Annotated in this window: 53 protein-coding genes and 1 tRNA gene (2 of these 54 only partly in view); 13 read left to right on the top strand and 41 right to left on the bottom strand. The window is 59.4% G+C overall.

The annotated features are described in order from the left end of the window. The 9 genes from PL640_RS01685 to PL640_RS01645 form a co-directional block, all read right to left on the bottom strand. A protein-coding gene (locus tag PL640_RS01685) for an acetyl-CoA hydrolase/transferase family protein (protein ID WP_142840963.1) crosses the window boundary here: on the bottom strand, positions 1-1,008 show its 5' portion. It extends 486 nt beyond the left edge of the window; the window shows 1,008 of its 1,494 coding nt (coding positions 1-1,008); it begins with the start codon at positions 1,006-1,008; its stop codon lies beyond the left edge, outside the window. Positions 1,009-1,307: 299 nt separating this feature from the next. Further along, positions 1,308-2,108, bottom strand: coding sequence for a phosphodiesterase (locus tag PL640_RS01680; RefSeq protein WP_271360625.1), 801 nt, complete (start codon positions 2,106-2,108; stop codon positions 1,308-1,310). Positions 2,109-2,174: 66 nt separating this feature from the next. Continuing rightward, positions 2,175-3,467 (bottom strand): ABC transporter substrate-binding protein, encoded by a 1,293-nt coding sequence (locus PL640_RS01675; RefSeq protein ID WP_046799372.1) that lies wholly within the window; start codon positions 3,465-3,467, stop codon positions 2,175-2,177. A 44-nt stretch (positions 3,468-3,511) separates the two neighbouring features. Continuing rightward, positions 3,512-4,333 (bottom strand): carbohydrate ABC transporter permease, encoded by an 822-nt coding sequence (locus PL640_RS01670; RefSeq protein ID WP_142840961.1) that lies wholly within the window; start codon positions 4,331-4,333, stop codon positions 3,512-3,514. Next, positions 4,333-5,259: a carbohydrate ABC transporter permease gene (locus PL640_RS01665; protein WP_271360624.1), complete on the bottom strand. Its 927-nt coding sequence runs from the start codon at positions 5,257-5,259 to the stop codon at positions 4,333-4,335. The genes PL640_RS01670 and PL640_RS01665 overlap by 1 nt, the downstream gene beginning before the upstream one ends. Further along, positions 5,256-6,401 (bottom strand): ABC transporter ATP-binding protein, encoded by a 1,146-nt coding sequence (locus PL640_RS01660; protein ID WP_271360623.1) that lies wholly within the window; start codon positions 6,399-6,401, stop codon positions 5,256-5,258. The genes PL640_RS01665 and PL640_RS01660 overlap by 4 nt, the downstream gene beginning before the upstream one ends. A gap of 535 nt (positions 6,402-6,936) precedes the next feature. Continuing rightward, a tRNA-Arg gene (locus PL640_RS01655) sits at positions 6,937-7,013 on the bottom strand. Between the two features lie 217 nt (positions 7,014-7,230). Further along, a complete protein-coding gene (locus tag PL640_RS01650; RefSeq protein ID WP_271361431.1) occupies positions 7,231-8,649 on the bottom strand; it encodes a sensor histidine kinase in 1,419 nt (472 codons plus the stop codon). A gap of 251 nt (positions 8,650-8,900) precedes the next feature. Next, positions 8,901-10,928 carry a methyl-accepting chemotaxis protein gene (locus PL640_RS01645; RefSeq protein WP_271360622.1) on the bottom strand — a complete coding sequence of 676 codons (2,028 nt, stop codon included), beginning with the start codon at positions 10,926-10,928 and terminating at the stop codon, positions 8,901-8,903. Between the two features lie 352 nt (positions 10,929-11,280). Here PL640_RS01645 and rpmH point away from each other — a divergent pair, with 352 nt between their 5' ends. Genes rpmH through yihA form a run of 4 tightly spaced genes read left to right on the top strand, consistent with a single transcriptional unit; the run spans position 11,281 to position 14,290 of the window. Beyond that, positions 11,281-11,418, top strand: a complete 138-nt coding sequence (gene rpmH / locus PL640_RS01640; RefSeq protein WP_003493611.1) for a 50S ribosomal protein L34 — start codon at positions 11,281-11,283, stop codon at positions 11,416-11,418. A 36-nt stretch (positions 11,419-11,454) separates the two neighbouring features. Further along, the gene (gene rnpA / locus PL640_RS01635; RefSeq protein ID WP_271360621.1) at positions 11,455-11,838 is read left to right on the top strand and encodes a ribonuclease P protein component; all 384 of its coding nucleotides are present in this window, start codon (positions 11,455-11,457) and stop codon (positions 11,836-11,838) included. Continuing rightward, positions 11,838-13,640: a membrane protein insertase YidC gene (yidC, locus tag PL640_RS01630; RefSeq protein WP_271360620.1), complete on the top strand. Its 1,803-nt coding sequence runs from the start codon at positions 11,838-11,840 to the stop codon at positions 13,638-13,640. The genes rnpA and yidC overlap by 1 nt, the downstream gene beginning before the upstream one ends. Then, positions 13,637-14,290 carry a ribosome biogenesis GTP-binding protein YihA/YsxC gene (gene yihA, locus PL640_RS01625; protein ID WP_271360619.1) on the top strand — a complete coding sequence of 218 codons (654 nt, stop codon included), beginning with the start codon at positions 13,637-13,639 and terminating at the stop codon, positions 14,288-14,290. The genes yidC and yihA overlap by 4 nt, the downstream gene beginning before the upstream one ends. Before the next feature lie 19 nt (positions 14,291-14,309). On the opposite strand, the gene PL640_RS01620 is transcribed toward yihA, so the two are convergent. Then, positions 14,310-14,687, bottom strand: coding sequence for a hypothetical protein (locus PL640_RS01620; RefSeq protein WP_271360618.1), 378 nt, complete (start codon positions 14,685-14,687; stop codon positions 14,310-14,312). A 357-nt stretch (positions 14,688-15,044) separates the two neighbouring features. Here PL640_RS01620 and argB point away from each other — a divergent pair, with 357 nt between their 5' ends. After that, positions 15,045-15,929 (top strand): acetylglutamate kinase, encoded by an 885-nt coding sequence (argB, locus tag PL640_RS01615; protein WP_052820274.1) that lies wholly within the window; start codon positions 15,045-15,047, stop codon positions 15,927-15,929. 48 nt (positions 15,930-15,977) lie between these two features. Here argB and PL640_RS01610 read toward each other — a convergent pair whose 3' ends face one another. Beyond that, entirely contained in the window at positions 15,978-16,895 is a 918-nt protein-coding gene (locus PL640_RS01610; protein WP_052820275.1) for a DMT family transporter, read from the bottom strand. A 105-nt stretch (positions 16,896-17,000) separates the two neighbouring features. Between PL640_RS01610 and PL640_RS01605 the strand changes: the two genes are divergently transcribed. After that, the gene (locus tag PL640_RS01605; protein ID WP_269700123.1) at positions 17,001-17,714 is read left to right on the top strand and encodes a pyrimidine 5'-nucleotidase; all 714 of its coding nucleotides are present in this window, start codon (positions 17,001-17,003) and stop codon (positions 17,712-17,714) included. 117 nt (positions 17,715-17,831) lie between these two features. Then, complete coding sequence (locus PL640_RS01600) at positions 17,832-18,440, top strand: EF-hand domain-containing protein (RefSeq protein ID WP_142840942.1); 609 nt, start codon at positions 17,832-17,834, stop codon at positions 18,438-18,440. Between the two features lie 152 nt (positions 18,441-18,592). Here PL640_RS01600 and PL640_RS01595 read toward each other — a convergent pair whose 3' ends face one another. Continuing rightward, the gene (locus PL640_RS01595; protein WP_003493591.1) at positions 18,593-18,850 is read right to left on the bottom strand and encodes a DUF1150 family protein; all 258 of its coding nucleotides are present in this window, start codon (positions 18,848-18,850) and stop codon (positions 18,593-18,595) included. Positions 18,851-18,906: 56 nt separating this feature from the next. Then, positions 18,907-19,332 carry an Hsp20 family protein gene (locus PL640_RS01590; RefSeq protein WP_271360617.1) on the bottom strand — a complete coding sequence of 142 codons (426 nt, stop codon included), beginning with the start codon at positions 19,330-19,332 and terminating at the stop codon, positions 18,907-18,909. A gap of 206 nt (positions 19,333-19,538) precedes the next feature. On the opposite strand from PL640_RS01590, the gene PL640_RS01585 reads away from it, so the two are divergent. After that, the gene (locus PL640_RS01585) at positions 19,539-20,483 is read left to right on the top strand and encodes a nucleoside hydrolase (protein WP_271361430.1); all 945 of its coding nucleotides are present in this window, start codon (positions 19,539-19,541) and stop codon (positions 20,481-20,483) included. Between the two features lie 72 nt (positions 20,484-20,555). On the opposite strand, the gene PL640_RS01580 is transcribed toward PL640_RS01585, so the two are convergent. Both PL640_RS01580 and PL640_RS01575 read right to left on the bottom strand, forming a co-directional pair. After that, positions 20,556-22,889 (bottom strand): methyl-accepting chemotaxis protein, encoded by a 2,334-nt coding sequence (locus PL640_RS01580; RefSeq protein WP_271360616.1) that lies wholly within the window; start codon positions 22,887-22,889, stop codon positions 20,556-20,558. A gap of 165 nt (positions 22,890-23,054) precedes the next feature. Continuing rightward, positions 23,055-23,921 carry an LOG family protein gene (locus tag PL640_RS01575; protein WP_371338184.1) on the bottom strand — a complete coding sequence of 289 codons (867 nt, stop codon included), beginning with the start codon at positions 23,919-23,921 and terminating at the stop codon, positions 23,055-23,057. Positions 23,922-24,058: 137 nt separating this feature from the next. On the opposite strand from PL640_RS01575, the gene dapD reads away from it, so the two are divergent. The 3 genes from dapD to PL640_RS01560 are packed head-to-tail and all read left to right on the top strand — an operon-like array spanning position 24,059 to position 26,704. Continuing rightward, the gene (gene dapD / locus PL640_RS01570; RefSeq protein ID WP_046799357.1) at positions 24,059-24,913 is read left to right on the top strand and encodes a 2,3,4,5-tetrahydropyridine-2,6-dicarboxylate N-succinyltransferase; all 855 of its coding nucleotides are present in this window, start codon (positions 24,059-24,061) and stop codon (positions 24,911-24,913) included. Positions 24,914-24,927: 14 nt separating this feature from the next. Then, positions 24,928-26,124, top strand: coding sequence for a succinyl-diaminopimelate desuccinylase (gene dapE, locus PL640_RS01565; RefSeq protein WP_271360615.1), 1,197 nt, complete (start codon positions 24,928-24,930; stop codon positions 26,122-26,124). Then, positions 26,108-26,704: a hypothetical protein gene (locus tag PL640_RS01560; protein WP_271360614.1), complete on the top strand. Its 597-nt coding sequence runs from the start codon at positions 26,108-26,110 to the stop codon at positions 26,702-26,704. The genes dapE and PL640_RS01560 overlap by 17 nt, the downstream gene beginning before the upstream one ends. Before the next feature lie 21 nt (positions 26,705-26,725). Here PL640_RS01560 and truA read toward each other — a convergent pair whose 3' ends face one another. Genes truA through def form a run of 3 tightly spaced genes read right to left on the bottom strand, consistent with a single transcriptional unit; the run spans position 26,726 to position 29,024 of the window. Beyond that, positions 26,726-27,526, bottom strand: a complete 801-nt coding sequence (gene truA, locus PL640_RS01555; RefSeq protein WP_271360613.1) for a tRNA pseudouridine(38-40) synthase TruA — start codon at positions 27,524-27,526, stop codon at positions 26,726-26,728. Continuing rightward, on the bottom strand, positions 27,526-28,461 hold the full coding sequence (fmt, locus tag PL640_RS01550) for a methionyl-tRNA formyltransferase (protein WP_271360612.1): 936 nt from the start codon (positions 28,459-28,461) through the stop codon (positions 27,526-27,528). Before fmt ends, truA begins: the two co-directional genes overlap by 1 nt. Positions 28,462-28,511: 50 nt before the next feature. After that, positions 28,512-29,024: a peptide deformylase gene (gene def, locus PL640_RS01545; RefSeq protein WP_271360611.1), complete on the bottom strand. Its 513-nt coding sequence runs from the start codon at positions 29,022-29,024 to the stop codon at positions 28,512-28,514. Between the two features lie 149 nt (positions 29,025-29,173). Between def and PL640_RS01540 the strand changes: the two genes are divergently transcribed. Together PL640_RS01540 and PL640_RS01535 are read left to right on the top strand one after the other, a co-directional pair. Next, the gene (locus PL640_RS01540; RefSeq protein WP_271360610.1) at positions 29,174-30,367 is read left to right on the top strand and encodes a DNA recombination protein RmuC; all 1,194 of its coding nucleotides are present in this window, start codon (positions 29,174-29,176) and stop codon (positions 30,365-30,367) included. A gap of 53 nt (positions 30,368-30,420) precedes the next feature. Next, positions 30,421-31,320: a ribokinase gene (locus PL640_RS01535; RefSeq protein WP_271360609.1), complete on the top strand. Its 900-nt coding sequence runs from the start codon at positions 30,421-30,423 to the stop codon at positions 31,318-31,320. 12 nt (positions 31,321-31,332) lie between these two features. Here PL640_RS01535 and trmB read toward each other — a convergent pair whose 3' ends face one another. The 23 genes from trmB to PL640_RS01420 all read right to left on the bottom strand — a co-directional run. After that, positions 31,333-32,031, bottom strand: a complete 699-nt coding sequence (trmB, locus tag PL640_RS01530; RefSeq protein WP_271360608.1) for a tRNA (guanosine(46)-N7)-methyltransferase TrmB — start codon at positions 32,029-32,031, stop codon at positions 31,333-31,335. A gap of 113 nt (positions 32,032-32,144) precedes the next feature. Next, complete coding sequence (gene metK, locus PL640_RS01525; RefSeq protein ID WP_142840930.1) at positions 32,145-33,407, bottom strand: methionine adenosyltransferase; 1,263 nt, start codon at positions 33,405-33,407, stop codon at positions 32,145-32,147. A gap of 188 nt (positions 33,408-33,595) precedes the next feature. Continuing rightward, positions 33,596-34,015 (bottom strand): helix-turn-helix domain-containing protein, encoded by a 420-nt coding sequence (locus PL640_RS01520; protein ID WP_052820310.1) that lies wholly within the window; start codon positions 34,013-34,015, stop codon positions 33,596-33,598. A 132-nt stretch (positions 34,016-34,147) separates the two neighbouring features. Next, positions 34,148-35,737 (bottom strand): apolipoprotein N-acyltransferase, encoded by a 1,590-nt coding sequence (lnt, locus tag PL640_RS01515; protein ID WP_271360607.1) that lies wholly within the window; start codon positions 35,735-35,737, stop codon positions 34,148-34,150. 223 nt (positions 35,738-35,960) lie between these two features. Next, on the bottom strand, positions 35,961-37,106 hold the full coding sequence (locus PL640_RS01510; protein WP_271360606.1) for a hemolysin family protein: 1,146 nt from the start codon (positions 37,104-37,106) through the stop codon (positions 35,961-35,963). A gap of 15 nt (positions 37,107-37,121) precedes the next feature. Then, entirely contained in the window at positions 37,122-37,628 is a 507-nt protein-coding gene (gene ybeY / locus PL640_RS01505) for an rRNA maturation RNase YbeY (protein WP_035219195.1), read from the bottom strand. Positions 37,629-37,638: 10 nt separating this feature from the next. Beyond that, positions 37,639-38,694: a PhoH family protein gene (locus tag PL640_RS01500; RefSeq protein WP_035241524.1), complete on the bottom strand. Its 1,056-nt coding sequence runs from the start codon at positions 38,692-38,694 to the stop codon at positions 37,639-37,641. Between the two features lie 40 nt (positions 38,695-38,734). Next, entirely contained in the window at positions 38,735-40,138 is a 1,404-nt protein-coding gene (gene miaB, locus PL640_RS01495; protein ID WP_161991303.1) for a tRNA (N6-isopentenyl adenosine(37)-C2)-methylthiotransferase MiaB, read from the bottom strand. A 66-nt stretch (positions 40,139-40,204) separates the two neighbouring features. Next, positions 40,205-40,999, bottom strand: coding sequence for a lysophospholipid acyltransferase family protein (locus tag PL640_RS01490; RefSeq protein ID WP_271360605.1), 795 nt, complete (start codon positions 40,997-40,999; stop codon positions 40,205-40,207). Between the two features lie 30 nt (positions 41,000-41,029). After that, the gene (locus PL640_RS01485; protein ID WP_046799341.1) at positions 41,030-41,458 is read right to left on the bottom strand and encodes a Fur family transcriptional regulator; all 429 of its coding nucleotides are present in this window, start codon (positions 41,456-41,458) and stop codon (positions 41,030-41,032) included. 70 nt (positions 41,459-41,528) lie between these two features. Beyond that, positions 41,529-42,023: a GNAT family N-acetyltransferase gene (locus PL640_RS01480; RefSeq protein ID WP_142840924.1), complete on the bottom strand. Its 495-nt coding sequence runs from the start codon at positions 42,021-42,023 to the stop codon at positions 41,529-41,531. A 61-nt stretch (positions 42,024-42,084) separates the two neighbouring features. Beyond that, on the bottom strand, positions 42,085-42,753 hold the full coding sequence (gene tsaB, locus PL640_RS01475; protein ID WP_271360604.1) for a tRNA (adenosine(37)-N6)-threonylcarbamoyltransferase complex dimerization subunit type 1 TsaB: 669 nt from the start codon (positions 42,751-42,753) through the stop codon (positions 42,085-42,087). A 21-nt stretch (positions 42,754-42,774) separates the two neighbouring features. Beyond that, complete coding sequence (locus PL640_RS01470; RefSeq protein WP_052820288.1) at positions 42,775-43,338, bottom strand: NifU family protein; 564 nt, start codon at positions 43,336-43,338, stop codon at positions 42,775-42,777. Between the two features lie 142 nt (positions 43,339-43,480). Next, positions 43,481-43,972, bottom strand: a complete 492-nt coding sequence (locus PL640_RS01465) for a universal stress protein (RefSeq protein ID WP_046799337.1) — start codon at positions 43,970-43,972, stop codon at positions 43,481-43,483. Positions 43,973-44,086: 114 nt separating this feature from the next. Continuing rightward, positions 44,087-45,151: a tryptophan--tRNA ligase gene (gene trpS, locus PL640_RS01460; RefSeq protein WP_142840921.1), complete on the bottom strand. Its 1,065-nt coding sequence runs from the start codon at positions 45,149-45,151 to the stop codon at positions 44,087-44,089. A 101-nt stretch (positions 45,152-45,252) separates the two neighbouring features. Continuing rightward, complete coding sequence (locus PL640_RS01455; RefSeq protein ID WP_271360603.1) at positions 45,253-45,657, bottom strand: VOC family protein; 405 nt, start codon at positions 45,655-45,657, stop codon at positions 45,253-45,255. Further along, complete coding sequence (gene murJ / locus PL640_RS01450) at positions 45,657-47,246, bottom strand: murein biosynthesis integral membrane protein MurJ (RefSeq protein ID WP_225245102.1); 1,590 nt, start codon at positions 47,244-47,246, stop codon at positions 45,657-45,659. Before murJ ends, PL640_RS01455 begins: the two co-directional genes overlap by 1 nt. Before the next feature lie 7 nt (positions 47,247-47,253). Continuing rightward, positions 47,254-50,082 (bottom strand): [protein-PII] uridylyltransferase, encoded by a 2,829-nt coding sequence (locus PL640_RS01445; RefSeq protein ID WP_271360602.1) that lies wholly within the window; start codon positions 50,080-50,082, stop codon positions 47,254-47,256. 145 nt (positions 50,083-50,227) lie between these two features. Continuing rightward, entirely contained in the window at positions 50,228-52,879 is a 2,652-nt protein-coding gene (gene mutS / locus PL640_RS01440) for a DNA mismatch repair protein MutS (protein WP_271361429.1), read from the bottom strand. 180 nt (positions 52,880-53,059) lie between these two features. Further along, positions 53,060-53,941 (bottom strand): GNAT family N-acetyltransferase, encoded by an 882-nt coding sequence (locus PL640_RS01435; RefSeq protein ID WP_142841277.1) that lies wholly within the window; start codon positions 53,939-53,941, stop codon positions 53,060-53,062. A gap of 97 nt (positions 53,942-54,038) precedes the next feature. Then, the gene (locus tag PL640_RS01430; RefSeq protein ID WP_271360601.1) at positions 54,039-56,282 is read right to left on the bottom strand and encodes a hybrid sensor histidine kinase/response regulator; all 2,244 of its coding nucleotides are present in this window, start codon (positions 56,280-56,282) and stop codon (positions 54,039-54,041) included. A gap of 55 nt (positions 56,283-56,337) precedes the next feature. Beyond that, entirely contained in the window at positions 56,338-56,826 is a 489-nt protein-coding gene (gene lspA / locus PL640_RS01425; protein WP_271360600.1) for a signal peptidase II, read from the bottom strand. Then, positions 56,826-57,671, bottom strand: the 3' portion of a protein-coding gene (locus tag PL640_RS01420) for a TrmH family RNA methyltransferase (RefSeq protein ID WP_046799328.1). 15 nt of this gene lie beyond the right edge of the window; 846 of the gene's 861 nt are visible here — the last part of the coding sequence; its start codon lies beyond the right edge, outside the window; its stop codon occupies positions 56,826-56,828. Before PL640_RS01420 ends, lspA begins: the two co-directional genes overlap by 1 nt.

Genomic DNA, 57,671 nt, shown 5'->3' with positions numbered 1-57,671 from the left:
CGGGCGAAGGATCAGCCGGCTCTTGTAGTCTGCCAGCCGCGGCATGACCCGTTCATTCATGGCGGAGGAGAGCGTGATCGACGAACCGGAGGCGAAGGTGAGCTTGCCCGCATCGAAAAGCTCGAAGGTCGAATCCTGCAGGACTTCCGAATACATTTTGAGATCATGAAACGGCGTATCGATGAAACCATGCATCACCGCATTGGCAATGGTGCCGATGCCGGCCTGGAGTGGCTGGAGTTCGTGGGTCATGCGGCCATGACGAACCTCGTTCAGCAGGAATTCGGTGAGATGGCCGGCAATCGCCTTGGTTTCGTCATCCGGCGGCAGCACCGTCGAAAAGCTGTCGCTTTTGTCGCTCAGCACGATGGCGGCGATCTTTTCCGGCGGGACCGGAATGAATGGCAGGCCGACACGGCTGTCCGTCGCCACGACAGGAATGGGCATGCGGGTCGGGCGTTTGGCGGGAATGAAGATGTCGTGCAGCCCCTCCAGCACTTCGGGCTGCGACAAGTTGATCTCAACGATGACCTTATCGGCCAGAATGGCGAAGCTTGCGGAGTTACCGACCGAGGTGGTGGGGACGATACCGCCTTCCGCCGTGATTGCCACGGCCTCGACAATGGCAACATCGACGCCGTGGATCTGACCGCCGCGCAACTGCTCCACCGTTTCGGAAAGATGCTGATCGATGAACATCACCTTGCCGTCGTTGATTGCCTTGCGCAAAGCAGGATCGGACTGGAACGGCATGCGCCGCGCCAGCATGCCGGCCTCGACCATGGTCTTGTCGAGATCGTTGCCGAGGGAAGCACCGGTCATCAGGGTGATCTTCATGGGATGCGACTTGGCGCGCTCGGCCAGCGCCAGCGGCACGGCCTTGGCTTCACCAGCGCGCGTAAAACCGCTCATGCCGACAGTCATGCCATCCTGAATGAGACTGGCGGCCTCTTCTGCGCTGACAATCCGGTTCAAGAGGGACGCGTTGCGGATACGCTTTTCAAGCATGCACTTCTCCATGATCTGCACTCACGATGGCACGTCATCAAGCTGGCCACCTCTTGGGCGACTATGGCGTGCAGTTTCATCGATGAAACTGACATAGATCAAGGGTGCGGCCGGGACTATGGCCTTAGCCCATCAAATCTTGCGCGACAAACCGCAAGTGGTGCATCGGCGCTACAGGCTGCGGGGTCTTCGCGACATCGCAGCCTCGCCAACCGGCGAGCCTTCCGCAGCATCGTATCGGCGGCGAAACAGGATGAGGCAGGCGACCGCCCCGTCCTATCGCCAAAAATCACCCGCGATCAGGGGCCTTCGCAGATGGGGGCCTGACCAAACACAACCTGCCCCACTTCGGCATCATAAGCGCGCAGACCGAATGCACCCATTGTAATGACCCGGTAACAGGGGTTGCCACCCGTCCACAGCGGATCGAGAACATCGATATCGGTGATGAAACGATGCGCGCAGGCCTGACCGGAGCTGTAGGCTATGCCTTCGGCCGTCGTGCCGGCCATAGGCACATGGATATGGCCAAAAATGATATGACGCACACCGGCCGGGTGGGCCGCGAGGTGGCGCATGATGGCGCCATCATCATGCATGCCAATATGTTCGAAATGGCGGATGCCGCAATCCATCGGCGGGTGGTGAATGAACACCGTCACCGGTAGATCGCCCGCGCTTTCCAGCGCACTCTCCAGCCATGCCAGGCGATCCGCGCCATACCTGCCGCCGATGACATCGGCTTCGTGGCTGTCTAAAAACAGCAGTCGGCCGAAGTCCGTATCGATGAAAGACTGGATATAGCCATTATCGTCGCGCGGCTGCTCCGGGAAAGCTGCCACGAATTCCGGACGCCGGTCGTGGTTGCCAAGCATCAGCCGCACGGGCACAGAGACGGGCGCGAGAATATCGCGCAGCAGTTCGTAGGCTTCCGGCTCGCCGTAATTGCAGAGATCGCCTGTCATGACAAGAAGATCGGCGTCGGCATGTTTTTCGACAATATCGGCCACCGCCGCGCGCAGCTGCTTTTCCGGATCGACGCCGTTTACAGCGATGCCGGGGGGGACGAGATGGGTGTCGGTGATCTGGATGATCTTCATAACAGGTCTTTCTGCACAAAATGGCTGCGGGAACGGATTTCCCCGCAGCCTTCTCGATGGTTTTGCTTATTTCAGCAGGGCGTTGGTCTGCTCGACAACCTGCTTGAGACCGGCTTCCGGCGTCACTTCACCGCGCATGACGGTGCCGATGATGTCGCGCTGGGTGCGCCAGATGCGGACGGAATCACCACCCGGATAACCGGCCCATGGCAGCGAACGGTCAGCCTGAAGCGAAGCGGTCTTCACATTCGGGTTCTCGACATAATAGGGAGCGAGGAAGTCCGGGCCGGTTGCCAGCTTGTTGGTCGGCAGGTAGCCGGTGATGCGAACGATGGTGTTCTGCGCTTCCGGACCGGTGATCCACTTCAGATATTTCCAGGCAGCGTCCTGCTTGGCTTTTTCCTGCGTCAGGATAACGGCAGAGTTGCCGCCGGTCGGCACGCCGCCCTTTTCCTTGTTGTCGAGCGGGAAGGTTGCCGTCTTCAGCTTGAAGCGGTCGCCAACCAGGCCCTGGATCGTCTGAACGTGGGCCGGGGTCGAGAAGATGAAGCCGGTGAGGCCTGCACCGAACTGCTGGCGGGACTGATCCCAGTCGAGCAGGTTCTGACCACCTTCGGTAACGAACTGGCGAGCCATCTTCAGGGCGTTGAGGCCGATCTCATTGTCGAAGGCAACGGTCTTGGTCTTTTCGTCAACGAGCTTGCCACCCTGTTCGAACACCAGCGCCTGCCACAACCAGTCATCCGGCCAGCCGTTGATGTCGTAGCTCATGCCGGCAAACTTGGCATCGAGAGCCTTGATCTTCTTGGCGAGAGCGATGAGCTCCGGGAAGGTAGTCGGCATCTTGTCCGGGTCGCCGCCAGCCTTGGTGACGAGGTCGGCGTTGATATAGATGATCGGCGAGGAAGCGTTGACCGGCAGGCCGTATTGCTTGCCGTCGATCTGGCCGAGAGCGGCCATCTTCGGGCTGTAGTTCTTGTCGAGGAACGCCTGACCGCCTTCAGCCTGGATGAACGGGCCGAGATCGGTGATCTGGTTGCGCGGTGCGAGCGTGTGAACCAGTTCCGCCGTCAGGTTGTAACCCGAGAAATAGACATCAGGCAGGTTGCCCGTGACGGCAGAGCGCAGAACTTGCTGCTGGCCTTCATTGTAGCCTGCGGCCGGGGCGAGGAAGTTGATCTTCACATCCGGGTTCTTCTTCATGAATTCATCGGCCAGCGGCTGATGGAACTTGGTGAAGCCAGGCAGGTTGTAGAGAACGTTGAGCGTGATTTCATTGGCCAGAGCCGGCTGTGCAAGGCCTGCAAAAGCCATGCCGAGGGCCAGACCGCTTACCACAGCGCGTCGGTTGAGTTTCATATCAGTCTCCAGAGAGGTTGGGAGGAGGAGGAGTGTGAACGGCGTCACTTGACGCCGGTCATGGTAATACCGGCGATGAAATGGCGGCGTGCGAGGAGGAAGCACAGCACCATCGGCGCGGTAATCAGTGTGGCGCCCGCCATCAGCGCGCCGTAGTTCGCGCCGGATTCAACATCGGCAAAGAACATCATGCCAAGCGGCGGCGGGGCGAGATTGGTATCGGAGACCACGATCATCGGCCAATAAAGGTCGTTCCAGTGGGCAACGAGCGAGAAGACCGAGAAAGCGGCGAGCGAAGGCAGTGAGCCGCGCAGGACGAGCCCCCAGCAAATTTCCATTTCCGAAAAACCATCCATGCGTGCCGCCTCGATGATTTCATCCGGGTAGCTGCGGAAGGACTGGTTGAACAGGAAGATGGCGAAGACCGAGAGGAAGAACGGCATCATCATCGCGAAATAGGTGTTGAGGAGCTGCGTTTTCGCCAGCCCGACGAAAAGCGGCAGCGCCAGCGCCTGGATGGGAACGCAGAGTGCGGCGATGACGAGGCCCAGGAGCAGCTTGCGGCCCGGAAACCGGAGCTTCGCCAGCGCATAGGCCGCCGGAACCGAGGTCAGCACCTGAACAATAAGGATGCCGACGCAGACGATGACGCCATTCAGCATGAAACGTGCCATCGGTACCTGCCCCGCCGCCCGGGCATAGTTTTCCACCGCGTCGAATTTTTCGGGAATCGGCCAGAGCGAGACGTTGAATATTTCCGCCGGTGAGCGGATCGACGTCAGCATCATCCAGTAGAACGGCAAGAGCATCACGAATGCGCCGAGCGCCAGCACCAGATGCGGGAAATATTTGCGGAGAGCGGCCATCAGTAATGCACCTTCCGGTCCATATGCAGCGTCTGGCCTATCGACAGGACCAGCACGATCGCGAGGAAGATAATGGTCAGCGCCGCCGCATAACCGGTGTTGGAATATTCGAAACCCTCAAGATAAAGATCAAACAGCAGGGTTTCCGAACCGAAGCGGCCCTTGGTCAGCACGGCGACCGTCTCGAATACCTTGAAGGCCGAGATGGAGGTGGTGACTACCACGAACATGGTCGTCGGCCCAAGCATCGGCCATGTCACCGTCAGGAACCGGTCTATGGGGTTCTTTGCACCGTCCAGCCGCGCTGCCTCATGCAGATCCTTCGAAATGGCAGTAAGGCCGGCAAGGAACAGCACCATGTTGAAGCCCAGAACCTGCCAGATTCCGATCAGCGCCATGGTGGGAATGAGAAGGACGGGATTGGAAAGGAAAGCGACCGGTTCGAAACCCAGCCATTTGATCGCGGCATTCACCGGGCCGAGCGAGGGGTGCAGCAGGAATTGCCACACGGTTGCCATGGCGACGAGCGTTGCCGTGACGGGCAGAAAATAGGCGACTTCCCAGAAGGCGCGGCTGCGCTTGCGATTATAAACGAGCAGGGCCACGCCAAGCGCCAGAAACACGCCAAAGGGAATGACGATGACCGCGTAGATGGCGGTATTCGTCAAAGCGCGCAGGAACACCGGATCCTGAAACGCCTTGACGAAGTTGCCGAGACCGACGAAGCGCGTGGAGAGCGCGCCGAGTTGGTAATCCGTAACGGAAAAACCGGCGAGAACCAGCATCGGAACAATATAGATGGCCAGAAGCAGCAGGCTTGCCGGGGCGGCGAACATCAGGCCGCGCCAGATCATCCGCCGGTCTGCCTTCGACAGGCGTGGACGGGATTTGGCACGCACAATCGTGGAAGCATCTACAACCGTCATGCCGGCACCCGCTCACGCACCGTCGTCTTGCGGCGCAGGCCATCGGCGGCAAAAAGATGAGCGCGTTCCGGAGTAAAACCGAGATTCAGCACGCCATGCGCATCGGCCTCCAGCGCTTCGCCCGCACCCTGACGCAGGGTGATCGCAACCGTCTCGTCGCTGAGAAGACGGCAGCTGACGAAGCGATCCGCCCCGTGGGTTTCGCTGCGGACCACCCGCACGGCAAAACCTTCGGCACCCGGACGCAGATCTTCGGCGCGCAGGCCAAGGGTGGCCGGGCCGGCGTCGCGAGCTACGGTGTCGATGCCCAGATCACGACCGAAAGCGCTGATCTTGCCGAGTGTATCGATTTCGACCGGCAGCAGGTTGATGGAAGGCGTGCCGATGAAGCGCGCGACGGTCAGCGTTGCAGGCTTCCGGTAAAGCTCATCCGGCGTACCGAGCTGCTCGATGCGGCCTTCCGACATCAACGCGATGCGGTCTGACATGGTCATGGCTTCGATCTGGTCGTGGGTGACGTAGATGAAGGTTGCACCCAGCCGCCGATGCAGCCCGGCAAGCTCCTCGCGCATATGGGCGCGCAGCTTGGCATCGAGGTTGGAAAGCGGCTCGTCCATCAGAAATGCGGCAGGTGAGCGCACCAGCGCCCGGGCGAGCGCCACGCGCTGGCGCTGGCCACCGGAAAGCTGCGCCGGCCTGCGATCCAGCAGATGCGCGATCTGCAGGGTCTCGGCCGCCTGTTCAACGGCGGCGTCGATCTCGCGCAACGTTTCGGCCGGCGCCATCATGCGGCCGATCAGCGGCAGGCGGGCGGCAAACGGCAGACGCCGCATGCGCAGCGGCGTCGCGATGTTCTGGCGGACATTCATATGGGGGTAAAGCGCGTAGGACTGGAAAACCATCGCCAGATTGCGATCGCTCGGATCGATCTCCGTCACGTCCTGCCCGCCGATCGACACCGAACCGCGATCCGGCGTTTCCAGCCCGGCAATGATGCGCAGCAGCGTGGACTTGCCGCAGCCAGACATGCCGACGAGGGACAAAAACTCTCCGGGACGGATGGAGAGATCGATCTCTTTCAGAACATCGTCAGCCCCGAAGCCTTTGCCGATTCCTGAAAGCTCAAGTGATTGTGGCGTCATTCTGCGCTCCTTTTCTGAAGCGCATATGCTTATATTGTATGACAATATGACGAAGGTTTGCGGAAAGTTCGGTGACATCAAAAAGCCCGGCAAACCCGGCTCGCCGCCAGGCCTTGTAGTACAGGCTTTCACCAAAACCACTAATATTTAGGGGTTTATTCCCAAATACGCAAAGCTGGCGTTTTTCGGCTTAAAACCGCCTCGGAGTGTGCAGTTCCTAAAGCTATGGCGAGAATCACAAGCGCCCGAATTTTGGCTGAAATCTCGCCGCTGCCATGCCGCGCCTCAATCGCAGAGGCGACGCAGTCGTATTTTATCGAGATTGAACCCGCAAACTGCGTTCGCTTCCAACAAGACTTTTACTCTGGGCCACTGGTGGGCCAAAGACTTCGCGAGTGATTCGGAATTTGTTGGGCTCACCGAGCCTCGTCGCCGATACAGGATGGGGAGCGCATGCGGGCCAAACTATGCGGGTAAGGCCGCGCCACAGCAACGATTGGCTTAGGTCTTGTCGATAGTTTTGTGGGAAGAGAAATGGCGCACCCGAAGAGATTCGAACTCCTGACCCCCAGATTCGTAGTCTGGTGCTCTATCCAGCTGAGCTACGGGTGCGTGCCGTTCCGGTCGTTTCCGGTGGCGTGGCGATCCTCTAAAACGTCCTCATTCCGATTGCAAGCGATTTCGTTTCGAAATTGTCATTTTTCCGCAGCAATTCATTTATGCCATTGATTATAAACGAAATTCCATAGGGACCGTTTTTGCAGCGGCGCACACTGCCCTTTTTCCAGCGGGCGCGCCGATGGCTGAGGGTCGTTGACTGAGGAGATTTTCAGGCGGTTCTGGCCGCCTGCACAGTGGCGGCGCGGTCAGCGATCTCGATGCGGAACTGCGTGCCCGGGCCGGGCTTCTCGACAAGCGCTATGGTGCCGCCATGGGCAAGCACCAGTTCGCGGGCAATGACGAGACCGAGGCCGGTGCCGCCGGAGCGGGCCGACCCACGGAAAGCGGAGAACAGGTTCTCTTTTGCTTTACGTGGCATTCCCGGTCCGTTGTCGTCGATGACGATGCTGACGACACTACCGGCCCTTTGAGCGGCAATGGACAGATGTCGCGGCGCGGCATTTGTCGCATCCGATTGCAGGGCCTGAACGGCGTTGCGACAGAGATTGTGGATCACCCGGAACAGTTGCTCGGCATCCGCGTCGACAGTCAGATCGGTGGGCACGCTGTCATGAAACTCGATGCCGCTCTCCGGCTCGAGCGCCAGAATATCGCGTACATCCCGAACCAGAAGGCTCAAATGAACCGTCTTGCGTTTCGGCGCACCCTCCGTTGCCTGCCCATAGGCCAGAACTTCACCCGTATAGGCCACGGCGCGATCAATGGTGCGCAGCAGTTTCGGAGCGAAACTGCGGACCATCGGGTCCTTGGCATCCACCAGGCGGTCAGACATGAGCTGCGCGGATGAGAGGATATTGCGCATGTCATGGTTGATCTTGGAAACGGCGAGGCCGAGATCGACCAGGTTCTTCTGTTGCCTGAGCGTTTTCTGCAATTCCGTCTGCATGTCGGCGAGGTGACGGCCAGCAACCGACAATTCGTCGGTGCCTTCTTCCGGCACGAAGATACGCTCCGGATTGCCCGGATCTTCCGAGAAATGCTGCATGCCGAGCGTCAGCCGACGTATGGGCCGGATCATGATGCGGTTGATGGAGATAAAGATGAGGCCGGCGGTGACGAGTGACAGGACGATGGAGATCAGGAACACATTGCGGGCATAGGCGAGCATGGCGGCCCGCAGCTTGTATTCGCCGAGCACCAACTCGATGATGGTGTCACTGTCGCCGACGACATCGAAAACGCGGATGACGCGGTTGCCGCCGAACAGCAATGTGGAAAACGCATCGCGAACCGCTGCCAGCTGCGAAACATCAGAAAGATCATATTGCTCGTCCACCCCGGGCGGCGTTTCCGCCACCGCCAGCAAGCGCGACGTACCGTCCTTGCGAAGCGCAATCAGCTTTGCCCCGGTTGCCATCAGCGTGTCATTCTGCACGCTTCGTGGCAATTCGGCCTGCAGGCCGTCGATCACAGCGCCGGCGGCAGCCGCCGTGTTCAGGCGGTCCCGCAGCCATGAAAGACGCATATTTGCGACGGAAGGCACAAAGATCAGCACTTCGGCGATCATCACGAAAATGACCGTGAGCAACAGCAGGCGTCCCGAAAGACCAGCGGTCAACCCCGGCATGCAGTGCACCGGATTGTCCTCCGTGCGGTCCAAGCTGTCTACGCCTTTAGATAACACCTGGCCCTGATCCTATGCGCGCCGCCGCTTCGGTTGAACGGCTCGGTTTATATGCACGCATGATAATAGGACCTAACTGAGATTTTTCCAATGCACTGCAAAATAAACGTTTTCATCGTCGCAAAAAACAAACGCCGCCCGAAGGCGGCGTTCTAACTGTAGCGGGTCTTACGGGAAACCGCAGACCGGCGTTCTCAGAATTCCTGCCAGTCGCCATGCGCCGGCGCGGCGGCCGGCTGCGCATTGAGGGCGCGGCTGACGCTGTTCATCAATTTGCGGGCCGGAGAGGCTACAGCTGCCGCTCTGCCGGATACCGCCACAGGCCGCATCGGCTGCTCGATCCGGGTGCGGAGCGGAGCATCCTCAGCGCCGACCTTGAAGCGCGACACAAGGGTCACGAGATGTCCCGCTTCATTGCTGAGCTTGTGGGTTGCGGCCGAAGTTTCTTCCACCATGGCGGCATTGCGCTGCGTCACCTGGTCCATCTGGTTGATCGCCGTGTTGACCTCGTGCAAGCCGGTGGACTGTTCCCGCGCCGCCGTGGCAATCGAATGGATGTGGTCATTGATCGCGAGAACACGGGTCTCGATCTCGTTCAAGGCGCTGCCGGTTTTCTGCACCAGCGATACACCGCGTCCCACTTCCTGGCCGGATTTGGTGATCAGCGCCTTGATGTCCTTTGCGGCGGTTGCAGAACGCTGCGCCAGTTCGCGCACTTCCTGGGCGACGACGGCGAAGCCCTTGCCCGCCTCGCCGGCGCGGGCGGCTTCGACGCCCGCATTCAGCGCCAGAAGGTTGGTCTGGAAAGCGATCTCGTCAATGACGTTGATGATCTGGCTGATTTCACGCGAAGCGTGCTCGATGCGATCCATGGCGGAGACGGCATCGCGCACGACATTGGCGGATTCTTCCGTCTTCTGCTTGGTCTCGGCCACCATGGTGCTGGCTTCCTGCGCACGATCGGTGGAATTGCGAACAACGGCAGTAATCTCGTCCAGAGCGGCGGAGGTCTCTTCCAGCGCTGCGGCCTGCTGTTCCGTCCGCTTCGACAGGTCGTCGGCCGCAGAGCGCAACTCGTTTGCGTTGCCGCTGATGCCTTCCGTGCTGCTACGCACCTCGTGCATCGTTTCGCGCAACTTGGATAGCGTCTCGTTGACGTTGGCCTGAAGTTCGGCAAACACGCCGCGGAACTCACCGTCCATCTTCTCCGTCAGGTCACCGCGCGCCAGACCTTCGATGACACGGCTGGTCTCGGAGACGCCATTGTCGACGCCGGTGAGCAGCGCGTTGATCGTTGCAGCGAAACGGTTGAGGTTTTCGTCGCCGTAATCCTTGTTGATGCGGCGGCTGAAATCGCCTCCCGCAGCCGCATCGACGACGATGGCCATGCCGGCCTGAAGATCGTCGCTCTTGGCGCGCATGGCAGTTTCCTGCGCGTTCATGCGGCGCATTTCGAGGCCGTTCTTCTTGAAGACTTCAACGGCTGCGGCCATTTCACCGATTTCATCGTTACGGCCAAGATAGGGCACATCCGCGTCCAGATTTCCGTCCGCCACGGCGTTCATCACTTCCGAAACACTGCGGATGGGCGCACTCAGCTGTCGCGTACCGATATAAAGACCGAAGGCCGCGCCGGCCAATATGCCGCTGCCGGTGACGATGATGACCAGCCAGAATGTCGTTGTTACAAAACCATCGATGCCGGCTTCGACGGCCTCAAGTTCGTCAATGTCATTCTTGACGACGGCATCGATTTCCGCCTGATAGGCCTTGCGGTTGGCCCGGTTCGCATCGTTGTTGCCCTGCAGGTTGGCCGCCTGTGGGCTGGCCTCGCGGGCAAGCCGCGCGGTTTCCAGGCGGAACGCCTTGAATTCCTTGAAGCGGCTGGCGAGGTTATCAAAGGCCGCCTTCTGTTCCGCCGGAACGAGAGGGGTCCATGTGCCGATCAGCTTTTCCATGGCGTCGAGGTTCTTGACGATGCCATCCGCGAAGGGTGCGGCCTTTGTTATATCGGGGGCGGCATATACGCCACGCGCCTCCATTACGACCGCGGTGACCAACCGGTTGAGCGCCTCGCCCTTATAGGCGCGCTCCGCGGCCTTTTCATATGCGACCGTACGCACCCGGAATTCGCTGACCGCATAGATGGACAGTCCACCGATGGTACAGGCCACGAGGCTCATCAGCCCGACAAGAAGATTGATACGACCGCGAATTCTCAATTTCGTTCCCCCAACACAAGCCAGCCGCATGATGAAAAACAGGAAGCTGGCATAACTTTTCGCATCACAACATTTATCAATGCTGCGTTAAGAAAGAATTTCGGATTTTATCGATTGCGCGTTGGAATCAATCTCTACCGACAGTCGGCGAAGGAGATGGCGGTGCGTTTTCCGCAAAAGGTGAACCGCGAAAACCCCTTCGGCAATTGACTTTGTTCGGCCTATGCCCTTATAAGCCGCGCACGCTCGGCCATTGAAAGCTCGCCCAGGCGGGGTTAGCCGTGCAAAAAACGAAACGCTCTTGCAAATAATTGCAAATTCAAGAAGGGCCGCACACCGCGGTATTAAATAAATGTCGAAGCGTACCTACCAACCGTCCAAGCTTGTTCGCAAGCGTCGTCATGGTTTCCGTGCCCGCATGGCTACTGCTGGCGGCCGCAAGGTTCTCGCAGCCCGCCGTGCGCGCGGCCGCGCACGTCTGTCGGCTTAATTGCCGAGCGTGTGGCCCGATGAAAGTCGCGGGCACATGAGCGAGACTAAAAAACACCCCGGCCGGCTTAAAAACCGGTCGGAGTTTCTTGCCGTTCAGGCAGGGGAAAAACGACGGGGAGGCACCTTTCTTCTGGAAGTGCTTGATCGGAAGACCCCGGAAACCGAGCCACGGGTCGGTTTTACCGTAACAAAAAAACAAGGCAACGCGGTCGAGCGAAATCGCATGCGCCGCCGTCTCAAGGAAGCCGTCAGGCTTTCTGTCGGGGTCGCAATGAAGCCCGGTCATGACTATGTGATTGTCGCCCGCAGGGACGTGCTTAGTACGGCCTTCCCGAAACTTCAGTCTCTCCTTACCGAGCGCATTGAAGGAACGGCGAAACCGAAACGGTCCCAGGAGACCCGCTCCAGGAAAGAATGATGGAAAAGAACCGCAATTACTTCATCGCGATAGCCCTTTCGGTTGTCATCGTCCTCGCCTGGCAATTCCTTTACATGAATCCGCGCATCGAGCAGCAGCGCCGCGCCGAAGAGGCCCGCCAGGCGCAGCAGCAGACGACGCAGCAGCAACAGCCTGCACCCGGTGCCGCACCCGGCGCAACCGTGGAAGGCGCGCCGCCCGCATCCTCCACGCAGGCCGCCGCCACGGCGACCCGGGAAGAAGCGATCGCCAAGACCCAGCGCGTCGCAATCGATACCAACGCCATCGCCGGTTCGATCAACCTGACCGGCGCCCGCTTCGATGACATCCGGCTCAAGGGCTACCATGAGACCGTCGATGACTCGAGCCCGATCATCACGCTGTTTTCGCCCTCCGACACCAAGGACGGTTACTTCACCGAGCTTGGTTATGTTGGCGCTGCCGAAGTCGGTGGCGTTCCCGGCCCGACCACGGTCTGGACGCTTGCCAGCGGCGACAAGCTGACGGAAACCACACCCGTCACGCTCACCTATACCAACGAAAAGGGCGTCGTTTTCTCCCGTACGGTGTCGATCGACCCGCATTACATGATCTCGGTCGCAGACAAAGTCGAGAACCCCGGTCAGACGGCTATTTCCTTCGCCACCTACGGCCGCGTGACGCGCAACAACAAGCCGGCGATCCCGCCCGTCTTCGTTATTCATGAGGGCTTTCTCGGTGTCTCCGGCAAAGACGGCAGCCTGACGGAAGAGAAATACAAGGACGTTGAAGAGGCGCCGGTAACGGTTGCCAAGGCGACCGGCGGCTGGCTCGGCATCACCGACAAATACTGGGCCGCGGCCATCGTTCCGCCGCAGACGACGCCGTTTGAAACCCGCTATTCGCATATCACGGGCAATCAGCCGAGCTATCAGGCCGATTTCAAGAGCGACACGATAACGGTCGAACCCGGCCAGTCCATCGAGCTGAAGAGCCTCGTCTTCGCCGGCGCCAAGGAAGTGCCGCTGGTTGACCGTTATGAGACCGAATATTCCATTCCGAAGTTCGACCTGCTGATCGACTGGGGCTGGTTTTACTTCATCACCAAGCCGATGTTCAAAATGATGGATTTCTTCTTCCGTTATTTCGGCAATTTCGGCGTGGCGATCCTGCTCACCACCATCGTGGTCAAGGCGCTCTTCTTCCCGCTCGCCAGCAAGCAGTATGCTTCCATGGCGAACATGAAGCGCGTACAGCCGAAGATGGAAGAGCTGAAGGCCAAGCACGGCGATGACCGCATGGCCATGCAGCAGGCGATGATGCAGCTCTACAAGGAAGAGAAGATCAATCCGGTGGCCGGCTGCTGGCCGATGCTGCTGCAGATCCCCGTCTTCTTTGCGCTCTACAAGGTCATCTACGTCACCATCGAAATGCGGCATGCACCGTTCTTCGGCTGGATCCACGACCTTTCCGCGCCCGATCCGACGTCGCTGTTCAACCTGTTCGGCCTTCTGCCCTACGACGTGCCGCACTTCCTGATGATCGGCGTATGGCCGTTGATCATGGGCATCACCATGTTCCTGCAGATGCGCATGAACCCGACGCCGCCCGATCCGACACAGGCGATGATCTTCACCTGGATGCCGCTGATCTTCACCTTCATGCTGGCTTCCTTCCCGGCTGGTCTGGTCATCTACTGGGCTTGGAACAACACCCTGTCGATCTCGCAGCAGGCCCTCATCATGAAGCGTCACGGTGCCAAGATCGAACTGTTCGATAATCTCAAAGGGCTGTTCAAACGAAAGCCGGTGCAATCGAAATGAGTGACACCGGCCCGGCAACCGAAAAGCCCCTTTTCGGGCGACCCTGGATATTCATTCGCGGCGTTCCCGCGATGAAATTCCTGCCGCCCGAAGGCCCGCCGGAGATTGCTTTTGCCGGACGTTCGAATGTCGGCAAGTCCTCGCTCATCAATGCATTGGTGGGCCACAAGGGACTTGCCCGCACCTCCAACACGCCCGGCCGCACGCAGGAACTGAACTATTTCGTTCCGGAAGGTTATTCCGGCGAGCCGGGTGACCTGCCGCCGATGGCGCTGGTTGACATGCCCGGTTACGGTTATGCGCAGGCACCCAAGGACCATGTCGACGCCTGGACGAAGCTCGTCTTCGATTATCTCCGTGGCCGCGCGACGCTGAAGCGCGTTTACGTGCTGATCGATTCCCGCCATGGCATTAAGAAGAACGATGAAGAGGTTCTGAGCCTGCTCGACAAGGCGGCCGTTTCCTATCAGGTCGTGCTGACGAAGACGGACAAGATCAAGGACGTCGGTGTTCCCCGGTTGATCAACGAAACGCTGGAGAAAATCCGCAAGCGTCCTGCGGCCTATCCGGAAGTTCTCGCCACGTCGTCGGAAAAATCCTTCGGGCTGGACAGCCTGCGCGCCGAGATCGTCAGAACCGTCTCACTGTAAGAGGCTTCCGCCCTTATCTTCAGGCGATGGTAAAAAGCAGAACGGCGGTCCACAGCATCGCCGTCAATGCCAGAAGCCGCCAGAAACGCACCGAATGCCAGACCTCCAGAAGCATGGCGGCGAACATGCTGCCATTGCGCAGAGGCTGACTTTTGAAAGGCAGGCCTGACCGGGTTGGATCCCTTTCAAGCAATGCAGCGACGGTCGCGTTTTCCCGGTATTCGGTTTCAGCCAGATTATCCCGCCAGCGCCTGACCATGGCAGCAAACTGGCGGTCGCGTTTGACGCGTTTGGCAAGCTCCGCCATGCTTTCCGGCGGCAGGGCACCCAGCACATATTCGCCAGCGAGCACTTCGTCCCGCAAACCGCTTTGCTTGTCTCGATCCGGTGCCGTCATAGGTCTTCAAACTCCTCGGTCGTCCAGGCAGCATCGTTTCGCGATGCGCGACACATCCCTGTCGCCCTGCTGAATAACCCCTCCCCTGCCGCAAACAAGGCTGGTCCGATTGGTGCTTTATGTCAATCTTATTACGCGCTTTGCGCCGCCCAAAAGCGGAATTTTACCAGGCATCGACACAATAAGGCCCGGAGGTTATTTCATTCGTCAAAAGCAGACATCCGCCTGTCCCTGCAAACGTGCCGGCATGGCCGATCCATGCATCCTGCACTGCAAAAATCGATTCCGATTTCTGCACCGATGCTGTAGAGCGATGAAAGGCTTTTTTGGGCCGCAACCACAGACCGAGGTTTTTCCATGACTTCTTCCGAAAGCGAAACTCAGGCGCGGCTGCTTGCACAGGCTCTGCCCTTCATGCAGAAATATGAGAACAAGACCATCGTCGTAAAATATGGTGGTCACGCCATGGGGGATTCGACACTCGGCAAGGCTTTCGCGGAAGATATCGCCCTGTTGAAGCAGTCCGGCATCAACCCCATCGTCGTCCATGGCGGCGGCCCGCAGATCGGCGCAATGCTGACGAAGATGGGCATCGAATCGAAATTCGAGGGCGGCCTTCGTGTCACCGACGCCAAGACGGTCGAGATCGTCGAAATGGTTCTGGCCGGTTCGATCAACAAGGAAATCGTCGCACTCATCAACCAGACAGGCGAATGGGCGATCGGTCTTTGCGGCAAGGACGGCAACATGGTCTTCGCCGAAAAGGCGAAGAAGACCGTCATCGATCCCGACAGCAATATCGAACGTGTTCTCGATCTCGGTTTCGTCGGTGAAGTCGTGGAAGTCGACCGCACATTGCTCGACCTGCTCGCCAAGTCCGAGATGATCCCGGTCATCGCCCCCGTCGCTCCCGGCCGCGATGGCGCCACCTACAACATCAACGCCGACACCTTTGCCGGCGCCATTGCCGGCGCGCTGAACGCCACACGCCTGCTGTTCCTGACCGACGTGCCGGGCGTTCTTGATCGCAACAAGGAACTCATCAAGGAACTGACGGTTTCCCAGGCACGCGCGCTCATCAAGGATGGCACGATTTCCGGCGGCATGATCCCGAAGGTCGAGACCTGCATCGAGGCCATAAAGGCTGGCGTGCAGGGTGTTGTGATCCTCAACGGCAAGACCCCGCATTCCGTGCTTCTGGAAATCTTCACGGAAGGCGCCGGTACGCTGATCGTGCCCTGATGCGATTTAATGTGGCGGACGGCCAGCCTGTCCGCCACAGACGACGTTTCAGCCGAACACCAGAAGCGACAAGACTCCGACGACAATTAACAGGCAGCCGGAAAGTTCGAGCCTGTTGATCTTCTCCTTGAAGAACAGCACGGTGGAGGCGAAGGCAAACAGCATCTCCACCTGTGCCAGCGCCTTGACCACGGCGGCCTGCTGCAAGGTCATCGCCGTAAACCAGCCGAACGATGCCGTGGCACCGACGAAACCGACCGCAAGCGACGGTTTCCACGCCTTTGCGATACGCCGCAACTCATCTCTCTGCCGCCAGACGATCCACAGGAACATCGATACTGTCTGCATCACGATGACGATGACAAGGGTGTAGCCCGCCTGCACCACCGCATCCGGCGTTGGCAGGCTGGGCGCGAGCGCTAGCGATGCCGACCGATAGGCAACCGAGGACAGGCCGAAGAACGCACCAGAGGCGAGACCTATACCGGCTGTCCGGCTGAAGATGGAGGTGAGAATGGAGGCAGGTGTGACTTCCGTGCGCGCCACCGAAATCAGCATGACGCCGGCGACCGAAACCGCAATGGCCGCCAATGTGCCGCCATTGACGCTTTCACCGATGAAAATGAGCGCAAACAGCGCCGCCTGCGCGGGTTCGGTGCGGGAATAGGCCGTGCCGACCGCAAAGTTGCGGAAGGAAAACAGGTGTACCAGCAGGAAGGTCGCGGCGATCTGCGCCATGGCTCCTACGGTCGCCCATACGGCAAAAGACATATTCGGCACCGGCAGCGGCCGGCCGAGCCCGAAATGCAGAAAGGCGAGATAGGCAAGAGCAAAGGGCATGCCGAACACGAAGCGCACGAAGGTTGCGCCCGTGGTGCCCATCATGCCCTTGAGGTGCTTTTGCAGGGTCGAGCGCAGGTTCTGCAAGAACGCGCTTGCAAAGGTTATGCCTATCCAGAGTTCCATGGTTTGGCGGTATCATGCGCTGCAGGCCCCAGCCAAGCCCGATTTTCTTGCCAATCGTCGTCTTTTCGATTTTCTTCGGCATTCGAAACGGGCATAAAGCAGGCCATGGACACAAAGCCGAAAAACCTGCCCGATGCCGCCGATTTCGCCCATGTGAGCGAATGGGTCTTCGATCTCGACAACACACTCTATCCGCATCACGTCAATCTGTTTTCCCAGATCGACCGCAACATGACGGCCTATGTTGCGGAGCTTTTAAAGCTCGACCCGGAAGAGGCTCGTGTGCTGCAGAAGCGTTATTACCATGACCATGGCACAACGCTTCAGGGGCTGATGATCAATTACGGCATCAGCCCGGACGAGTTTCTGGAACGCGCCCATGCCATCGATTATTCGGCGCTGAAACCCCATCCGGAACTCGGCGAAGCGATCAAGGCGCTGCCGGGCCGCAAGTTCATTCTGACCAATGGCAGCGTCAAGCATGCGCAGGCGGCCGCCGGCGCGCTTGGCATTCTCGATCAGTTCGAGGATATCTTCGATATCGTCGCTGCCGGTTACCTGCCGAAGCCGGCCAGCGCGACCTATGAGAAGTTCGCAGCGCTTGCGAAACTCGACACAAAAAAAGCAGCCATGTTCGAAGACCTGCCACGCAATCTTGCGGCCCCCAAGGCGCTTGGCATGAAAACCGTGCTGCTCGTTCCCTCCAATCTCGAGGGTGTCATAATGGAGCGCTGGGAAATTCCCGTCGAGACCGACGCGCATATCGACTACATCACCGACAATCTGACCGGCTTCCTGACGAAAACCATTGCCGGCTGAGCGCCATAGCCGAGTTGCGCCGCAACATTACCGAAGCTTCATCCACCTTACCGATGTTTAAGTGGTGAGGCTCGATAGAGGTCACTATCTTTTCTTCAGGGACACCAAAGAAAGGTAATGACGATGACCACACGAAAAATCGCCCTCTCTGCTCTTGGCGCAGCCCTTGTGCTCAGCACGGCCGCAACGGCAAGTTTCGCCGCGCCCGGCAAAGGCCATAAGGATCGCATGCCGATCCGCCAGGAAGCTGCCTTCATTCACCTCCTGAAGGTTGCCGATACCAACAAGGACGGCAAGATTTCGAAGGAAGAATTCGCAGCACGACAGGACGCGCTTTTCACCGAGATCGACAAGGATAAGGACGGTTCGATCACGCCGAAGGAAATGCGCGAATATCGCCAGGCGAAAATGGAAGCTTTCCGCGCCGCCAATCCGCGCCCCGAGCGTGAGGACGCCAAAGCCGAAGACGGCAAAGGCCCGGAGGGCAAGCGCGCCGAAAGACATGCCGAACGCGAGCATGGCGGCCGTTCCGGTCATCAGGGCTGGGGCAAGCATGGCGGCAAGGGTGCGGGCCTCGGCATGCTCCGCTGGGCCGATACCGACGAGAACGGTCAGGTCAGCAAGGCCGAATTCACCGCAGCCGGCGAGAAAATGTTCGAGCGGCTGGACAAGAACAAGGACGGCGTCATCTCGATCGACGATATGCCGGACCGCCCGTTCCTTTAAATCCATCAAGGAAAAAGCCCGCTCAAAAGCGGGCTTTTTCTTCGCATCTCCAGACGGAAAACAGGGATTCACTTTTCCCGTAAACTCTCCATCTATTTATTTGCACGCGTTTTCCAGACGTAAAACCGCTATGCACTTTTACGGGAAATGCTCTAGTGCAGGCTGACGGTCTTGAGATCGTCTTCGGCAGCCTTGAAAAAGGTACTTGAACGGTTGTCGGTCAGGAGGATCGGCGTGCCATCCGCACCAAACAGCGCCCAGAGATCCAGTTGCGGATCGAGATCAGGCGCTTCCGGGAAACAGCGGCTTACGTCTTCCGCACGGATTTTGCGGATATATCCCACTTCTCCTTCGCCGATATGGGCGAGCTGGGATCGGGTGAGACGCGCATGCGCTTCTTTTAAAAGCATATTTCAGCCTCCTTCTTCACGCCGAGCGATTCATGTCCGATTCCGGCGTTCACGTTCTACTCTGAGACGGAAATATTAATTTTCTTTACCACGTTCGAAATTTCAGGCCGCACCAGATCGATGGAAAGAAGGCCGTTGCGCATGCGCGCTTCCCTGACCTGCATGCCATCGGCAAGCACGAAGACCCGCTGGAACTGGCGCGCCGCAATGCCCCTATAGAGGAAATCCCGCTTTTCCTGTTCCTGCTGGCGACCGCGAATGACAAGCTGGTTGTCGGCTGTCGTCACATCCAGGTCGTCCTGTGAAAACCCGGCAACAGCGATGGTGATGCGCAGGCGCTCCGGCACGTCTCCGGCCCCCGGCAGCCGTTCGATGTTATAGGGGGGATAGCCGTCATTGGCCTTCGCCATGCGCTCCAGCGTTTTTTCCATGGCATCAAAGCCCAGCAGAAGCGGGTGGGTGAATGGCGTCATGCGGCTCATATCTTTTCTGTCCTTGCAACCAAGCGACGTTTCGCGGTCCCGCTTCCGGCAACCTTGCCGGTCAATCGAACCGGCTCAAACAATATGGGAAGCCAAGCCGCGATGCGCAAGACGGGAGAACGGCGCGAAGGGGGCGCCGAGGAATGCGCTTGACAAGTGAGCATCCGTCGCTCGAAAAAAGCGCTCACCTCAACGGCGGGCAAGACATGGCAGAACGCAGAAAAATCATCATCGACACCGATCCGGGCCAGGACGACGCGGCGGCAATCATGCTCGCTTTCGCAAGCCCTGACGAAATCGACATTCTCGGATTGTGCGCCGTCGCCGGCAACGTCCCGCTGAAACTGACCAGCCGCAATATTCGCATCATCTGCGAATTGTGCGGCCGCACCGATATTCCCGTCTATGAGGGCGCAGAGAAGCCGCTGGTGCGCAAGCCCATTACCGCCGAGCATGTTCACGGCAGCACCGGTCTCGACGGCCCTGTTCTCGATGAACCGACGATGGAGGCCCAAAAGCAGCATGCGGTCGATTTCATCATCGAAACGCTGATGCGGGAACCCGCCGGCACGGTGACGCTCTGCACGCTCGGGGCGCTCACCAATGTGGCGCTGGCACTGCTTAAAGCGCCCGAGATTGCCGACCGCATCCAGGAATTGGTGATGATGGGCGGCGGCTTCTTCGAGGGCGGCAATATCACGCCGGCGGCCGAGTTCAACATCTATGTCGATCCGCAGGCTGCCGATATCGTCTTCCGTGCCGGCATTCCTGTTGTCATGATGCCGCTCGACGTCACCCATAAGCTTCTGACCACCAAGGCGCGGGTCAGCCGCATTCGCGACATCGGCACACGCCCGGCCATCGCCATGGCGGAAATGCTGGAGTTCTTCGAGCGCTTCGACATCGAGAAATACGGTTCGGACGGCGGCCCGCTGCACGATCCATCCGTCATTGCCTATCTCATCAAACCCGAGCTGTTTCAGGGTCGCGAGTGTAACGTCGAAATCGAGGCCACGTCCGAACTGACCATGGGCATGACGGTGGTTGACTGGTGGCGCGTGACCGAACGCCCCGCCAATGCCCGCGTGATGCGCAACGTGGATGCGGACGGTTTCTTTGAGTTGCTGACGGAACGTTTTGCCCGGCTCTGACCGGAACGCAGGAATGAAAAAAGGGCCGCTGGCGATACCAGCGGCCCTTTTTATTTGAAGCTGGGAAAACCGTCAGAATTCCGTCCAGTCATCCTGCGCCAGTGCGTTTGCGCCGCTGGTTCTTGGACGGGGACGCGATGCCGTCGAGCGGGCCGGTGCTGCGGCCGGAGCCGAGGGTGCGCGCATGGCAGCTGCCGCGGAGCGCAATTGCTGGCTGGGTTGACTACCGGACACCGCAAAACCGGCCACGAGCGATTTCAGCGTTTCGGCCTCGCCGTTCAGCGTCACGCTGGCCGCCGTGGTTTCTTCCACCATCGCCGCATTCTGCTGGGTGACCTGATCCATCTGGGTAACAGCGGAATTGATTTCCTTCAGACCTACCGCCTGTTCGCTGGCGGAAGCGGAAATCTGGCGTATCAGCTGGTTGATCTGCAAAACCTGATCAGCGATGTTCTTCATCGTCTCGCCGGCCTTGCCGACCAGCTGGACGCCCTCGCCCACCTGGGTGGCCGAGGTGTTGATCAGTCCCTTGATCTCCTTGGCAGCGGTTGCAGACCGTTGCGCCAGTTCGCGCACTTCCTGCGCGACAACCGCAAAGCCCTTGCCGGCATCCCCTGCGCGGGCAGCTTCCACACCGGCATTCAGCGCCAGAAGATTGGTCTGGAAGGCGATCTCATCAATCACACCGATGATGCGGGAAATTTCCGCCGACGATTGCGCGATGCCCTGCATCGAGTTGACGGCCTGCTGCACCACCTCACCCGACTTGCCGGCGTCATCGCAGGCATGGCTGACGGCACCGGCCGCCTGCGCGGCATTTTCCGCGCTGGAATTGACCTGTGCGGTCAGTTGGTTGAGGGCTGCGGCGGTTTCTTCGAGACTTGCGGCCTGCTGTTCCGTGCGGTGGGAAAGATCGCTGGCAGCGCGGGTGATCTCACCGGTGCCATTGCCGATGGTGACAACCGTCGCATTGACCGTGGAGACGGTTTCCTCGAGGCTTGCTAGCGCCAAGTTGAAATCACTGCGCAGCTTCGCATAGTCGCCAGGGAATTCGTCCTCGATGCGGTAGGTGAGGTTGCCCTGCGAAAGCGCATTGAGACCCGAGCCGAGCACGCTGACGATGTGTTGCTGCATGCGGCTATTTTCCGTGCGCTCGGATTCCGACCGTTGACGTGCCGTTTCCGCATTGCCACGCTGGACAGCGGCGTCCGCTTCCATTTCACGAATGCCGGCGAGTTTTGCGCGGAAGCCTTCCAGCGCGGTGGCAACAGCCCCCGTTTCATCCCGGCGGTCCTGCCCGGACACCGGTTCATCGTAACGGCCTTCGCTCAGCGTCCGCACATCCGAAACCAGCGAGGCGAGCGGGTTGCCGACGAAGTGACGCACGGCGAAATAAAGTGCGGTGATGACGGCGGCGAGAATGACAAGCGCGCCGATGATCATCATGTAGGTCTGCTCTTCCACCGGCGCGTTCAGTGCCTGATGCGGAATGTCCACCAGCACGACCCAGGTGGCGTTGAGGCCCGGAACCGCAAAGGGATAGACGAGGCGGTTATAGGGCGCATCGGTATCGAGGCCGAGATTTTCGATGAGACCGTGCTTGCCGGAAGCGAGCGCCGCCTGAATGGCGCTGGCGCCGTCTCCGTCATATGCCTTCATGTTCTGCTCGGGCGTCGGCGGCACCAGCCACTGGCCGCCCTGTGACACGAGTGTCACGCGGCCGGTTTCGAAAGGACGCAGCGCCTGCAGCTTCTGCGACAGCGAGGCCAGCGAAATATCGACGCCGGCAACGCCAATCATCTTGCCGTCGGACATGACGGGATAGGCAAGCGAGGTCATGGTGGTGGGAACTTCCGTGCCCTGCGCCAGATATGGCTGGGTGATGGCGCCCTTGCCCGTCTTGGCAGCAAGCGCCCACCATTCGGCGGCGTAGTCATTATCGAAAGTCGAGAACTGGATGTCACCCTTCTGGGTCTTCGACCAATAGGGGGCGAAGACGCCATTTTTATTGGTGCCGAGATCGAGCCTGTTGGCAATCTCGGTGCTCTGGCCGTCGAAAAGGCCGAGCTGCTCGCAGAACCAGCTTCCGAAAGCGAAAGTATTCTGCTCGACATTGGCCTTGAGAATATTGACGATGCCGGGGCGATCCATCGATTTCGCCTGATGCGCGCGGCCGATGACACCGGCCATGGAACGCGCGGCGCTGCCAAGCTCACCCACATCGGCGGCGATGACGTTGGCGATGGCGCGCGCCTCGGTATTGGCCTGATCCATGGTCAAAGCATGGACGCGCTCGCTGGTCTGGGAAATGAGGAAGGAATTCGATGCGACAAGGACCGTGGTGATGGCACAGCCGGTAACGAGGATAAGCTTGGTCGCAAGCGACTTCACTTTGAAATTGAACATTTTGGCCTCGATCAAATCGTCTGCCGGGAGGCTGACGTCAACGGATGATAAATCTCCGTCATGGAGGCCCGTCCGCATGGACAGTGCGCTGCAGCGCGACGAGGCAAAATTAGAGTATCTTTGCTAATTAAGCCCTAAAATTTACTTCGTCGCGCCAAGCAAAAATCAGTGTTCGTAATAGGCTGAGATGATTTCCCATGCATCGTCAGCCGTTTCGGCGAAATGCAGCAATTCCATATCTTCCGGGGCGATGGTGCCGAAATCCGCCAGGAATTCGAAATTGACCACCGAGCGCCAGAACTTCTCGCCGAACAGGATGAGCGGAATGGGCGCCATGCGCTTGGTCTGGATAAGCGTCAGCGTCTCGAAGAGCTCATCCAGCGTACCGAAACCGCCGGGGAAGATCACCACGGCCTTCGCCCTCATCAGGAAATGCATCTTGCGGATGGCGAAATAGTGGAAATTGAAGCTCAGCTCCGGCGTGACATAGGGGTTCGGCGCCTGTTCATGTGGCAGAACGATGTTGAGACCGATCGACGGGCCGCCCACATCGGCCGCACCACGATTGCCCGCTTCCATGACACCGGGGCCGCCGCCGGTGACCACGACATATTCGAGATGATCGGATTTCGCGGCATAGTCGGTGCACAGCCGGGCAAATTTGCGCGCCTCGTCGTAATAGACGGAGGATTGCTCCAGATTGCGCTTCTGCGTTTCGTTGCGCGCCGCCCAGGCCTCGCCACCGGGTTCGGGAATGCGGGCGCCGCCGAACATGACGACGGTGGATTTGATGCCGCGTTCGGTGAGCGCCATTTCCGTCTTCAGAAGTTCCAGCTGCAGCCTGACGGGACGCAATTCCTCACGGCAGAGGAAATCCATGTCCACATAGGCAAGTCGGTAAGACGGGGAATCCGACTGCGGTGTTTTCGGAACGACCTCGGCCTGCTGCTTGTCCGCAGAGCTGCGCTTCAAGGGGTCCCATACCCCATCCTTACGCCGCAATTTGCCATTTTTCAGTCGTGTCATTTCCATGCCTTTCGTCTGACGCGCCAAATCACCCAAATCACATTGACGCCTTTCCAACACTCCCTTAGATCAAATGGCCAAAGCCTTCCAGCGGCGCGGGACCTGCCGTGACCACGACCACACGCGACTTTAAGGAATTTTCCATGAGCCTTACGGATCTCACCTCCCTCGAAACCATCATCGAAACCGCCTTTGACAACCGCGATGGCGTGAACGTATCGACGAAGGGCGAGGTTCGCGATGCGGTGAACACATCTCTTCAACTTCTCGATAGCGGCAAGGCGCGCGTGGCTGAAAAGCAGGCGGATGGCAACTGGAAGGTGAACCAGTGGCTGAAAAAGGCCGTGCTTCTGTCCTTCCGCCTCAACGACATGGAAATCGTCACCGGCGGACCGGGTGAATCCACCTGGTGGGACAAGGTGCCGTCGAAGTTCGAAAACTGGGGTGAAAACCAGTTCCGTGCCGCCGGTTTCCGCGCCGTGCCGAATGCCGTCGTGCGCCGTTCGGCTTACGTGGCCAAGAACGTCGTGCTGATGCCGTCTTTCGTCAATCTCGGTGCCTATGTCGATGAAGGCACGATGGTCGACACCTGGGCAACCGTCGGTTCCTGCGCGCAGATCGGCAAGAATGTGCACCTCTCCGGCGGCGTTGGCATTGGCGGCGTTCTGGAGCCGCTGCAGGCCGGCCCGACCATCATCGAGGATAACTGCTTCATCGGCGCCCGCTCGGAAGTCGTTGAAGGCTGCATCGTGCGCGAAGGCGCCGTTCTCGGCATGGGCGTCTTCATCGGCAAGTCGACCAAGATCGTCGATCGCGCCACCGGCGAAATCACCTATGGCGAAGTTCCGCCCTATTCCGTCGTCGTTGCCGGCACCATGCCGGGCAAGCCTTTCCCGAACGGCGAGCCGGGCCCAAGCCTCTATTGCGCCGTGATCGTCAAGCGCGTCGATGAAAAGACCCGCTCCAAGACCGGCATCAACGAGCTTCTGCGCGACTGATAAAAGCTGATACCATGACCACGACCGATCCCGTTGCCAATCTCGCCGCCCTCATCCGTTGCCCGTCGGTGACGCCTGCGGAAGGCGGCGCGCTTTCCCTGCTCGACAGCCTGCTTTCGCCGCTTGGCTTTGCGGTTGAAAGGATGATTGCAAGCGAGGCGGGAACGCCTGACGTGGAAAACCTCTATGCCCGGCTCGGCACCGAAGGTCCGCATCTGATGTTTGCGGGCCATACGGATGTCGTTCCCGTGGGTGACGAGGCCGCATGGAGCCATCCCCCCTTCTCGGCAGAGATTGCCGGCGGGGAAATGTACGGCCGCGGTGCGGTGGATATGAAGGGCGGCATTGCCTGTTTCGTCGCGGCCATTGCCCGCCATATCGAAAAACACGGCAAACCGCAGGGCTCCGTTTCTTTCCTGATTACCGGCGACGAGGAAGGCCCGTCAATCAACGGCACCTCCAAGCTGCTGGAATGGGCCGCTGCCAAAGGCGAGACATGGGATGCCTGCGTGGTGGGGGAGCCGACCAATCCCGACCAGCTGGGCGACATGATCAAGATCGGTCGTCGCGGATCGCTTTCCGGCCGGTTAACGGTGCATGGCGTTCAGGGCCATGCCGCCTACCCGCATCTCGCCGACAACCCCATTCGCGGGCTGCTGCAGCTGACCCATGCGCTGATGCACCCGCCTTTCGATCACGGCACGGATAATTTCCAGCCCTCCAATCTGGAAGTCACCACCGTCGATACCGGCAATGCCGCCACAAATGTCATCCCCTCACGGGCGACAGCGGCCTTCAACATTCGTTTCAACGATACCTGGACAGCCGAAAGCCTGCGGGCGGAAATCATCCGCCGTCTGGATGCGGCTGCCACCGAAGGTGAGCTTCGCCCTGACCGCAGCCCGGTCAAATACGAGATCGTCTGGGCGGACCGGCCGGCCCACGTTTTCCTGACGCGCAACAATGCGCTCATCTCGTCGCTGTCAGGCGCTGTCGAGGCCGTTACCGGCAAGGAACCAAAGCTTTCGACCACGGGCGGCACCTCGGATGCCCGCTTCATCAAGGATTATTGCCCGGTGGTGGAATTCGGCCTCGTCGGACAAACGATGCATATGGTCGATGAGCGTGTGGCGGTTGCCGATCTAGAGACGCTGACGTGTATCTACGAAACCTTTATCGAACGCTGGTTTGCCCATGCCGACGGCAAGTGAAATAAGGCTTTATCTGCAGGGCCTGTGGCTGCTGCTGCTCGGCGACCATACCGGTGCGCGTTATCTGGATCTCTCCGAGCGCGGCATGTGGCGCTCCTTCTATTCTGCCCTCTGGTGCCTGCCCGCCATGCTGGTGTCCTGGCTGTGGCTGCGCGCGGCCTTCCTTGCCGGATGCCCACCGGGCACCGAAACCGGGCTGATCTTCTTTTTCCGTCTGGCGATGGTCGAAGCCATCTGCTGGATCGTGCCGCTGCTGCTAATCGGCATGCTGCTGTTCGCCTTCGGCGCACGGGAAAAATTCGCGCCGCTGGTCACCACCATGAACTGGCTGTCGCTGCCGTTTTCCTATGCCTATGCCATTCTGATCCTGATCGCATTCTTCCTGCCGCCCCTGCAGGGGCTGATCGCCATCCTGTGGCTGGCGCTGCTTCTGTCGCTGGTCTTCGCCTTTTCGCGGATCGTGCGGTTCTTCATCCGTGACCAGTCGCTGCTCGTCTCCGCCATCGTCATGACGCTGCTGGTGCCGGGCATGCTTCTGTCGGAGGCGCTGCAGCGTTTTCTTGGCGTCTACCCGGCTTGATAGTCGACACTGACTTCTGGGTCAGTCCGCGTCTTCCACGGTCTCGACTTTTGAATGCACACGCGGCGGAATGACATCAGGATAATCCACCTGCATGAAATAAAGACCGTCCGGCGGGGCGACAGGGCCGCAGGCCTTGCGATCCCGTGCTTCCAGTGCCGCGCGCACATCCTCCGGTGTCATGGCGCCTTCACCGGCCATTTTCAGCGTACCAGCGAAAGAGCGGATCTGGTTATGCAGGAAACTCTGCGCCGTCGCGCGGATTTCGATGAGGTCGCCATTGCGTGTCACATCCAGCCGGTCGAGTGTCCGGATCGGGCTGTTCGCCTGGCAATGAACCGAGCGAAAGGTGGTGAAATCATGCCGGCCGACAAGCATCTGCGCAGCCGCATGCATACGCTCATGGTCCATGTCTTTCGAGACCCACCATGCACGTTTGTGTTCCAGCGCCAGCCGAGCCTTCCGGCAAATGATGCGATAGAGATAATGGCGGCGGGTGGCGGAAAAACGGGCGTCGAAATCTTCCGTTACGGCTGCGACGTCCAGAACCGAGACGGCCTCCTTCGCCATCGCCAGATGGGCGTTCAACGCATTGCGAAGCTTGTAAGGCTCCCAGTCGCGAGAAAGATCGGCATGGGCCACCTGCCCGACGGCATGTACGCCGGAATCGGTACGGCCCGCACCGCGAATGGAAACGGTTTCCCCTGTCAGTGACCGGACGGCAGCCTCCAGCGCGCCTTGAACCGAGGGGCCGTTATCCTGTCTTTGCCAGCCGAAATAGGGTGAACCGTCATATTCGACGGTCATGCGGAAGCGCGGCATCAGCCGAGCCTCGTTGTGACGGGAACGGGGGTGCCACGAACGAAATCGGCGGCCGACATCGGCTTGCCGCCCGCCTTTTGCAGGCGCGTGAGCCGAACGGCATCGCTGCCGCAGGCAATGGTGAGGGCGTCGTCCAGCACGGTGCCCGCTTCTCCCATGCCACTTGCCAGCTCAGAGGCCAGAACCTTCACGCGCTCGGCCTTGCCGCCAATATCCATTTCCAGCCATGCACCGGGAAACGGCGAGAGGCCGCGAATATGGTTATGGACATCCTGTGCAGGGCGGGAGAAATCGATACGGGTCTCCCCCTTATCGATCTTCGACGCGTAAACAACACCCTCTTCGGCCTGTGTGACGAGGGGCAGGTCGTCTGCTTCCAGCCTGTCCATCGCCTGCCGCATCAGCCGCGCGCCTGCGAGCATGAGACTGTCGTGCAACTCGCCGGCTGTCATATTCTCGCCGATCGCGACCTTTGCGGTCAGCGCTACGGGGCCGGTATCGAGCCCCTTTTCCATTTTCATGACCATCATGCCGGTCTCGGCATCGCCGGCCATGATCGCCCGCTGGATGGGAGCCGCACCCCGCCAGCGCGGCAGCAGGGAGGCGTGACCATTATAACAGCCAAGGCGCGTGCCGGTGAGGATCGCTTCAGGCAACAGCAACCCGTAAGCCACGACAACCGCCACATCTGCGTTGAAGTCCAGGAACTGCTGGCGATCTTCCTCGGCCTTGAAGTTCACGGGCGCCAGCACGGGCAGGCCCAGAAGTTCGGCCGCCTGATGCACGGGAGACTTCTGCAGATCGAGGCCACGACGACCGCCGGGACGCGGCGGCTGCGTATAAACGGCAACGACCTCGTGGCCCGCTTCCACCAATGCACGCAAGGTGGGAACGGAAAAATCCGGCGTGCCCATGAAGATGATGCGAAGAGACATCGTCGCCCCCTGCCCTTTGTGCCCTTCCGTCTCCAGACAAGGAGAACGGATCAGACCTTTGCGCGGGCCGCTTTGGTGAATTTCTTGATGACCATGTCGCGTTTCAGCCGCGAAATATGGTCGATGAACAGAACACCGTTCAGGTGATCGATCTCATGCTGCAGGCACGTGGCGAGAAGTCCATCCGCCTCGACGGTCTGCTGCTTGCCGTCACGGCCGACGTAGCGCACCGTCAGCGCCGCTGGGCGCTCGACTTCGGCGTAATAATCGGGAATGGAGAGGCAGCCTTCCTCATAGGTCGAAATATCGTCCGATACCTTGAGGATTTCCGGGTTGATGAAGACGACGGGGGTCTTTTCCTCGCCTTCACGCGCAACGTCAATCACCAGCATGCGGCGCGCCACGCCGACCTGGATGGCGGCAAGGCCAATGCCCGGCGCATCATACATGGTTTCCAGCATGTCGTCGGCAAGGCGCAGCACTTCGGTATCCACCTGTTCGATGGGTTTCGATTGCTGGCGCAGCACGGGATCGGGCAAAATGATAAGCGGTTTGATAGTCATGGCTTCCCATAACGTATCTCTTGCGCGGAGGAAATAAAAAACACCAGCGGTCAAACCGCGCCGGGCTTCCGCTCTGCCGGACTCATTTCCGCCGCAGGAATGTTCTTGTTTTGATCTTACGAATCACAAGAAATCTGCTAGATTTAATCATGAGCATAGATTTATCCGTTCTCCTCGATCCAGCATTGCGGGCCGGTTCCGTCGATATCAGCTTCGGCGCGCTACTCGCGGCTCTGGTTTTCGGTCTGGCGATCACATGGCTGGTTACAACGAACCGCGCGAAAAAAGCGGGAGCGGATGGAGAAATCTCCGACCTTCTGAAAACCCAGTCCGAACTGCACGGCCGGATTGCCGCCATGGCGGAGACGCTTGGCACACGCCAAACCGAGATGAGCCAGACGCTCAACCAGCGTCTCGACGGCATGTCGCAGCGGCTGGGCGAAACGCTGACGGAGCAGACCCGATCAACGCATGAGAATCTGAGCCGTCTTCAGGAGCGCTTGGCGGTCATCGATGCCGCACAGGGCAATATTCAGGATCTGGCCAAGGATGTGGTCGGGCTGCAGGCGATCCTTTCCAACAAGCAGACGCGAGGCGCCTTCGGACAGGCGCGCATGGAGGCGCTGATTGCCGATGCACTTCCCGCAGGTGCTTTCGAGCTTCAGCCCACACTTTCGAACGGTTACCGGCCGGACTGCACCATCAAGATGCCGAATAACGCGCCGCCGCTTGTCATCGACGCCAAGTTTCCGCTGGAAGCCTGGAACGCACTGAAAGCAGATGAGTCGCCGGAAGCGAAGCGCGCCGCCATTCAGCAGTTCCGGCGCGATATGGAAGTGCACATTCGCGACGTGGCCGAGAAATACCTCATCCGCGGCGAGACGCAGGATACGGCCTTCATCTTCGTGCCGTCCGAATCGATCTTCGCTGATATTCACCAGCATTTCGAATATCTTGTGCAGCGCGCCCATCGGGCTCGCGTCGTCATCGTATCGCCGTCCCTTCTGATGCTGTCAGTGCAGGTCATCCAGTCGGTGCTGAAAGATCAGCGCATGCGCGAGCAGGCGCATCTCATTCAAGGCGAAGTGGCGTTGCTGATGGACGATGTGCGGCGCCTGGACGACCGGACGCGCAAGCTGCAGGCCCATTTTGGGCTGGCGCAGAAGGACGTCGACATGATGCTGATTTCCTCCGACAAGGTCTTGGCGCGTGGCCAAAAAATTGAGGGCCTCGATTTTTCGCCGACAGAAAAAGAAGCTGCGCATGGGGAAATCGAGCAGGCCCGCCGCTTTGCGGATAACAGAGCCGGTGCGGCCAAATTACGGGTAGTTGACGACGAGTGATCGTCTCGGGCAAAGTCGCCGTCTCGCTTGAATTTCATACGGACATGCCGCCCATGATTACTATTTTCGGCTCCATCAACATGGATCTCATCGCCACCGCCAAACGCCTTCCAAAACCCGGTGAAACCGTGACAGGAGAGAGCTTCTCCACCGCGGCGGGCGGAAAAGGAGCCAATCAGGCGCTTGCCGCAAAGCGGGCGGGCGCCACGGTCAAAATGGCCGGTGCAGCGGGTGACGATACCTTTGCCGCACCGGCGCTGACATTGTTGCGTGATGCCGGCACCGACCTCTCGCTCGTCAAGACCGCGCCGGGCCCGACCGGCACGGCGATGATCCTCATTGGTGAAGGCGGAGAGAACATGATCTCGGTCATTCCCGCCGCCAATGGCGAGGTGTCGGCATCCGACGCCGCCAAGGTCGTGGCGGAGATGTCGGCGGGCGATATTCTGATGCTGCAGTTCGAAATACCCGCATCCGCCATCGAAGCGGCGCTGACGGCCGCAAAGGCGAAGCGCGTCACCACCGTCATCAATACTGCGCCGCTGACCGCAGACGGACCGCGCCTTGCCGGCCTTGCAGATATCGTCATCGCCAACGAAACCGAGTTCGAATTGCTGATCGGCAAGAACGGGCTTTCCGGTTTGGAGCGGGAAAACGAACTCAAGGCCTTACATGAAAAAACCGGCCAGACATTGATCGTCACACTTGGAGCGGACGGCGTGATCGCCATTCGCAATAGCAAGCTGTACCGGGCCGCCGGCCTGAAGATCGTACCCGTCGATACGGTTGGCGCAGGCGATACGTTCTGCGGTTATCTCGCTGCCAGCCTTGATCAGGGGATGGATTTCGAAAAGGCGCTGAAGCGTGCCGCCGTCGCAGGTTCGCTTGCCTGCACCCGCGCCGGCGCCCAGCCTTCCATTCCGCTTGCCGCAGAAGTGGATGCGAATATCTGAGACTTCAGCCGCTCAGCGACGAATAAAGGTGAGATAGGCCGAGCTGCGGCCTTCTCTTTTCGCCTTGTTCTCATAACGCGTGCCCGGCCAGTTGGCATAGGGCGTGCGCCAGTCGTCAGCGCTCGTCGCCGTCCACTCAAAACCGCCATGGCGAGCGCAATGCTGCAGCGTCCAGTTGACGTAGGTGTCGATATCCGAAGCGAAGCAGAACTTGCCGCCGGGTTTCAGCACCCTGTGGAAGCGGGCAAGATTGACGTCGGACACGAAACGGCGCTTCCAGTGCTTTTTCTTCGGCCACGGATCAGGGTAGAGAAGATCAATGTGATCGATCGATCCTTCCGGCAGCCAGTCCAGCAATTGCGTCGCGTCATCATCGTAAAGGCGGATATTCATCAACTCGCGTTCGCGCACGGTTGCGAGCAGCTTGGCCATGGAATTGACGAAGGGCTCGACGCCGATAAAGCCTGTCTCGGGGTTTTCAACCGCGCGATGGGCAAGATGCTCGCCGCCGCCAAAACCGATCTCCAGACGAACCGATCTCACATCCGCAGGAAAGAGAGCCGCCAGATTTTGCGGCGGTGTGCGCCCCAGATCGATTTTCAGCAAAGGCAGCAGGTTTTCGATCGTGTCGACCTGCTGATTGCGCAAAGGCTTGCCCTTGCGTCTGCCAAAAAACGCTTCCGTTGCGCGCGAACGCCGTTCTTCCGTCATGTCATACTCTCAAGAACAAATAGATTTAACCCGCACAGCGCCAGATGAATGGCACTATGCGGGTTACAAAAAGTTGGTGACGGTATCTCTCAATCGCCGCCAAATAACAAGTGTTAGGCGCTCAAAGCTTCCTTGAGCGGCTTCACCAGGTCAAGCTTCTCCCAGGAGAAGGAGCCGTCACGGCCGGCCTTGCGACCGAAATGGCCGTAAGAGGAGGTCTTGGCGTAGATCGGCTTGTTAAGATCGAGATGACGGCGGATGCCCGAAGGCGACAGGTCCATGACCTTGCGGATCGCACCTTCAACCTGATCTTCGCTGACCTTGCCCGTGCCGTGCAGATCGACATAGATCGACAGCGGCTGGGCGATGCCGATAGCGTAGGAGATCTGGATCGTGCAGCGCTCGGCCAAACCGGCAGCCACAACGTTCTTGGCAAGGTAGCGGGCGGCATAGGCGGCGGAACGGTCGACCTTGGTCGTGTCCTTGCCGGAGAATGCACCGCCACCATGGGGGGCAGCACCGCCATAGGTGTCGACGATGATCTTGCGGCCGGTCAGGCCGGCATCGCCATCAGGACCGCCGATGACGAACTTGCCCGTCGGGTTGATGTACCACTGGCAATCGTCAGCGATCTTCAGGTCGCCCAGAGCTTCGCGGATATAGGGTTCGACAACGGCGCGAACCTTCTTCGAATCCCAGCTTGCATCGAGATGCTGCGTGGACAGAACGATGGATACGGCTTCCGAAGCCTTGCCATCAACGTAACGAACCGTCACCTGGCTCTTGGCATCAGGGCCGAGCTTTGCCGCTTCGCCTTCGCCGCTCTTGCGGGCGGTGGCGAGCAGCTGCAGGATACGGTGCGAATAATAGATCGGGGCCGGCATCAGGTCCGGCGTTTCCTTGCAGGCGTAACCGAACATGATGCCCTGGTCGCCGGCACCTTCGTCACCCTGCTTGTCGGAAGCATTGTCGACGCCCTGCGCGATGTCTGCCGACTGCGGATGCAGGAGAACATCGATCTTGGCGGTCTTCCAGTGGAAACCATCCTGCTCGTAGCCGATGTCGCGGATCGCCTTGCGGGCCGCGGACTTGAACTTGGAAGGATTGATGACCGGATGGCCGGAGGCGTCCTTGACGACCTTGCCGTCCTTGTCCTTCTTCAGCAGGGTATCGGGAACCCGAACCTCACCGGCGATGACGACGCGGTTGGTCGTCGCAAGCGTCTCGCATGCGATGCGCACGGTCCAGGGGTCAACACCCGTCTTGGACGCTTCACGATAAATGAGATCGACGATTTCATCGGAAATACGGTCACAAACCTTGTCCGGATGACCTTCGGCCACGGACTCGCTGGTGAACAGGTAATTGGCACGCATGCGGGATTCCCCTCAAAGAACGGTCTTCGAGTTTGTTAGTCATTTCGGCCGCGAAAAACAAGGACACAACCACATAAATATATCTTTATGTGAGAATTCCTTTCTAATCCGGCACAAAAAAACGGCCCTTGCGGACCGTTGAGTGTCCGGCGCCCTTGCCGGAAATTATGGGCATCAACTGTGGAGACTTACTCCGCGTCTCCTTCGGCGGCGAGCGCCTTGACGAGATCAACGAGACGACGGCGGACCTTGGGATCGGCGATCTTCACAAAAGCGCGGTTCAGCTGCAAACCTTCAGCCGAGGACAGGAAGTCAACCACGTAATTGGAGCTGGAGGCTTCCGCCATGCCGGATGCGCCGCCAACCTGATCACCGGGAGCATCTTCGAAAAAGAAGGACACCGGAACGTTGAGGATCGCGGAAATATTCTGAAGGCGGCTCGCACCGACGCGGTTCGTGCCCTTTTCATATTTCTGGATTTGCTGAAAGGTAATTCCAAGGCTTTCGCCCAGCTTTTCCTGGCTCATGCCGAGCATGGTTCTGCGAAGACGAATTCGGCTTCCGACATGAATGTCGATGGGGTTAGGCTTTTTCTTATTCTCGGTCATCATGCGGTCCTGACACTCGGAAAGGGTTGATATCTCGCTTCATTACTATTCGAATAAATGAGCTGCATTTCGACAGCGTCTAAACTTGTTTTACGACTGACGTATTCACTATGCAATTGCGGGAGTTCCCGGTCAATTCTGACGCCGAGCAAAACTCCAGGCAGGAAATACCGCAACGATTAGCATGATTGAAAAAATCAACCAGAAATACGTCCGATGTGTGTCGTAAGTAAATGCGTCGTTTGACCCACCACTCAAAGTGGCGTCAACAATGCCAACCCGACCGTAATCCAACCCGGCAATAATGCGACCATAGGGGTCGATGACAGCCGAAATTCCGGTATTGGCGCCGCGAATCACCGGCACGCCCGTTTCAACCGCACGGACTCTTGCCTGTAAAAAGTGCTGATAGGGGCCAGGCGTGTCGCCGAACCAGCCGTCATTTGTCACGTTCAGAATTGCTGCCGAACCCGCCAGACCCGGCGTCATCTCACCCGGAAAAATGATCTCGTAACAGATCAGGGGATAAAAAGTCTTGCCGGACGGCAACGTCAGGGGCGTGCGCGACGAGGCGGCCGAAAAACCACCCGGCAGGCTGATGACATTGTCGATGCCGAACTCACGCAGAATGCCTTCGAAGGGGACGTATTCGCCAAAGGGCGTCAGGTGAACCTTGTCGCTTGCGGCGAGGATTTCGCCCTGGCTGTCGATCGCATAGACGGAATTGTAATAACGTGGTGGCCGACCGGCACCCTGATCTTCCATTCTGACAGCGCCGGTGAACAGGATTTGCCCATCCTCCAGCGTTTTTGCGATTTCCGCCAAAGCATCCGGGTTCTGCGTCAGGATGAAGGGCACGGAGGTTTCCGGCCATACGACGATATCAGGGCGCTTTTTCCCTTCGCCGGGCGGTAGCGCCGTCAGCCGCAGATGTTCACCGAAAATCTCCGCACGGTCGGCATTCAGCATTTTGCGGGACTGGTCTATGGACGGCTGTACGATCCTGACCGTCAGTGCGTCCTGCGACGTTTCCACCGGTGTCTGAAGGCGATAGAAGCCATACCCAAAATGGCCGGCCAGCAGCAGGCCCGCCAGAGCGAGGCCCGGCCACATGCCTTTTTTCGTGCCGATCAGGGCCGGCGCGGCGAAAATGAACACGGCAAGCGTGGTGACGCTGAAAAGCCCTAGCAGATGCGCGGACTGCATCATGACCGGAATGGGCATGATGCCGTAGCCGATGGCGTTCCAGGGAAAACCGGTCGCAACAAAACTGCGCAGCCATTCAAACAGGCCGAATGCGGCGGCAAGGGCGGCGATACGGCCGAGACCATCCGACCAGACGATGTTGGCCGCAGCGACTGCAAAACCATAAAACAGCGCAAGAAGAGCCGGAAGGCCGATGATGGCGAGCGGCAGTGCCCAGGCGAATTCGTCTGCCTCCAGCAACAGGGCATTACCCAGCCACCAAAGGCCCGCTACGAAATAGCCGAAGCCGAAACACCAGCCGATGCCGAAAGCGGGCAGGATGCGGCTGAAGACGCCGCCGCCGGGCTTGCCGGTGCAGCCGTCCACCAGCCAGACAAGCAGGGTGAAGGAGAAAAACAGCGCCGCGAAAAAACCGAATGGAGGCAAAGCCAGCGCACCAACCGCGCCTGCGGCAATCGCCATCACTGCTCGGCTTTTGCCACCGGCCAGCATTACCCTGCCTGCAAGACGCTCCATGCCATCTCCGTTTTATGCGCGTCCGGAAAAGACCGCTCCCGGCAAGGCGGCGCCGCGGAATTTTCCCTCAGACCCGGAGTAACGGAAAAAAGATTCGCAGTCCACAGGAGTGGAGGACGCCCTGATGACCGGGCGTGTTTTTCGTCGGCCCACAGAAGCATCAGGAGCGGTCAAATCGATATTGAAGCAGCGAACCGACGGGTATTATCCCGTCGGTTCCTGTTCAGTCGGCATTCTGCTGGTGCGTGATAAGGCGCACATCCGGCGCGGGCAACGCAATCACCTCGTTAGCGCGGGCGTCGCCTGGCGCACGATCATCCTGCCCTTCCGAGCCGTGATTGCGGACAATGCGGACGCCCTTGATGCGCCGTGTATCCGCATCGAGAATCTGGAATTCGAAACCGGGCACGGCCCGGACCACCTCGCCCTTGGCCGGAATACGGCCGAGCGCAAAGAAGATGAGCCCACCGAGCGTATCGATTTCTTCCAGATGTTCGCGGACATCGAATTCCGGCCCGATCGCCTCGGCAAGCTCGGTGAGTTCGGCGCGGGCATCGGCCACAAGCACGTCGGGGGACAGGCGCGAAAACATCGCCTCGTCCTTGTCGTGCTCGTCGTCGATATCACCGACGACCATCTCGACGATATCTTCGTGGCTGACGAGACCGTCGGTGCCACCATATTCATCGATCACGAGAGCGAGCTGGGTTCTCTGGGCCTGCATGGTCTTCAAAAGATCGGAGGCCAGCATCGAAGGCGGCGCGAACAGAATTTTACGCACCAGCCCGGCATCGGCAACCGTCTGCTCCAGATCGACCCGCGCCAGATCGAAATTCGGGCGCGGCGAACGCGGCGCTTTCGCTTCGCCATAAGCGACGCTGCGCGATCCCGCCCGGCGCTTGTTGCGGGCCTGCTTTGCGACGTACGCCAAGAGATCGCGAATGTGGATCATGCCCTTCGGGTCATCCAGCGTTTCGTCATAGACCGGCATGCGCGAGCGCCCGGTTTCCTCAAAGAGGATCAGCGCCTCGCCGATTGTCATGTTCTGGTCGAGACCGTCAATATCGACCCGCGGGATCATGATATCTTCGACCCTAACCTCACGGAAACGCAGGATATTGTTCAACATCGCCCGTTCTTCGGGCGAAAAGGCGGCACCGATTTCGGTGTCATCCATCAGCGCGTCGGTCAAATCCTCGCGCAGGCGCTCGCCTTGAGACGGTCTCAGCAACCGCGCGATGCGCGACCAGATCGTCGATCTCGGCTTTGCGTTGTAGTCTTGACGTAAATGACTACTGCCCTCTTCCGAGGAGGACTGCTCGCCGTTTTCTCTGCCCTCATTGGCAGGTCGTGCAGAATGTTCGTTCATGGCTCCAGACAATATTCAAAGCGGTTCCTGACCCGCGTATGGATCAGATAGGCCAAGCACCGCCAAAATGCGAGTCTCAAGCGACTCCATTTCTTCCGCTTCTTCCTCGTCCATGTGGTCATAACCAAACAAATGCAGGAACCCATGAACGAGCAGATGGGTCAGATGATCCTCGAAACTCTTGTCAAGTTCAAGGGCCTCGCGCTCAACCGTCTCGCGCGCGATGACGATATCGCCCAGCATCGGGCCGGGCATACCGCCCGGTTCCAGCGGAAAAGCGGGGAAAGACAAGACATTGGTCGCCTTGTCCTTGTCGCGCCACTCGGCATTGATTTCCCGAATATTTTCATCGTCGGTAAAGACCAGCGACAGCTCCACCGGCATTTTCGGGAAGGGTTGCTCCTCTTCCCGCTTCAGAAAATCGACCGCCGCGTCCAGCACCTTGGTGGCAAAGGCAGCCAAGTCCTCTTCCGAGGACCAGCCTTCGGCCTCGACGCTGATTTGAATATCCAGAGCTGTCATTGTCTTTACGTCAGCTGCCCTTCACGAGGCTTTCATCCGGCACCGCCGTGTGGGATTCATACGCCCGGACAATGCGCGCCACCATCGGATGACGCACGACGTCGACATCCTTGAAGCGCACGACCGACACGCCCTCCACATCGGTGAGGATCTGCAGGGCCTCGACAAGACCGGATTTCACGCCGCGCGGCAGATCCACCTGGCTCGGGTCGCCGGTCACGATCATGCGGCCGTTTTCACCAAGACGGGTGAGGAACATCTTCATCTGCATCGTCGTGGTGTTCTGGGCTTCGTCCAGAATGACGGCGGCGTTGGCAAGGGTGCGGCCGCGCATGAAGGCGAGTGGGGCGATTTCGATGACGCCTGCCTGAATGGCGCGCTCCACCTTGTCACCCGGCATCATGTCATAAAGCGCGTCATAAAGCGGACGAAGATAGGGATCGACCTTTTCCTTCATGTCGCCCGGCAGGAAGCCCAGCCGTTCGCCCGCCTCGACGGCAGGACGCGACAGGATGATACGGTCAACCGCACCGCGCTCCAGAAGCTGTGCGGCATGCGCCACGGCAAGATAGGTCTTGCCGGTGCCGGCAGGGCCGACGCCGAAAACCAGCTCGGATTGCTCCAGCGCCCGCATATAGACATCCTGCGTCGGCGTGCGGGCAGCGATGGTCTTCTTGCGGGTGGAAATCTGCGCCATGGAAATCTTCGCCTTGCGCTCCATCGTCGGCAAGGTCAGTTGATCGTCCGCGGCCATCGCCATGCGGATCGCGCCTTCCACGTCGGAAACCTCGGCGGTTCCGCCCTTGAGCAGACGTTCGTAGAGGAAATCCAGCGCCCGGCGGGCCTGATTGGTGGCGACGACATCACCGGTGATGGCGACGGAATTGCCGCGCGGGCGCGCATCAATGTTGAGGCGCTGTTCCAGCAATTTCAGGTTCTGATCGAACTGACCGAATAGCTCTCCCGCTATCCTGTTATTCTCGAACGTGAGGACGAAGTGATTGGCGTCGGTCGCGGCTTGGCGTGGCTGGCGCGATGAAGGTGATACCAATTCATGTGCGTTCAAGCGGTCAGGCTCCTGTCCCAATCAGTGTCGGCTCCTCACTCTAACTCTCTGCCACCTCGGCAAACAAGCTGTTTGGACCCGTTGCGGTGATTCGTACATTAACAATGTCACCGATTTTCAAAGTCTTTGCATCAAGATTCACGGATTGCAGCCAGGGGGAGCGACCTATCAACTGTTCAGGCATGCGGCCGGGCTTTTCCAGCAACACATCCATGGTCTTTCCGACCAGCGATTCCGCAAATTCCTTCTGCTGCCGCAGCAACAGCGCCTGCAATCTCTCCAGCCGCTCGGCCTTTACCTCTTCCTCGACCTGATCGTTAAGGTCAGCGCCCGGCGTGCCGGGACGGGTGGAATATTTGAAGGAAAAAGCCTGCGCGTATTTCACCGTCTCGACCATCGCCATCGTGTCTTCGAAATCGCGATCCGTCTCGCCGGGGAAGCCGACAATAAAATCTCCCGACATGGCGATATCAGGGCGGGCGGTGCGGATTTTTTCGATAAGCTGGATATATTCCTCGCCCGTATGGCGACGGTTCATCGCTTTCAGAATGCTATCCGACCCTGATTGTACCGGCAGATGCAGGTAAGGCATCAGGATACGCAGATCGCGATGGGCGCCGATCAGCCGATCGTCCATGTCACGCGGATGGCTGGTGGTGTAGCGAAGCCGGGCAAGACCCGGAATCTCCGCCAGCCGGTAAAGCAGTTCGGCAAGGCCCCATTTATCGCCCTTCGGGCCTTCGCCCTGCCAGGCGTTGACGTTCTGTCCAAGCAGCGTGATCTCCCGCACGCCGGCATCCACCAGTTTCATCGCCTCATCGACGATCTGCCGCACGGGACGGGAGACTTCCGAGCCACGGGTATAGGGTACGACGCAGAAGGTACAGAACTTGTCGCAGCCTTCCTGCACCGTCAGAAACGCGGTGACGCCGCGCGTGCGCAACGTCGCCTTTTCGGCGACCGGCAGATGCTCGAACTTGTCCTCGACCGCATATTCGGTCTCGATGACGCGTTCACCGCCGCGCACCCGCTTCAGGGCATCCGGCAGGCGGTGGTAGGTCTGCGGGCCAATGACGACGTCCACGGCGGGCGCGCGGCGAAGAATTTCCTCGCCTTCGGCCTGCGCCACGCAGCCGGCAACGCCGATCATGAATTCGCGGCCCTGCTCTTCACGCGATTTTTTCATGTCGCGTAGACGGCCAAGCGCCGAGTAGACCTTTTCAGCCGCTTTTTCGCGGATATGACAGGTGTTCAGCAGAACCAGATCCGCCTCGCCCATATCTTCGGTCTGAACATAACCGTCCTTCGCCAGCGCATCACTCATGCGGACGGAATCGTAGACGTTCATCTGACAGCCATAGGTCTTGATAAAGACCTTGCGGCTGTTAGAGCCCTCGCGGGCAATCATGTGTGGGGCGTCAAGGCCAAGCGTTTCCTGGGTCATGGCCGCTATTTAGTGTTTTTCCCGGCCAGATTAAACAAAAAAATCCCGGAAAGAGCGACGACACCGCTATTTCCGCCAGCCGCCGCGCAGGCTGAAGGCCAGCATGGAACGGATGGAAGCAGCGATATCAGTCGCCAGGCGCTTGCGGTTATCCGTGCTGTGAAATGGAACACTCTCGCCGAAGGTCACGTCCACATCAATGGCGCCGGCCTTGATGATGCCAAGCAGATGCGGCACCAGCGTTATGCTGCCCGGCCAGGCGGCAATAACCCGATGATAACGGCCCATGGCCATGCCATGTACCCGCGTATAGGCAATCGCAACCGGCTGCACATAAACCAGCTTGCCCGGCACCTGTTCAGCGGCGGTGGAGGCGGCACCGAACAGCGAGGATTTCACCGCCAGCATTCTGTTCCCATCCGAAGTGGTGCCTTCCGGAAACAACACGACAATCTCGCCGTCGGCCATGCGGGCAGCGATCTCGCCGACCTGTGCGCCGGTGCTGCGCTTCTGCTCGCGCTGGACGAAGATGCTTTTCTGCAGGCGGGCGAGCCAGCCGAAAACCGGCCAGTCCCGCACTTCCGTCTTGGCAATGAACACAACGTCGGCAATGCTGCCGAGAACGAGGATGTCCTTCCACGAGGCGTGGTTGACCGCAAGCATCAGCGGTTTTGCCCGCTCCACCTCTCCGTGAACATGCACACGAATGCCGAGAACATGACAGGCAATGCGATGCCATAGGCGGGGAATACGGCGACGCAGCCGCCAGTCGAAGGCAAGGCCCAGCAGTTGCAGCGGCAGCAGGATCAGCGTGACGATCAGGAGAACGATCGCGATATAGGCTGTGCGCAGCCACATCATGAGTGAAACGCCCGTTTGTTCACCGGCGTCTCAGCGTTCGTCGGGCTTCAACGGCACGCCGTAGAGTTCCAGCCGGTGATCCACCAGCTTGAAGCCGTGCTCGCGAGCGATCTTTTCCTGCAGCGCTTCGATTTCCGGCGAATGAAACTCGATGACCACGCTGTTCTTCAGATCGATCAGATGATCGTGGTGCTCTTCGGGCACGGTCTCATAACGCGAACGGCCATCGCGAAAATCGTGCCGTTCGATGATACCGGCATCTTCGAACAGCTTCACCGTTCTGTAGACGGTGGAAATCGAGATGCGCGGATCCACGGCGGAGGAACGGCGGTACAATTCCTCGACATCCGGATGGTCGGCCGATTCCTGCAGGACACGGGCAATGACGCGGCGCTGGTCCGTCATCCGCATGCCGCGCTCGGCACAAAGCTCCTCCAGCGTTTTCGAAAGGTCTATCACGTCTTCTGGCCTTTTGAGTATTCCGGTTGAATTTTGCGGCTCTCGCCGAAAAAATGCCTGTCGCAGGGAACTAGCGAAGATCGCGGCGCATGACAAGCGCCGTCGACTTGGTTCCATCCCTGGAGGTATAATAGGCCTTGCGCTCCGCAACCGTCTTGAAGCCGAGCTTTTTATAAAGCCCGAGAGCGGAGGTGTTGCCGTTGTCCACCTCGAGAAACATGGTTTCAGCGCCGCGCATCATCGCTTCACGTACCGCCGACTGCATCAGGCGCCAGCCGAGACCGGTGCGTCCGAACTTGTCGGAAACCGCAACGGTCAGGATTTCCGCCTCGCCCGCCACTTCCCGCGCCAGCACAAAACCGCCGAGAGGCTTGCTGAAGAACGCGTTGGTCTGGCGGGCGACGGCGCCAAAAACCGAACCTTGCGTCAACAGCCCGGAAAATTCACCGTCATTCCACGGGCGCGGAAAACGCAGCGCATGCAGTTCCGCCACCGCGGCGCAATCCTCATGCTGCATCGGCACGATCTCGAAATAGGGTTTCCAGCTCAGATATTCGTCAAACATAATAGGAATCTGGCATCACAAGAATCGGGCATTACAGGAATCATTCACGGGCAATGCCCTATCAGGCAACGTCCTGGCGTGCCAGCGCAAAACCGGTTTGCGGACGGGCATCCGGACCGCGCAGATAAAGCGGCGCCGGTTTCGGCTGACCCGCCGGCTTGCGCGCCGCCGAGCGCGCAACCGAAGCAATCGGGAAATGGTCCGGCCCCGAGCCGATTTCCTCTCCTGCAAACAGCGGCGCGGCCGAACCAATCACGGCACCATCGAAACCGGAAACAACGCCCCTGGCGTCATCCAGAGACAGAAGCTTCGCCTCAGCGAGCGGCGATCCTTCCGCCGCGAAAGTCTGGAGATAGGCTTCGCCACGTTTGGCATCCAGCCCGACGGCCACGGGCCGGCCGGGGGTTGTCAGCAGATGATGCAGGGCAAGCGTTTCAAGCGTGGTGATGCCAACGGCCTCGACGCCAAGCGACAGGGCAAAGCCGCGCGCAGCGGCAACACCGACACGAATGCCAGTGAAGGAGCCCGGACCGATGGTCACGGCAATACGCTCAACCTTCTGCAGCGGGAGTTGCGCCTGCTGCAGGGCGCCATCGATGACGGCCATCAGCCTTTCGGCATGGCCCTTGCCGATCATTTCGCACACCTCGCCGAGCACCCTGTCGGAGGTGCTGTCATAAACGCAGGCGGAACAATCCACACCTGAGGTGTCGAGTGCGAGAACAATCATGTCGGGACCTGGCTTACGATGTCATACCGCTTCGACTTCGCGCACTTCCGGCACAAAATGGCGAAGCAGGTTCTGAACGCCGTGCTTCAGCGTGGCCGTGGAGGACGGGCAACCCGAGCAGGCGCCCTTCATGTTCAGGAACACGGTGCCATCACGGAAACCGCGGAAAGTGATGTCGCCGCCATCCTGCGCCACGGCGGGGCGCACGCGGGTTTCCAGCAGTTCCTTGATCGTGGCGACGATTGTCTCGTCACCCTCTTCGAAAAACTCGTCCTCTTCGTCCGAAACTTCCGCCGCAATCGCCGTACCCATGATCGGGCGACCGGACATGAAGTGTTCCATGATCGAACCGAGAATGGCGGGCTTCAGGTGCTGCCATTCCGCATCGTCTTTGGTGACGGTTATGAAATCGAAGCCGAAATAAACGCCGGTGACGCCGGGAATCGTAAAGAGACGCTCCGCCAGCGGAGAGGCCTGCGCCTGCGAAGGATTGAGAAACTCAGCTGTCCCGCTTTCCAGCACCACCTTGCCGGGCAAAAACTTCAGCGTGGCGGGGTTGGGCGTGGCTTCCGTCTGAATGAACATCATCGTCTCCTTCGAGGTCGCGGTTCACGCCTCGTAATTTAGAATTCTTCCAAAATACGCCCGGCGAAGCTTCACTTCAAGCCCTGACATGATAATTACATTCAAGAAATCGTCAGCCCCTAAATCTTGTCCGAAACCCGGATCAGCATAGTGCGTCGATTTCCTCATCCGTGAGCGTATCCGGCAGGACAGTGACGGGAATGGGGAAGGCTGCCCCTCGCCCGGCGATGGAAGAAACGAGCGGCCCCGGCCCTTCCTTTGTCGAACCCGCCGCCAGCACGAGAATGGCGATATCGCGGTCTTCCTCGATCAGCCCGTGGATCTGCTCGGTGGCGCTGCCTTCGCGGATCACCGCTTCAGGCTCGATGCCGATTGTCTCACGCACCTTCTGGGCAATCTTGGCAAGCGTGGCTTCCGCCTCCTCGCGGGCCTCGGCCCGCATGATCTGCTCGACACCCAGCCATTGCTGGAAATCGCCTTCCGGGATCATGTAGAGCAGCACCAGCCCGCCATTGGAATTCTTGGCGCGACGACCGGCATAATGCACGGCCCTTTCGCATTCCGGTGTGTCGTCGATAACAGCGAGAAATTTGCGACGATGCCCTTCCAGACGCGACAGCCGTGTTGAAACCATTCCGCACTCCCTTAGGTCCGCCGTGATCCGAGAACCGCCCGACGGTTCGGGCGGAGATTATATCAAATCACGGCAGGCGCAAACCGCCCGCCGCATCAGCGCGGCAGCGACTTCTCAGCGCAGGAAGCCGATGATGTCGCGCACCTCGTTCATCGTCTTTTCGGCAATAGTACGCGCCCGCTCACCGCCCTCTTTGAGGATGGCGTCGATATGGGTCGGGTCATCGAGAAGGCGGCGCATCTCGTTGTTGACCGGCGCGAGCACGTTGACGGCAAGTTCGACAAGTGCCGGCTTGAAGGCCGAGAATTGCTGTCCACCGAATTCGGCAAGAACATCCGCCTTCGTCTTGTCGGAGAGCGCGGCATAGATACCGACGAGGTTTTCCGCCTCGGGGCGGCCCTTCAGGCCTTCCACTTCGCTCGGCAGCGCGTCAGGATCGGTCTTTGCCTTCTTGATCTTCTTCGAGATCGCGTCGACGTCGTCCATCAGGTTGATGCGCGACAGGTCGGACGGGTCGGACTTCGACATCTTTTTGGTGCCGTCCTTCAGAGACATGACACGCGGCGCCGGGCCACCGATCAGCGGCTCCACCATCGGGAAATAGGCGTGCACCGGCTCGTCGCCCACCTTGATATCGAGGCCGAGACCGGCATTGCGGATATGGTCGCCGAAATCGATGTTGAATTTCTGGGCGATATCGCGAGCCAGTTCCAGATGCTGCTTCTGGTCGTCACCAACAGGAACGTGAGTGGCGCGGTAGACGAGAATGTCGGCGGCCATCAGGCTCGGATAGGCAAGCAGACCGAGCGAAACCTGTTCGGCATTCTTGCCGGACTTGTCCTTGAACTGCGTCATGCGCTCCATCCAGCCGATGCGCGCCACGCAGTTGAACACCCATGCCAGTTCCGCATGCTGCGGCACGGCCGACTGGTTGAAGACGATGTGCTTTACGGGGTCGATGCCCGAGGCGATGAACGCGGCCGCAATCGAGCGGGTCTGCGCCTTCAGATCGGAATGAACGAGCTGGGCAGTGATGGCGTGCATGTCGACGACGCAATAGATGCAGTCGTTATCTTCCTGCAAAGCCACGAACTTGCGGATAGCGCCGAGATAATTGCCGAGATGCAGATTGCCGGTCGGCTGGACGCCCGAGAAAACCAGCGGCTTGAATACGTTCATTGTCGTCCTCGAAAAGGCTTGTGGAGGGCCCCGCCCCGTGATTTGAATTGCACGCGCTTATGCACCCGCAGCCCCTCGCAATCAAGCGGTTTCAGGGCATGTCAGCCGCGCGGCTGAAGAAGATCCCAGCGATTTCCGTATGGGTCGACAAAGACCGCGACTGAGCCGTAAACCTCATGGCGCGGCTCTTCCAGAAAGCGCACGCCGCGCGCCAGCATCGTCTCGTAGTCGCTTTGAAAATCATCGGTATTGAGGAAAAACCCGACGCGTCCGGCGGTCTGGTTGCCAATGGCAAGCCGCTGCTGTTCACCATCGGCCTCGGCAAGCAGCAGGGCGCAGCCGTCGGTGCCTTGAGGTTTCACCACCAGCCACCTTTTGCCATCACCAAGCGGCTGATCGGAGAGGCACTCAAACCCCAGAACCTCGCAATAAAACGCCTTTGCCCGATCGTAGTCATCGACAACGAGGGTGACGAGGGCGATGCGGCGATTTTCAGCAAAGGACATCAGCCAGCCTCCGTCTCGGCGTTCTTTTTGCCGCGCTTGCGAATGGCGCGCTTGACCATGCCGATATCAGCGCCGCCCGAAGCGAAGGCCAGCACGAAGTAAACCAGCATGGCGGCAAAAACGAGAGCCATGATGGTGCCGGCCCGAACGAAAATCGACGAGGCCGAAGATAGCTCGAAACTCAGCCAGGTCAGCGCATAGTGCACGAAGCCCGCCATGAGGGCGGCAGCCAGGAGCAGCCGCGGAATGCGGGTAAGCAGCGGGATATCCACCTGCCAGTGACCGCGCCACAGGAGCATGGCAAACAGCAAGGCGGCATTGACCCAGCCGGCGGTGATTTCAGCAATGGCGATGCCCGGACCGCCGAGACGTGGAAACAGCGTCAGCGCCAGCGAGACGTTCACCACCACGGAAATTGCTGCGAAAATCATCGGTGTGCGGGTGTCTTCGCGGGCGAAGAAGCCCGGAATGAAGGCCTTTATCAGCACGAAAGCCGGCAGGCCAAGACCATAGATGCCAAGGATTTGCGCAACCGTGATGGTGGCCGACGGCGAAAAGTTGCCGCGCTCATAGAGAAAACGGACAATCGGTTCCGCCATGACGAGAAGGGCAGCGGCAGCGGGCAAGGTCAGGAAGAGTACGAATTCGACCGAACGGTTCTGCAGGCTGCCCGCCTCGACCATATGGCCACCACGCAGGGCGCGCGCCAGTTCCGGCAGAAGCACGGTGGCGACAGCGATCCCGACGACACCGAGCGGTAGCTGGTAAATCCGGTCCGCATAGGCAAGCGAGGAGATCACTCCTTCGCCAGCAGAGGCGATATTGGTGTTGATGAGCAGGTTGATCTGGGTGATGCCACCGGTAATTGCCGCCGGCAGGGCAAGCACCAGAAGCCGCTGCACATTCTTCGTCAGTCGTGGCCTGCGGAAACCGATGCGCATGCCGGCATTGCGCACGGCAATCCAGACGATGGCAAGCTGCACCAGACCCGCCACCATCACCCCCCAGGAAAGGGCATAACCCACCTGCAGGGGATCATAATTCTTCCACCATGCCCAGGCGAGCACGCCGATCAGGATGATGTTGAGGAAAACCGGAGCGATAGCAGCCGCGAAATAGCGGTGCAGCGAGTTCAACATGCCACCCATCATCGCCGCCAGCGACATGCAAGCGAGATAGGGGAACATGATGGTGGCAAGGTGCACCGTGTTATCGAACTTCACCGGATCTTCGAGGAAGCCCGGCGCAATCACGGTGCGCACGATGAACGGCATCGACAATTCCATCAGAATTGTCAGCGCGAGAAGCACGGTAAACAGGACGCCGAAAACTTCCTCGGAAAAGCGCCTTGCGCCCTCCATGCCGTTCGCCTCGATTTCCTTGGCGAAGAGCGGCACGAAAGCCGAGTTGAACGCGCCTTCGGCAAAAAGCCGCCGGAAGGTGTTCGGAAAACGGAAAGCGGCATTGAAGGCATCGGCCACCGGGCCGGTGCCGACGGCGGCAGCCATCAGGGTTTCCCGGAGGAAGCCGAAGATGCGGCTGCCGAGCGTGGCGGTGCCGACGGTGGCGAACTTGCCGATCAGACTCATGGGCGCTTCAAGCCTTTGCCGTGCGCGCGGCCGGCAGTGCGGCCACGTCGGGATGGGCGATGATGCCGTTCGGCATGCGGTCGCGCAATTCATCTTCCTGTTCGCTCATCACCGCCTTCAGGCGGGTGGCGATGCTGGCCTGCCGGTTGTCGTTCGTCACCTTCTGCCCGAAGAGATCAGTCACATAGAAGGTGTCGATGACCTTTTCGCCAAAGGTGGTGATGCGGGCGGAATGAATATCGAGCGACAGATCGGCGATGACAGCCGTCATATCCGCCAGCAGGCCCGGCCGGTCGAGACACTCGACTTCGATGACGGTGAACTTGTTCGACAGCCCGTTGGAAATGATGACCGAGGGCGGAATGATGAAGGCGCTTTTTTTCTTGCGGCTCTTGGTGCGCGTCGCGATCATTTCCGGCAGGCGCTGCTTGCCCGACAGAACCTCCTCAATGAGCTTGCCGACATTATTGCCGCGCCGCGTCTCATCTTCATCGATCGGAAACTCACGGTTGATGAGGATCGTATCGAGTGCACGCCCGTCGGAGGTAGTGAAAATCTGCGCATCGGCAATGTTGGCGCCGGCCGCCGCGCAGGCCCCTGTTATGATCGACAAAAGGCGCGGATGGTCGGGTGCCAGCACGGTGATTTCCGTAATCGCGTGGAAGGAATGGGTACGCACCATGGTCGACAGTGCCTTTTCCTGCTTGTCGGCCTCGCGGATGAAGCGGGTGTGGCGCACCTGATCTTCCAGCGCCACCGTCAGCAGATAGGGCTCGTAATGCAGCTTGGTATATTTGCGCCGCGCCTTTTGGCCCCAGTCCTCGAGGGAGTCGTAAAGCGCCTGCCGGGCGATTTGCGCGCGTTCCTTGCGAGAGACTTCCGAGAAGCCGCCGGAAAGCAGCAGTTCCGTCTCGTAATACAGCGAGCGCAGCAGTTGCCCTTTCCAGCCGTTCCATACGCCGGGACCAACGGCGCGGATATCGCAGACCGTCAGGATGAGCAGCATCTTCAGCCGCTCCATGGATTGCACCTTGTCGGCGAAATCGGTGATGGTCTTGCGGTCGTGCAGATCGCGTGTCTGGGCGACCATGGACATCAGGAGATGCTGCTCGATCAGCCAGACGACGGTTTCGGTCTGCTTGCCGGTGAGGCGGAAACGCTGGCACAGCTTGCGGGCCACGCGCGCGCCGGCAATCGAGTGATCTTCCTGCCGCCCCTTGGCCACATCATGCAGCAGCACAGCGACATAAAGCGCCTCGCGCTCCTCAAGACCCGGCATCAGCTGGTTGGCCAGCGGATGGGCATCCACAGCCGTCCCCTTGTCCACCTCGGACAACACACCGACCGAGCGGATCAGGTGCTCGTCCACGGTATAGTGATGATACATGTTGAACTGCATCATCGCGACGATCTTGCCGAATTCGGGAATGAATTTGCCGAGAACGCCTGCCTCATTCATGCGTCGAAGCGTTAATGCAGGATCGCGCCGCGAGGTGAGGATCGACAGGAAAAGCCGGTTCGCCTCCTCGCTTTCGCGCAAAGTATCGTTGATGAGCGACAGTGAGCGCGTGACGACGCGCAAGGCATCCGGGTGCAGTTCGAGATTGTTGATATCGGCGATGTGGAACAGCCGGATCATATTAACCGGGTCGTTCTTGAAGACGTCAGGTTTGGCCAGCGCGATGCGCCCCCTATCCTCGACAAATTCCACCGAACCCGGAATTTTACGCACACGATGGGCGAATCGGCTGAGAACGCCGGAGAGGCCCGGCACATCCTTCGCCTGCCGGTCCTCCAGTGCGGCGCAGACGATGCGGGTGAGGTCACCCACATCCTTCGCCACGAGGAAATAATGCTTCATGAAGCGCTCGACGGCGGAAAGGCCGGGGCGCGGCTGGTAGTTCAACGCATCGGCGATCTCGCGCTGAATATCGAAAGAAAGGCGCTCTTCCGCTTTATTGGTGATGAAATGCATCTGGCAACGGACAGCCCAGAGAAAATCATCGGCCTTCTCGAACAGCCTGAGTTCGCGCCGCGACAGAACACCGAGCTTGACGAGATCGGCGGTATCGCGAACGTGGTAATAATATTTGGCGATCCAGAACAGCGTGTGCAGATCGCGCAGGCCGCCCTTGCCTTCCTTGACGTTTGGCTCCACCAGATAACGCGTGTCGCCAGCCTTGCGGTGACGCTGGTCACGCTCGGCGAGCTTGGCGGCGATGAATTCCGGGCCGGTGCCGGTGACGACTTCCGCCTCGAAGCGTTTTTCCAGATCGTCGGTCAAAGATTTCTTGCCGCAGATCGCCCGCACTTCCAGAATTGCGGTCCTGATGGTCATATCGGATTTGGACAGGCGAATGCACTCATCCACTGTGCGGGTGGCATGGCCAACCTTGAAGCCGAGATCCCAGAGCAGATAAAGAACGAACTCCACGGCCTTGTGCATGTCAGGCGTATTTTTCGCAGGCAGCAGGAACAGGAGGTCGATGTCCGATCCCGGCGCCAGTGTGCCGCGGCCGTAACCACCGACTGCCGCCACCGCGATCTGCGGGGCATCCTTCGGATAGGCATATTGGCAGGCGAGATCATAAAGCGTCTCGATCAGGCGGTCCTGAAGCCAGGAAATGCGGCGGGCGCAATCAATGCCGCTGCCATCGGCCTTCAGCAGTTCGCGGACCTTTTCCCGGCCTTCCGTGCTGGCCTTGCGGAACAGCGGCAGCAGGTCGGACCTGACATCGGCGATGCGCTTGCCATCTTCCTTAAAGATGATGTCGCAGTCGCGCTTCAGCGCCGAGACATCGAGAATTTCGGAAAAATCCAGGTCCTTGATGGCCATCTATGCCGGTATCCATGTCCTGTGGGAAATCCCACCGCTTGCGATGGGAGTGTCCTATAGCGAGTTTTAAAGGCGATGGACAGGCAGTCTCCGCATCGAACCGAAAAGTGTCAGCGGTTTTCGGAAAATTCGATGCGCAAAAAGTTCAAGCCTTGCCAAGTTCTTTCTTTAACGCATAGAGCGCGTCCAATGCCTCACGTGGCGTCATTTCGTCGGGATTGATCCCCTTTAATGATTCCTCCACTTTCGATGGTACGGCCTTGCGGGTTTCCTCGCGGCGAACGGCGATCTGGAACAGCGGCAGATCATCGATCAGCTGGCTGGCCGGGTTCTTGCGGTCGGCATCCTCCAGTTTCGTCAGCACTTCGCGAGCACGCTCCACCACCGATGCCGGCAGGCCCGCAAGCCGTGCTACCTGAATACCGTAGGAGCGATCCGCTGCACCTGGTCCGACTTCGTGCAGGAAGATAACGTCGCCTTCCCACTCCTTCACCCGCATCGTGGCATTGGAGAGGCGACCGAGTTTTTCCGACAAAACGGTCAACTCGTGGAAATGGGTGGCAAAGAGACCACGGCAACGATTGACCTCGTGCAGATGTTCGACCGCTGCCCAGGCAATCGAAAGACCGTCAAAGGTCGCAGTACCACGGCCGATCTCGTCCAGAATGACCAGCGAGCGATCCGTCGCCTGATTGAGGATGGCAGCGGTTTCCACCATCTCCACCATGAAGGTCGAACGGCCGCGCGCCAGATCGTCGGAAGCGCCGACGCGGGAAAACAGCCGGTCGACGATGCCGATATGGGCGGCTTCCGCCGGAACGAAGGAGCCGATCTGCGCGAGAATGGCGATCAGCGCATTCTGGCGCAGGAAGGTCGATTTACCGCCCATGTTCGGGCCGGTGAGCAGCCAGATTGCACCGTTCTTGCCACCATTGACGGCCGAAAGATCACAATTATTGGCGATGAAGGGTCCGGCCGATTGCCGCCGCAACGCCTGTTCGACGACCGGATGACGCCCGCCCTTGATCGCAAAGGTCATGGAGGCATCGACAATCGGGCGGCAATATGCCTGCTCGGTGGCGAGATAGGCGAGGCTTGAGGCGACGTCTATGACGGCGAGTGCGAAAGCACCTGCCTTGATCGCTTCGGCCTGCTGCACCACGGCCTCGACCATGCGGGCGAAGGCTTCCAGCTCCATGGTCAGAGCCTGCGCTGCGGCATTGGCGATGCGGCTTTCGAGATCGGCAAGCTCGGTGGTGGTGAAGCGCATGGCGCCCGCCATCGTCTGACGATGGATGAAGCGCGCCTTGGCCTCATCCGTCGCCATCATCACATCGGCGTTGCCCGCCGTCACCTCGATGAAATAACCGAGAACGTTATTGTGCTTGATCTTCAGTGACTTGATGCCAGTCTCATCGGCATATTTCAGCTGCAGACCGGCGATCACCCGGCGCGACTGGTCGCGCAGCGCCCGCACCTCGTCAAGTTCGGGATTGGCGCCGTCACGCAGGAAACCGCCGTCGCGCTTCAGAAGCGGCAGGTCGTCGGCGAGCATCGAGCCGAGCATGGCTTCCAGCCCGCCCGGCAAGGCTTTCAAATCCTTGAGAGCCGTCGCCAACTCATCCGGCAGCAACCCGCCATCGAGAATAGTCGCGATTTTTTCAGCCGAAGCCAGCCCCTGCCTGATAGCGCCGAGATCGCGCGGGCCGCCACGCTCCAGCGCAAGGCGGGATAATGCGCGCGGCATATCCGCGACATGTTTCAAGGCGTCGCGCAGGTCATCGCAGAGAGAGACGTCATCGATGAGATAGGCCACGGCATCAAGGCGGGCATTGATCTTGTCCGGGTCGGTGAGCGGTGACATCAGCCGCTCGGCCAGCATCCGGGCGCCACCGCCGGTCACCGTGCGGTTGAGGGCATGCAGCAGCGATCCATCCCTTTCGCCTGATAGCGTCTTCACCAGCTCCAGATTGGCGCGGGTGGCGGGATCGATGAAGAGGGTAGAGGCAGCACTTTCGCGTTCCGGCGCGCCGAGAGGCGGACGCTCGGCAATCTGGGTCTTTTCGACATAAGCGACGGCAGCGGCAGCGGCAGCCATTTCCACCCGCGAAAACGTGCCAAAACCATCAAGCGTCGAGACGTTGAAATAACGGGCGATCCGCCCTTCCGCCGTGGCGCTGTCGAAAAGAATGGCCGGCTGCGGCACCGCCACGCGGCCAAGAACGTCGAAGACCGGCCGCAGCTCCTCGTCATGAAACAGGCTGTCTGCAACGATCAGCTCACGTGGATCGATGCGCCAGATATCGGCGAGAAGCCGCGTCAGCGTGGTTTCCGCCAACCGGAAAACGCCGGTGGAAATATCGATCCAGGCCAGTGCAAACTGTGCCTCGGCACTGCCACGAATGCGGGCAAGCGCCATCAGATAGTTGGATTCCGTCGGCGACAGCAGCTTTTCTTCGGTCAGCGTGCCGGGCGTGACAAGCCGCACCACATCACGCTTGACCACGGATTTCGAGCCACGTTTCTTCGCCTCGGCGGGATCTTCCACCTGCTCGCAGACGGCAACGCGATAACCGCGCAGGATGAGTTTCTGGAGATAGTCGTCCGCCGCGTGGACGGGAACGCCGCACATGGGAATATCATGCCCCATATGCTGGCCACGTTTCGTCAGCGTGATGCCCAGAGAACGGGAGGCTTCAACCGCATCGTCAAAGAACAATTCGTAAAAATCGCCCATGCGGTAAAACAGCAGCGAACCCGGATTGTTCGCCTTGATCTCGATATATTGTTCCATCATCGGAGTGGCCGTCGCGCGGCTCTCCTCCGAGATCAGGGAAGCGGTTGTCAGAACGTCCGTCAATGGCCTGCCGATGTCATATCGTGTTGCGGAAAACGAGCGACGACACTAGCGGGAATGCCCGCCCCAAGACAACACGCGCAGGCCCGCTGCCCACAGGAAGATCCGGCAAAAAGCCGATCAGCCGTTGATGCGTTCGGCCTCGCCACCGTAATAGCTGATATAGCGGCCGGCGATGGATGTGACCGGCAGAACCACGAGAACATCTGTGGTGTTAAAGGCATGGTCCACCACCGCGCCGGAACCGAACATGGCGCCAAGACGCATATAGCCCTTGATCAGCGGCGGCATGGCGTTCAGCGCCTTGCGGGTGTTCAACGCCTCCGCCGGCATCAGGTCCATCTCGTGGTAAAGCTCGGGAAGCGCCGAAGCCTCCCACTCGCCCTTCGCAACGCAATTGTGGTGAAGGAAGGAGAGCGCCAGTGCATGGGTTTCCGGCTGCACGCCGGGGAAGGAGGCACAGCCGATCATGGCGTCCATGCGATGTTTCACCGCATAGGCCCAATTGCCCTGCCACAGAAGCTCGACCGTGCGCTTGGTGCGATATTCCGGCAGCACGCAGGAGCGGCCAAGCTCCATGAAGCGCTTGCCCGGATGGCGCGCAACCAGCCCGGCAATGTCGAATTCGCTGGCGGAATAAAAACCATTATTGGCGAGCGCCGTTTCCTGACGCAGCAGACGATAGGTGCCGACGATCTGATCCTCGCTGTCACCTTCGATTGCCTTATCCAGTACGAGCAGGTGGTCGCAGACACTGTCCCAGGCGTCGATGTCGCGCTTGCGCCGCATCGCCTCAGCGGGAAGGCGCGCATTCATTTCCTCAACGAAAACCTTGTAACGCACGGATTGCGCAGCATCGATCTCGCGCTCATTTCTCGCGAGCCGGGTTTCCAGCGTGCCGATACGACCGAAAAGACCCTCATTATCCTGAGCGGACTCAGGGCGTGGGGGAATGACAACATTGTTTTCACAAATGTCGTGATTGAAGATTTCGGCAACCATGGGGAATCGCTCCGCCACCAAAGAATTTTCCTGTCATAAATCACTAATTGACGACAGAATAGTGACAAAATGACGCCAGCGCGAGTCTGTCAAGCTATTATGGCGAAAGGCGTTTCGCCTCCAGCATACGACGAATTTCCTCAACCAGCTGTCTCGGGTCGGTTGGCTTGGTCAAAACCTTGGCTGCACCGGCTTTCAGCAGGATTTCAGCCGTATCGGTGCTGGCATCGCCACTGAGCACGATGACGGGAATATTTCTCTCACCCCTCAACATGCCGAGAAGTTCCGGCAGCACCTCAAGCCCCTCGCCACCCGGCATATTGAGATCCGAGATGACGAGATGCGGCAAACGGGCAGCACCCAGCTCCAACGACTGCCGCAGGGCCTGAAAATCATCGACGGCACGAACGATATAGCCGCTCTTCTCCAGGACCGCCCTGATGATGCGGGCATTGACGGCATCATCCTCGGCCACTAGAATTTCGACGCCACTTGCCCCTTCCTTCAACCGTGATGAAAAGCCCACATCGGGGTGGTTGTCGTTCAGCGCGTCGCGGCGTTCTATGCCGCGCAGGCGGCCACAGAGGACGTCGATCAGCGATTTTTCACGCAGTGGTCGGATAAGCCAGGCGTCGAAGGAGACATGCATCGTCGAAGGCCGTTCCTCCGGGCTCACCAGCAGGGTGCGGCGAACATTCTGCTGCGGCCAATCCTTCAGGGCATCCCTGAACAACAGTGAAACGCGCCGGTCGACGATGATATCGGTGAGATCGGCGCTAAGGTCAGCTGCCCCATCCTGCAGCTTTTGCAGATCTTCCGGCTGATGAATGAGAACACATTTGCCGCCAAACGCCTCTATCGCCTCCATCGTCACCGCCCCAGCCACGCCCTTGGGCGCAATCAGCAGGACATTGGTGTGTTGCAGACAACGACGCCGGCCAGGATCCGGAACTGCAACGGGGGCGCCGCCCGGGCGGAACGAAAGCGTGAAGATACTGCCCTTCCCCCTGTGGCTCGAAACCGTAAGGCTGCCGCCGAATTCCCGCACGATGCGGGCGGAAATCGCAAGACCGAGGCCCGTGCCGGCACTTCGCTGCGACATCGGCCCTGCCTGCTCGAATTCACCGAAGATACGGGCCTGTTCGCTCTCGCTCATGCCCGGACCGGTATCCTCAACTGTCACCTGCAATTCGCCCTCGACCATGCGCGCCCGGATGACAACCCCGCCTTCGCGGGTGAATTTGACAGCGTTTCCGAGAAGATTGAACAGAACCTGACGCAGTCTTGCCGGATCGAAATCGAGATAATCGGGCACGTCAGGGCTGACGAAGGAGGTGATTTCGATCCCTTTTTCGTGGGCGCGGTGCGCCAGCATCTCGACAATGCTCTCGATCAACCGCCGCAGGTTTTCCGCGCGTGGATTGAGCTTGAAGCGGCCCGCTTCCATGGTCGAATAATCCAGCAGATCCTCAACGAGCTGCACCAGCGACTGGCCGGACTGCTTCATGCCATCAAGATAGTTACGCTGCTCTTCGTTGATCTTCGTTTGTGACAGCAGATGGTTCATGCCGAGCATGCCGGAAAGCGGCAGGCGGATTTCATGGCTTACCGTGGCAAGCAGTCTTGCCTTTTCGGCATCGGCCTTTTCGGCGCGCAAACGGGCGTCTTCCCTTTCGGCAAGCGCAAGTCGCTCTTCCGTCACGTCTCTGGCGATGCTGCTGATGAGAAGACGGCTGCTGGCCAGATCGCGGGTTACCACATCGTGCCAGGAGAAGATGCGCTGTCCGAAAGGGGTGGCAATTTCCACGTCATAGGCGTGAACCTTGTCGCCTGGACGGAAGGCAATGCCGATTTCCTCGCAGCTCAACCCTTCGGGGGCCGAGCATCCCGTCATTTCACGAAAGATCCGGTTCGCTTCAACGATACGCCTATCCAGATTGCGGATGACGACGATATCACCCATGGTTTCCTGCATCTCGGCGATCAGCGAGCGGTTCTGCGTCTGCCGCAGCCGAACATCCAAATCCTCGGCCAGCGCGTCTGTATTTCGCACCGTTTTGCCAAACAGCGCGTAGAGAAGGACACCGACGAGCACGGCGCCGAAAAAGGATGCCAGGGCGACGGTGATCACATAGGGCACTGCAAGCGCAATCAGCGCAGCGGCAAATGCGCCGACCGACAACGAAATGGCAACGTACAGGGAAATCGGCCCCGAGCCGATCTCGTGTTCCGTGCCGGCATGCTGCCTTGTTGCGTCGACACGATCCTCCGGCTGCGCCGCTACAGGCGCCAGCCCAAGCCCGTCTGAAACTTTTTCTCGAAGTTTTGCCAGTTCGCTCATATGCAACCGCTACCATGGCAGCGGTTTTTATATGTTTGGTGCAAACCCTAAAATTTTACTTTTTAGCCGCCCGGGCGTGCAGAAATTCGTCAAGAATGACGCAGGCTGCACCGATGGTTATGAAACTGTCGGCGAGATTGAATACAGCGAAGGACCATGTCTGCGTGTGAAACAGGATGTAGTCGATGACGTGTCCATAAAAGAACCGGTCGAGAAGATTGCCGGCAGCACCCGCGATGATGAAGGCAAAGCCGAGATGGGCAAAGGTGCGGTCTGCCGCCGTCTTGCGCCACAGCCACAGGACGAAGACGACGATAACGAGCCGCATGCTGACGATGAACCAGCCCTGCATGTCCGATAGCATCGAAAAGGCGACGCCGAGATTATAGGTGCGGTAAAGCGCCAGAAACGGAATGACTGGCACCATTTTCTGCAATGGCAGATAGGCTTCGACCAGTTGCTTGACGATCTGGTCCAGCACCAGTGCGGCGATGATCAGCGCAAAGGCCGGGCCGAATTTCGAAAACAAAGCCGCTTTGGCCATTACTTCACCGGTGCCAGTTCGAGGAGATGGCGCCGTGCTTCGAAAAGCATCACGGCGGTTGCGATGGCGAGATTGAGGCTGTCGGCACGGCCCTGCTGGGGGATGCGCGCCAGCTGATCCGCCTTGCCAGCCAGTTCCGGCGGCAGACCGGATTGCTCGTTACCCATCAAAAGCACGACCGGCTTACCGGCATAGTCGATCTTCCGATAATCCACGGAACCCGAGAGATGGGTGGCGACGACGCTGACCTGCGCCGATTTTTTCCAGGAGAGGAATTCTTCCACCGAGGCGCGGGCCACCGGCATGGCGAAGACCGAACCCATGGTGGCGCGAACGGTTTCCAGCGAGAAGGGATCGGTGCAATCACCAACCAGAATGACACCGGAGGCGCCGGCCGCATCGGCGGTGCGGATGATGGTGCCGAGATTGCCGGGATCGCGGACTCGGTCGAGTGCGATATAGGTCTCGCCCTTTTCCGGGCGAATATCCCTGAGCGAGGCCCATTTCTGTTCGAAAATGCCGACGACCATCTGCGGATTGTCCCGGCGGGTGATCGAGGCAATGACCTTTTCGCTGACTTCGAGCACCAGCCCGCCTGACGCGACTGTCTTGACCGCCGCCTGCTCTACCAGCGGCTTGCCCTTGGCGGCCTTTGCGTAAACCAGCGTCTTGATCGTCCAGCCGAGTTCGAGGGCATCGATGACCAGCTTCAAGCCTTCCGCCATGAAGGTGCCGGTCTCTTCCCTGCCCTTTTTCTGGGTGAGCGCCTTGATATCCTTGATGATGGGATTGGCGAGGCTGGTCACTTCCTTGACCTGGCCAACCCGGCGCGTGGTATTTTCGCG

The organism is Agrobacterium sp. ST15.16.024, from assembly GCF_027956545.1.
GTDB classification, from domain to species: domain Bacteria; phylum Pseudomonadota; class Alphaproteobacteria; order Rhizobiales; family Rhizobiaceae; genus Agrobacterium; species Agrobacterium cucumeris.
This window is presented reverse-complemented; position numbering and strand designations above follow the sequence as displayed.

Coding starts and splice junctions, on each gene's coding strand:
- PL640_RS01480 (WP_142840924.1), bottom strand. CDS start 42,023: ATGTTTGACGAATATCTGAGCTGGAAACCCTATTTCGAGATCGTGCCG.
- yihA (WP_271360619.1), top strand. CDS start 13,637: ATGAGTGACACCGGCCCGGCAACCGAAAAGCCCCTTTTCGGGCGACCC.
- lnt (WP_271360607.1), bottom strand. CDS start 35,737: ATGGAGCGTCTTGCAGGCAGGGTAATGCTGGCCGGTGGCAAAAGCCGA.
- dapD (WP_046799357.1), top strand. CDS start 24,059: ATGAGCCTTACGGATCTCACCTCCCTCGAAACCATCATCGAAACCGCC.
- PL640_RS01680 (WP_271360625.1), bottom strand. CDS start 2,108: ATGAAGATCATCCAGATCACCGACACCCATCTCGTCCCCCCCGGCATC.
- PL640_RS01490 (WP_271360605.1), bottom strand. CDS start 40,999: ATGATGTGGCTGCGCACAGCCTATATCGCGATCGTTCTCCTGATCGTC.
- trmB (WP_271360608.1), bottom strand. CDS start 32,031: ATGACGGAAGAACGGCGTTCGCGCGCAACGGAAGCGTTTTTTGGCAGA.
- murJ (WP_225245102.1), bottom strand. CDS start 47,246: ATGAGTCTGATCGGCAAGTTCGCCACCGTCGGCACCGCCACGCTCGGC.
- PL640_RS01430 (WP_271360601.1), bottom strand. CDS start 56,282: ATGAGCGAACTGGCAAAACTTCGAGAAAAAGTTTCAGACGGGCTTGGG.
- PL640_RS01670 (WP_142840961.1), bottom strand. CDS start 4,333: ATGGCCGCTCTCCGCAAATATTTCCCGCATCTGGTGCTGGCGCTCGGC.
- PL640_RS01665 (WP_271360624.1), bottom strand. CDS start 5,259: ATGACGGTTGTAGATGCTTCCACGATTGTGCGTGCCAAATCCCGTCCA.
- PL640_RS01520 (WP_052820310.1), bottom strand. CDS start 34,015: ATGACCGAGAATAAGAAAAAGCCTAACCCCATCGACATTCATGTCGGA.
- miaB (WP_161991303.1), bottom strand. CDS start 40,138: ATGACCCAGGAAACGCTTGGCCTTGACGCCCCACACATGATTGCCCGC.
- tsaB (WP_271360604.1), bottom strand. CDS start 42,753: ATGATTGTTCTCGCACTCGACACCTCAGGTGTGGATTGTTCCGCCTGC.
- PL640_RS01540 (WP_271360610.1), top strand. CDS start 29,174: ATGAGCATAGATTTATCCGTTCTCCTCGATCCAGCATTGCGGGCCGGT.
- PL640_RS01560 (WP_271360614.1), top strand. CDS start 26,108: ATGCCGACGGCAAGTGAAATAAGGCTTTATCTGCAGGGCCTGTGGCTG.
- lspA (WP_271360600.1), bottom strand. CDS start 56,826: ATGGCCAAAGCGGCTTTGTTTTCGAAATTCGGCCCGGCCTTTGCGCTG.
- PL640_RS01660 (WP_271360623.1), bottom strand. CDS start 6,401: ATGACGCCACAATCACTTGAGCTTTCAGGAATCGGCAAAGGCTTCGGG.
- PL640_RS01650 (WP_271361431.1), bottom strand. CDS start 8,649: ATGCCGGGGTTGACCGCTGGTCTTTCGGGACGCCTGCTGTTGCTCACG.
- PL640_RS01595 (WP_003493591.1), bottom strand. CDS start 18,850: ATGCTTTTAAAAGAAGCGCATGCGCGTCTCACCCGATCCCAGCTCGCC.
- PL640_RS01435 (WP_142841277.1), bottom strand. CDS start 53,941: ATGGTTGCCGAAATCTTCAATCACGACATTTGTGAAAACAATGTTGTC.
- trpS (WP_142840921.1), bottom strand. CDS start 45,151: ATGAACGTATTCAAGCCGCTGGTTTTCTCGGGCGTCCAGCCGACCGGC.
- PL640_RS01445 (WP_271360602.1), bottom strand. CDS start 50,082: ATGGCCATCAAGGACCTGGATTTTTCCGAAATTCTCGATGTCTCGGCG.
- PL640_RS01575 (WP_371338184.1), bottom strand. CDS start 23,921: ATGGAAATGACACGACTGAAAAATGGCAAATTGCGGCGTAAGGATGGG.
- PL640_RS01600 (WP_142840942.1), top strand. CDS start 17,832: ATGACGATGACCACACGAAAAATCGCCCTCTCTGCTCTTGGCGCAGCC.
- fmt (WP_271360612.1), bottom strand. CDS start 28,461: ATGTCTCTTCGCATCATCTTCATGGGCACGCCGGATTTTTCCGTTCCC.
- PL640_RS01675 (WP_046799372.1), bottom strand. CDS start 3,467: ATGAAACTCAACCGACGCGCTGTGGTAAGCGGTCTGGCCCTCGGCATG.
- def (WP_271360611.1), bottom strand. CDS start 29,024: ATGACTATCAAACCGCTTATCATTTTGCCCGATCCCGTGCTGCGCCAG.
- truA (WP_271360613.1), bottom strand. CDS start 27,526: ATGCCGCGCTTCCGCATGACCGTCGAATATGACGGTTCACCCTATTTC.
- mutS (WP_271361429.1), bottom strand. CDS start 52,879: ATGATGGAACAATATATCGAGATCAAGGCGAACAATCCGGGTTCGCTG.
- rnpA (WP_271360621.1), top strand. CDS start 11,455: ATGAGCGAGACTAAAAAACACCCCGGCCGGCTTAAAAACCGGTCGGAG.
- PL640_RS01465 (WP_046799337.1), bottom strand. CDS start 43,972: ATGGTTTCAACACGGCTGTCGCGTCTGGAAGGGCATCGTCGCAAATTT.
- PL640_RS01620 (WP_271360618.1), bottom strand. CDS start 14,687: ATGACGGCACCGGATCGAGACAAGCAAAGCGGTTTGCGGGACGAAGTG.
- PL640_RS01455 (WP_271360603.1), bottom strand. CDS start 45,657: ATGTCCTTTGCTGAAAATCGCCGCATCGCCCTCGTCACCCTCGTTGTC.
- PL640_RS01535 (WP_271360609.1), top strand. CDS start 30,421: ATGATTACTATTTTCGGCTCCATCAACATGGATCTCATCGCCACCGCC.
- yidC (WP_271360620.1), top strand. CDS start 11,838: ATGGAAAAGAACCGCAATTACTTCATCGCGATAGCCCTTTCGGTTGTC.
- PL640_RS01470 (WP_052820288.1), bottom strand. CDS start 43,338: ATGTTCATTCAGACGGAAGCCACGCCCAACCCCGCCACGCTGAAGTTT.
- dapE (WP_271360615.1), top strand. CDS start 24,928: ATGACCACGACCGATCCCGTTGCCAATCTCGCCGCCCTCATCCGTTGC.
- metK (WP_142840930.1), bottom strand. CDS start 33,407: ATGCGTGCCAATTACCTGTTCACCAGCGAGTCCGTGGCCGAAGGTCAT.
- PL640_RS01605 (WP_269700123.1), top strand. CDS start 17,001: ATGGACACAAAGCCGAAAAACCTGCCCGATGCCGCCGATTTCGCCCAT.
- rpmH (WP_003493611.1), top strand. CDS start 11,281: ATGTCGAAGCGTACCTACCAACCGTCCAAGCTTGTTCGCAAGCGTCGT.
- PL640_RS01590 (WP_271360617.1), bottom strand. CDS start 19,332: ATGAGCCGCATGACGCCATTCACCCACCCGCTTCTGCTGGGCTTTGAT.
- PL640_RS01580 (WP_271360616.1), bottom strand. CDS start 22,889: ATGTTCAATTTCAAAGTGAAGTCGCTTGCGACCAAGCTTATCCTCGTT.
- ybeY (WP_035219195.1), bottom strand. CDS start 37,628: ATGACAGCTCTGGATATTCAAATCAGCGTCGAGGCCGAAGGCTGGTCC.
- PL640_RS01585 (WP_271361430.1), top strand. CDS start 19,539: ATGGCAGAACGCAGAAAAATCATCATCGACACCGATCCGGGCCAGGAC.
- argB (WP_052820274.1), top strand. CDS start 15,045: ATGACTTCTTCCGAAAGCGAAACTCAGGCGCGGCTGCTTGCACAGGCT.
- PL640_RS01510 (WP_271360606.1), bottom strand. CDS start 37,106: ATGAACGAACATTCTGCACGACCTGCCAATGAGGGCAGAGAAAACGGC.
- PL640_RS01610 (WP_052820275.1), bottom strand. CDS start 16,895: ATGGAACTCTGGATAGGCATAACCTTTGCAAGCGCGTTCTTGCAGAAC.